At 69.2% G+C, this 56,428-nt stretch carries 48 protein-coding genes and 12 pseudogenes (1 of these 60 cut by a window edge); 27 read left to right on the forward strand and 33 right to left on the reverse strand.

Translation table 11 applies throughout. The annotated features are described in order from the left end of the window. Positions 1-207: pseudogene (locus ACZ4M3_RS34430) on the forward strand (dihydrolipoyl dehydrogenase); the annotation flags it as partial. A gap of 383 nt (positions 208-590) precedes the next feature. Here ACZ4M3_RS34430 and ACZ4M3_RS34435 read toward each other — a convergent pair. Next, positions 591-1,826, reverse strand: a complete 1,236-nt coding sequence (locus tag ACZ4M3_RS34435; protein ID WP_467739471.1) for a Vps62-related protein — start codon at positions 1,824-1,826, stop codon at positions 591-593. 468 nt (positions 1,827-2,294) lie between these two features. Here ACZ4M3_RS34435 and ACZ4M3_RS34440 point away from each other — a divergent pair, with 468 nt between their 5' ends. Then, positions 2,295-3,440: an SMI1/KNR4 family protein gene (locus ACZ4M3_RS34440; RefSeq protein ID WP_467739473.1), complete on the forward strand. Its 1,146-nt coding sequence runs from the start codon at positions 2,295-2,297 to the stop codon at positions 3,438-3,440. A 73-nt stretch (positions 3,441-3,513) separates the two neighbouring features. Here the strand turns inward: ACZ4M3_RS34440 and ACZ4M3_RS34445 are convergent, their stop codons facing one another. From ACZ4M3_RS34445 to ACZ4M3_RS34465, 5 genes and pseudogenes are all read right to left on the reverse strand, one after another. After that, positions 3,514-4,263, reverse strand: coding sequence for a transposase (locus ACZ4M3_RS34445; protein ID WP_467739475.1), 750 nt, complete (start codon positions 4,261-4,263; stop codon positions 3,514-3,516). A 614-nt stretch (positions 4,264-4,877) separates the two neighbouring features. Then, positions 4,878-5,333, reverse strand: a complete 456-nt coding sequence (locus ACZ4M3_RS34450; RefSeq protein ID WP_467739477.1) for a hypothetical protein — start codon at positions 5,331-5,333, stop codon at positions 4,878-4,880. 149 nt (positions 5,334-5,482) lie between these two features. Next, the gene (locus ACZ4M3_RS34455; protein ID WP_467739479.1) at positions 5,483-5,878 is read right to left on the reverse strand and encodes an aldo/keto reductase; all 396 of its coding nucleotides are present in this window, start codon (positions 5,876-5,878) and stop codon (positions 5,483-5,485) included. Between the two features lie 240 nt (positions 5,879-6,118). Next, a pseudogene (locus ACZ4M3_RS34460) lies at positions 6,119-7,030 on the reverse strand (IS5 family transposase). Between the two features lie 376 nt (positions 7,031-7,406). After that, positions 7,407-7,940, reverse strand: coding sequence for an undecaprenyl diphosphate synthase family protein (locus ACZ4M3_RS34465; RefSeq protein WP_467739578.1), 534 nt, complete (start codon positions 7,938-7,940; stop codon positions 7,407-7,409). A 71-nt stretch (positions 7,941-8,011) separates the two neighbouring features. On the opposite strand from ACZ4M3_RS34465, the gene ACZ4M3_RS34470 reads away from it, so the two are divergent. Together ACZ4M3_RS34470 and ACZ4M3_RS34475 are read left to right on the forward strand one after the other, a co-directional pair. Next, positions 8,012-8,311, forward strand: coding sequence for a Ku protein (locus ACZ4M3_RS34470; protein ID WP_467739481.1), 300 nt, complete (start codon positions 8,012-8,014; stop codon positions 8,309-8,311). Between the two features lie 231 nt (positions 8,312-8,542). After that, complete coding sequence (locus ACZ4M3_RS34475) at positions 8,543-9,706, forward strand: CAP domain-containing protein (RefSeq protein WP_467739483.1); 1,164 nt, start codon at positions 8,543-8,545, stop codon at positions 9,704-9,706. Between the two features lie 354 nt (positions 9,707-10,060). Here ACZ4M3_RS34475 and ACZ4M3_RS34480 read toward each other — a convergent pair. From ACZ4M3_RS34480 to ACZ4M3_RS34490, 3 genes and pseudogenes are all read right to left on the reverse strand, one after another. Further along, a pseudogene (locus ACZ4M3_RS34480) lies at positions 10,061-10,403 on the reverse strand (transposase family protein); the annotation flags it as partial. 245 nt (positions 10,404-10,648) lie between these two features. Further along, a complete protein-coding gene (locus ACZ4M3_RS34485) occupies positions 10,649-11,782 on the reverse strand; it encodes an FAD-dependent oxidoreductase (protein ID WP_467739485.1) in 1,134 nt (377 codons plus the stop codon). A 71-nt stretch (positions 11,783-11,853) separates the two neighbouring features. Beyond that, positions 11,854-13,386, reverse strand: a complete 1,533-nt coding sequence (locus ACZ4M3_RS34490; protein WP_467739487.1) for an MDR family MFS transporter — start codon at positions 13,384-13,386, stop codon at positions 11,854-11,856. A gap of 170 nt (positions 13,387-13,556) precedes the next feature. Between ACZ4M3_RS34490 and ACZ4M3_RS34495 the strand changes: the two genes are divergently transcribed. Next, the gene (locus ACZ4M3_RS34495; RefSeq protein ID WP_467739488.1) at positions 13,557-14,162 is read left to right on the forward strand and encodes a TetR/AcrR family transcriptional regulator; all 606 of its coding nucleotides are present in this window, start codon (positions 13,557-13,559) and stop codon (positions 14,160-14,162) included. A gap of 783 nt (positions 14,163-14,945) precedes the next feature. On the opposite strand, the gene ACZ4M3_RS34500 is transcribed toward ACZ4M3_RS34495, so the two are convergent. Next, complete coding sequence (locus ACZ4M3_RS34500; RefSeq protein WP_467739490.1) at positions 14,946-15,845, reverse strand: phenylalanine 4-monooxygenase; 900 nt, start codon at positions 15,843-15,845, stop codon at positions 14,946-14,948. Positions 15,846-16,206: 361 nt separating this feature from the next. On the opposite strand from ACZ4M3_RS34500, the gene ACZ4M3_RS34505 reads away from it, so the two are divergent. The 4 genes from ACZ4M3_RS34505 to ACZ4M3_RS34520 all read left to right on the forward strand — a co-directional run bounded on the left by ACZ4M3_RS34505 (position 16,207) and on the right by ACZ4M3_RS34520 (position 18,356). Next, a complete protein-coding gene (locus tag ACZ4M3_RS34505; protein WP_467739582.1) occupies positions 16,207-16,374 on the forward strand; it encodes a hypothetical protein in 168 nt (55 codons plus the stop codon). Between the two features lie 353 nt (positions 16,375-16,727). Beyond that, positions 16,728-17,051 carry an EF-hand domain-containing protein gene (locus ACZ4M3_RS34510; RefSeq protein WP_467739491.1) on the forward strand — a complete coding sequence of 108 codons (324 nt, stop codon included), beginning with the start codon at positions 16,728-16,730 and terminating at the stop codon, positions 17,049-17,051. Continuing rightward, positions 17,030-17,290, forward strand: a complete 261-nt coding sequence (locus tag ACZ4M3_RS34515) for an EF-hand domain-containing protein (protein WP_467739492.1) — start codon at positions 17,030-17,032, stop codon at positions 17,288-17,290. Before ACZ4M3_RS34510 ends, ACZ4M3_RS34515 begins: the two co-directional genes overlap by 22 nt. 472 nt (positions 17,291-17,762) lie before the next feature. Next, the gene (locus ACZ4M3_RS34520; RefSeq protein ID WP_467739493.1) at positions 17,763-18,356 is read left to right on the forward strand and encodes an isochorismatase family protein; all 594 of its coding nucleotides are present in this window, start codon (positions 17,763-17,765) and stop codon (positions 18,354-18,356) included. A 680-nt stretch (positions 18,357-19,036) separates the two neighbouring features. Here ACZ4M3_RS34520 and ACZ4M3_RS34525 read toward each other — a convergent pair. The 3 genes from ACZ4M3_RS34525 to ACZ4M3_RS34535 all read right to left on the reverse strand — a co-directional run bounded on the left by ACZ4M3_RS34525 (position 19,037) and on the right by ACZ4M3_RS34535 (position 22,785). Beyond that, positions 19,037-19,774 carry a dienelactone hydrolase family protein gene (locus ACZ4M3_RS34525; protein WP_467739494.1) on the reverse strand — a complete coding sequence of 246 codons (738 nt, stop codon included), beginning with the start codon at positions 19,772-19,774 and terminating at the stop codon, positions 19,037-19,039. Between the two features lie 618 nt (positions 19,775-20,392). After that, positions 20,393-21,514, reverse strand: coding sequence for a tetratricopeptide repeat protein (locus tag ACZ4M3_RS34530; RefSeq protein WP_467739495.1), 1,122 nt, complete (start codon positions 21,512-21,514; stop codon positions 20,393-20,395). Then, on the reverse strand, positions 21,511-22,785 hold the full coding sequence (locus tag ACZ4M3_RS34535; protein ID WP_467739496.1) for an ATP-binding protein: 1,275 nt from the start codon (positions 22,783-22,785) through the stop codon (positions 21,511-21,513). The genes ACZ4M3_RS34530 and ACZ4M3_RS34535 overlap by 4 nt, the downstream gene beginning before the upstream one ends. 148 nt (positions 22,786-22,933) lie before the next feature. On the opposite strand from ACZ4M3_RS34535, the gene ACZ4M3_RS34540 reads away from it, so the two are divergent. From ACZ4M3_RS34540 to ACZ4M3_RS34550, 3 genes are all read left to right on the forward strand, one after another. Further along, positions 22,934-23,146 (forward strand): 3-oxoacyl-[acyl-carrier-protein] synthase III C-terminal domain-containing protein, encoded by a 213-nt coding sequence (locus ACZ4M3_RS34540; protein ID WP_467739498.1) that lies wholly within the window; start codon positions 22,934-22,936, stop codon positions 23,144-23,146. 62 nt (positions 23,147-23,208) lie between these two features. Beyond that, the gene (locus ACZ4M3_RS34545) at positions 23,209-23,340 is read left to right on the forward strand and encodes an SDR family NAD(P)-dependent oxidoreductase (RefSeq protein ID WP_467739500.1); all 132 of its coding nucleotides are present in this window, start codon (positions 23,209-23,211) and stop codon (positions 23,338-23,340) included. 777 nt (positions 23,341-24,117) lie between these two features. Further along, positions 24,118-24,411 carry a hypothetical protein gene (locus tag ACZ4M3_RS34550; RefSeq protein WP_467739502.1) on the forward strand — a complete coding sequence of 98 codons (294 nt, stop codon included), beginning with the start codon at positions 24,118-24,120 and terminating at the stop codon, positions 24,409-24,411. 269 nt (positions 24,412-24,680) lie between these two features. On the opposite strand, the gene ACZ4M3_RS34555 is transcribed toward ACZ4M3_RS34550, so the two are convergent. From ACZ4M3_RS34555 to ACZ4M3_RS34565, 3 genes and pseudogenes are all read right to left on the reverse strand, one after another. Next, entirely contained in the window at positions 24,681-24,815 is a 135-nt protein-coding gene (locus ACZ4M3_RS34555; RefSeq protein WP_467739580.1) for a GNAT family N-acetyltransferase, read from the reverse strand. 741 nt (positions 24,816-25,556) lie between these two features. Next, positions 25,557-25,979, reverse strand: coding sequence for an ester cyclase (locus ACZ4M3_RS34560; protein ID WP_467739504.1), 423 nt, complete (start codon positions 25,977-25,979; stop codon positions 25,557-25,559). Between the two features lie 204 nt (positions 25,980-26,183). Continuing rightward, positions 26,184-26,960 (reverse strand): annotated as a pseudogene (locus tag ACZ4M3_RS34565) (helicase associated domain-containing protein); the annotation flags it as partial. Between the two features lie 177 nt (positions 26,961-27,137). On the opposite strand from ACZ4M3_RS34565, the gene ACZ4M3_RS34570 reads away from it, so the two are divergent. Beyond that, the gene (locus tag ACZ4M3_RS34570; RefSeq protein ID WP_467739506.1) at positions 27,138-27,644 is read left to right on the forward strand and encodes an RICIN domain-containing protein; all 507 of its coding nucleotides are present in this window, start codon (positions 27,138-27,140) and stop codon (positions 27,642-27,644) included. Between the two features lie 467 nt (positions 27,645-28,111). Continuing rightward, on the forward strand, positions 28,112-28,837 hold the full coding sequence (locus ACZ4M3_RS34575; RefSeq protein WP_467739508.1) for a peptidylprolyl isomerase: 726 nt from the start codon (positions 28,112-28,114) through the stop codon (positions 28,835-28,837). 395 nt (positions 28,838-29,232) lie between these two features. Here the strand turns inward: ACZ4M3_RS34575 and ACZ4M3_RS34580 are convergent. Continuing rightward, positions 29,233-29,382, reverse strand: a pseudogene (locus ACZ4M3_RS34580) (NF041680 family putative transposase); the annotation flags it as partial. Positions 29,383-29,957: 575 nt separating this feature from the next. On the opposite strand from ACZ4M3_RS34580, the gene ACZ4M3_RS34585 reads away from it, so the two are divergent. Continuing rightward, positions 29,958-32,006: a serine hydrolase gene (locus ACZ4M3_RS34585; RefSeq protein ID WP_467739510.1), complete on the forward strand. Its 2,049-nt coding sequence runs from the start codon at positions 29,958-29,960 to the stop codon at positions 32,004-32,006. 66 nt (positions 32,007-32,072) lie between these two features. Here the strand turns inward: ACZ4M3_RS34585 and ACZ4M3_RS34590 are convergent. Next, a pseudogene (locus tag ACZ4M3_RS34590) lies at positions 32,073-32,165 on the reverse strand (IS5/IS1182 family transposase); the annotation flags it as partial. Positions 32,166-32,281: 116 nt separating this feature from the next. Here ACZ4M3_RS34590 and ACZ4M3_RS34595 point away from each other — a divergent pair. Continuing rightward, on the forward strand, positions 32,282-32,623 hold the full coding sequence (locus ACZ4M3_RS34595) for a hypothetical protein (protein WP_467739512.1): 342 nt from the start codon (positions 32,282-32,284) through the stop codon (positions 32,621-32,623). On the opposite strand, the gene ACZ4M3_RS34600 is transcribed toward ACZ4M3_RS34595, so the two are convergent. From ACZ4M3_RS34600 to ACZ4M3_RS34620, 5 genes and pseudogenes are all read right to left on the reverse strand, one after another. Beyond that, a complete protein-coding gene (locus ACZ4M3_RS34600) occupies positions 32,571-32,798 on the reverse strand; it encodes a hypothetical protein (protein ID WP_467739514.1) in 228 nt (75 codons plus the stop codon). The genes ACZ4M3_RS34595 and ACZ4M3_RS34600 overlap by 53 nt on opposite strands. A 428-nt stretch (positions 32,799-33,226) precedes the next feature. Next, positions 33,227-34,051 (reverse strand): MBL fold metallo-hydrolase, encoded by an 825-nt coding sequence (locus ACZ4M3_RS34605; RefSeq protein WP_467739516.1) that lies wholly within the window; start codon positions 34,049-34,051, stop codon positions 33,227-33,229. Positions 34,052-34,304: 253 nt separating this feature from the next. After that, on the reverse strand, positions 34,305-34,652 hold the full coding sequence (locus ACZ4M3_RS34610; protein WP_467739518.1) for an NAD(P)-dependent oxidoreductase: 348 nt from the start codon (positions 34,650-34,652) through the stop codon (positions 34,305-34,307). Positions 34,653-34,687: 35 nt separating this feature from the next. Continuing rightward, a complete protein-coding gene (locus tag ACZ4M3_RS34615; RefSeq protein WP_467739520.1) occupies positions 34,688-34,945 on the reverse strand; it encodes an NAD(P)H-binding protein in 258 nt (85 codons plus the stop codon). 870 nt (positions 34,946-35,815) lie between these two features. Continuing rightward, positions 35,816-36,884, reverse strand: a pseudogene (locus ACZ4M3_RS34620) (IS630 family transposase). Between the two features lie 284 nt (positions 36,885-37,168). Here ACZ4M3_RS34620 and ACZ4M3_RS34625 point away from each other — a divergent pair. After that, positions 37,169-37,630: a hypothetical protein gene (locus tag ACZ4M3_RS34625; RefSeq protein ID WP_467739522.1), complete on the forward strand. Its 462-nt coding sequence runs from the start codon at positions 37,169-37,171 to the stop codon at positions 37,628-37,630. A gap of 4 nt (positions 37,631-37,634) precedes the next feature. Here the strand turns inward: ACZ4M3_RS34625 and ACZ4M3_RS34630 are convergent. The 3 genes and pseudogenes from ACZ4M3_RS34630 to ACZ4M3_RS34640 form a co-directional block, all read right to left on the reverse strand. Beyond that, positions 37,635-38,865 (reverse strand): annotated as a pseudogene (locus ACZ4M3_RS34630) (transposase). A gap of 364 nt (positions 38,866-39,229) precedes the next feature. Next, the gene (locus tag ACZ4M3_RS34635) at positions 39,230-39,685 is read right to left on the reverse strand and encodes a bacteriocin immunity protein (protein WP_467739524.1); all 456 of its coding nucleotides are present in this window, start codon (positions 39,683-39,685) and stop codon (positions 39,230-39,232) included. A 375-nt stretch (positions 39,686-40,060) separates the two neighbouring features. Next, on the reverse strand, positions 40,061-41,086 hold the full coding sequence (locus tag ACZ4M3_RS34640; RefSeq protein ID WP_467739526.1) for a hypothetical protein: 1,026 nt from the start codon (positions 41,084-41,086) through the stop codon (positions 40,061-40,063). A gap of 195 nt (positions 41,087-41,281) precedes the next feature. Here ACZ4M3_RS34640 and ACZ4M3_RS34645 point away from each other — a divergent pair. Together ACZ4M3_RS34645 and ACZ4M3_RS34650 are read left to right on the forward strand one after the other, a co-directional pair. Next, a pseudogene (locus tag ACZ4M3_RS34645) lies at positions 41,282-41,735 on the forward strand (dienelactone hydrolase family protein); the annotation flags it as partial. 452 nt (positions 41,736-42,187) lie between these two features. Beyond that, on the forward strand, positions 42,188-42,364 hold the full coding sequence (locus ACZ4M3_RS34650; RefSeq protein ID WP_467739528.1) for a hypothetical protein: 177 nt from the start codon (positions 42,188-42,190) through the stop codon (positions 42,362-42,364). Here ACZ4M3_RS34650 and ACZ4M3_RS34655 read toward each other — a convergent pair. Then, positions 42,356-43,433 (reverse strand): annotated as a pseudogene (locus tag ACZ4M3_RS34655) (IS630 family transposase). The gene ACZ4M3_RS34650 and the pseudogene ACZ4M3_RS34655 sit on opposite strands and share 9 nt — an antisense overlap. Before the next feature lie 278 nt (positions 43,434-43,711). Here ACZ4M3_RS34655 and ACZ4M3_RS34660 point away from each other — a divergent pair. After that, on the forward strand, positions 43,712-44,344 hold the full coding sequence (locus tag ACZ4M3_RS34660) for a hypothetical protein (RefSeq protein ID WP_467739530.1): 633 nt from the start codon (positions 43,712-43,714) through the stop codon (positions 44,342-44,344). A gap of 67 nt (positions 44,345-44,411) precedes the next feature. Here ACZ4M3_RS34660 and ACZ4M3_RS34665 read toward each other — a convergent pair whose 3' ends face one another. After that, a complete protein-coding gene (locus ACZ4M3_RS34665; protein WP_467739532.1) occupies positions 44,412-45,845 on the reverse strand; it encodes a PIG-L family deacetylase in 1,434 nt (477 codons plus the stop codon). A 214-nt stretch (positions 45,846-46,059) separates the two neighbouring features. On the opposite strand from ACZ4M3_RS34665, the gene ACZ4M3_RS34670 reads away from it, so the two are divergent. Next, positions 46,060-46,377 carry a hypothetical protein gene (locus ACZ4M3_RS34670; RefSeq protein WP_467739534.1) on the forward strand — a complete coding sequence of 106 codons (318 nt, stop codon included), beginning with the start codon at positions 46,060-46,062 and terminating at the stop codon, positions 46,375-46,377. On the opposite strand, the gene ACZ4M3_RS34675 is transcribed toward ACZ4M3_RS34670, so the two are convergent. Beyond that, on the reverse strand, positions 46,370-46,804 hold the full coding sequence (locus tag ACZ4M3_RS34675; protein WP_467739536.1) for a sensor histidine kinase: 435 nt from the start codon (positions 46,802-46,804) through the stop codon (positions 46,370-46,372). The genes ACZ4M3_RS34670 and ACZ4M3_RS34675 overlap by 8 nt on opposite strands. 149 nt (positions 46,805-46,953) lie before the next feature. Here ACZ4M3_RS34675 and ACZ4M3_RS34680 point away from each other — a divergent pair. After that, positions 46,954-47,661, forward strand: a pseudogene (locus ACZ4M3_RS34680) (phosphatidylglycerol lysyltransferase domain-containing protein); the annotation flags it as partial. A 634-nt stretch (positions 47,662-48,295) separates the two neighbouring features. Here ACZ4M3_RS34680 and ACZ4M3_RS34685 read toward each other — a convergent pair. Next, positions 48,296-48,772, reverse strand: coding sequence for a cupin domain-containing protein (locus tag ACZ4M3_RS34685; RefSeq protein ID WP_467739538.1), 477 nt, complete (start codon positions 48,770-48,772; stop codon positions 48,296-48,298). A 653-nt stretch (positions 48,773-49,425) separates the two neighbouring features. Then, complete coding sequence (locus ACZ4M3_RS34690; RefSeq protein ID WP_467739540.1) at positions 49,426-49,770, reverse strand: hypothetical protein; 345 nt, start codon at positions 49,768-49,770, stop codon at positions 49,426-49,428. Between the two features lie 916 nt (positions 49,771-50,686). Between ACZ4M3_RS34690 and ACZ4M3_RS34695 the strand changes: the two genes are divergently transcribed. The 4 genes and pseudogenes from ACZ4M3_RS34695 (at position 50,687) to ACZ4M3_RS34710 (ending at position 53,776) form a co-directional block, all read left to right on the forward strand. Next, positions 50,687-51,130 carry a MerR family transcriptional regulator gene (locus ACZ4M3_RS34695; protein WP_467739542.1) on the forward strand — a complete coding sequence of 148 codons (444 nt, stop codon included), beginning with the start codon at positions 50,687-50,689 and terminating at the stop codon, positions 51,128-51,130. A gap of 55 nt (positions 51,131-51,185) precedes the next feature. Next, a complete protein-coding gene (locus tag ACZ4M3_RS34700) occupies positions 51,186-51,308 on the forward strand; it encodes a hypothetical protein (protein WP_467739544.1) in 123 nt (40 codons plus the stop codon). A 457-nt stretch (positions 51,309-51,765) separates the two neighbouring features. Then, positions 51,766-52,200 (forward strand): annotated as a pseudogene (locus tag ACZ4M3_RS34705) (hypothetical protein); the annotation flags it as partial. Between the two features lie 157 nt (positions 52,201-52,357). Then, entirely contained in the window at positions 52,358-53,776 is a 1,419-nt protein-coding gene (locus tag ACZ4M3_RS34710; RefSeq protein WP_467739546.1) for a cellulase family glycosylhydrolase, read from the forward strand. 800 nt (positions 53,777-54,576) lie between these two features. Here ACZ4M3_RS34710 and ACZ4M3_RS34715 read toward each other — a convergent pair. Beyond that, complete coding sequence (locus ACZ4M3_RS34715; protein ID WP_467739548.1) at positions 54,577-54,813, reverse strand: hypothetical protein; 237 nt, start codon at positions 54,811-54,813, stop codon at positions 54,577-54,579. 159 nt (positions 54,814-54,972) lie between these two features. On the opposite strand from ACZ4M3_RS34715, the gene ACZ4M3_RS34720 reads away from it, so the two are divergent. Further along, the gene (locus ACZ4M3_RS34720) at positions 54,973-55,401 is read left to right on the forward strand and encodes a DUF732 domain-containing protein (protein ID WP_467739550.1); all 429 of its coding nucleotides are present in this window, start codon (positions 54,973-54,975) and stop codon (positions 55,399-55,401) included. A gap of 284 nt (positions 55,402-55,685) precedes the next feature. Here the strand turns inward: ACZ4M3_RS34720 and ACZ4M3_RS34725 are convergent, their stop codons facing one another. Then, positions 55,686-56,428: the end of a hypothetical protein gene (locus ACZ4M3_RS34725; protein ID WP_467739552.1), read on the reverse strand. 838 nt of this gene lie beyond the right edge of the window; 743 of the gene's 1,581 nt are visible here — the last part of the coding sequence; its start codon lies off the right edge, out of view; it ends in the stop codon at positions 55,686-55,688.

The following is a 56,428-nucleotide window of genomic DNA, read 5'->3' on the forward strand; positions in this document are numbered from 1 at the left end:
CTGATCAGCGACGCCAGGTACGGCGAGCTGCTCGGCGGCCACCTCATCGGCCCCGATGTCACCGAGCTGCTGCCCGAGCTGACCCTGGCCCAGCAGTGGGACCTCACCGTGCACGAGGTCGCCCGCAACGTCCACGCCCACCACACCCTGAGCGAGGCCGTCAAGGAGGCCGTGCACGGCCTGGCCGGACACATGATCAACATGTGAGGCGCCCGCGGCGGCCCCGTCGGCCGGCTCGCCCGCCGACTGGCCTCGAAGTCCAGGAAGTCCTGGAGCGGACACCGCCGCCATCGCCAGATCTCCTGCTCTGCGAGTAGCGCGGCCGCCCGCCGAGGCAAACGTTCAAGCTGAGCCACCACCGTGGTGGTGGCTCAGCTCGTTGCCGCAGCAACGATCTCCTCAACCGTGCCCCGTCAAGCCACTGCTTCCTCCCGGACCGAAAACAAGTCCTCGCCTGCCCCGGCTGCGGCGCCCAGTTCATCCAACCCGCGACCAGCCCGCGCACTGCATGCCCACCCCGTGCCACGCCAGGAACACCCGCGCGCAACAGGCCGAGGATTCGGCCGGACAACGGTATCGGGGTCGGTGTGCTACTGCGGGGCGTCGGGGATGTTGGCCTCGGTTTCGCCGAAGGCTTCGGCGGTGGTGGCCTGCGGGGTGTCAATCCCGTCGACGTTGGCCACGACCCCCGCACCGCCGGGGTATTCGCCGGTGACGTAGGAGTCGACGTCGAACTTCAGGCCGCCTTGGCCGCCGATGGCCGCACCGCCCTTGCGGACCGCGATGATCTCGTGTGTCGCCGACCACAAGGCCCCGGAGGACCGCGGCGGTGTGGTGAGGCCATGCGTTTTGGTGACCGAGTTGAGCAGCGAGACGCCGGTCCGGGTGCTGTAGCCGAGTTCGGTGGTCACGCTGGTCTCCACCGAGGCGCTGAATCCCTTGGCCTCGATGCCGACCGATGCGCTGACCGTGACGCTGGTCTTCTTGCTGAACTCCTCGCTCTTTTCCTTGGTGACGCCGGTGGTGACGGCCACGCTCGACTCGGCTGGCGTGGTGCCGGCCTCGTTGTTCCGGAAGATCTGCAGGCTGTAGTTGACGCGGCGTTCCAGGGTGTAGAACGGCGAGTTCGCAGCCTGCCAGGCGATGGTCTTGTCGGGGTCCTTGATGATCGTGCACGGGACTGTCACCGCGCGGTCTGTGATCTGCGCGACCGGGTCGGGCTCGCGGTGGGAGGTCAGCACCGGGGTGGCCGGGGGATTGCGTTTGGCGATGACCGCGGGCAGGTCCAGGACGTACACCGCTTCGGTCGGGCGGTCGTAGCTGCCGTGGGCACGCAGCAGGTCGGCGCCGAGGATCAGGCGTTCGGTGCTGTCGGAGGGGTAGCGGGGCGGGCGGATCTGCCAGATGGAGACGTCACTCTTGGACCCGGACTTCTTGTCGTTCCAGATGAGGTCGCCGATCACGCCCTCGCGCACGTAGCTGCGGCCCGCCAGTTCCCTGCGGATGCAGGCGTAGTACGCGGGGTTCGGCGCGTCCCAGCTGAAGTCGGCGAACACGTCCCCGAGGGCGACGTAGCCGGCCGGCGGGATCGGCCGCCACACCGAACCGTCCCTCTTCGCACCCGACCCGCGGTCGTTCCAGATGAGTTCGAACCGGACCGGGGGCTTGACCATCGTGTCGGCGGCGTTCGTACCGCGGACCAGTATCGTGGCCCGCTTGCCGGTGATGTCGGCTTGGGTATTGCTGCCGAGGCTCCCGAGGTAGCGCCAGCCCTGCGCGTAGAGCGTGCCTCCCCCGAAATCCGGGTTGAAGAACACGCCGTCCATGGCGGCTCCCGACCCATCGTCATCCCACCGCCGGAGGAACCGGTCCGTCACCGCGATGTCCAAGGCCCCGTACCTGACGCTCTCGACCATCCCTGGTCTCCTTCCCACGTGACTCTTGGGCCAGCCGCCGACTCGGAACAACCGCCCGCTTTGTACCGAAGGTTATGGTCCGACTACGGAAAGCGTTCGGCCCGTTGGGGTCTGACGTCCGGATTCGGTTGCCTTATGGCCCGATAGGCGGCCTTGTGGTGCCTTTGCGTCATTGAGCTTCTTCGAGTTGGCCACCGATCGGGTGATTGCGACTGAGCGCTTGCGTGTCGAGTGGGCGGTTGCAGCGTCCGGTGCCAGCAGCTTGGTGAGCCGGGACAAGGGGCCCCTCGAAGCTTGCCGGCCTGAACGCCAACCCGGCGGCAAGGCCAGTGAGCGACGAGCAAGCTGTTGTCAGCCGCTGGTTCTAAGGTCGGCCCTATGACATCAGACCTGGTCCAGGACTCATGGACTCGCATCGACGCGTGGCTGCGCGAGCACGCGCCCCGCACGTTTGCCACGCTTCGGCCGCCTGCAGGTGGCGAGGAGATCGCGGCAGCGCAACAGGAACTGGGGGTCACCTTTCCTCCGGACCTGGTCGCTTCGCTCCTCCGGCACAACGGGGCGCTGGAGGGACCTGAGGCTTTCCGCTCCAGCACGGGCGACCGGCTGCTCGGAGTGAGCGGGATCCTCGGGGACACCGGGTTCATGCGCGGCATCGACCAGGGCCTCGACGGGGAGACCGAGGGCTACTGGCTTCACGATTACGTGAAGTTCGGTTCTTACGACGTGACGTCGGACGGTCTTCTGATGGATTGCCGTACCGGGCGGGACTCCTTCGGCTCGATCGGGCGGTTCTTCGACGAGACCGGCACCAGTTTCGGGGAGGCCGACTCGCTGGGTGAGTATCTGGCCGAATTGGCCAGCATGCTTGAGCGCGGCCAGGACGGTGGTGTCGTCACGTTCAACGGACGGCTGTTCTGGGAGGGGCGTCCGCCTGCCAGGCCGCAGTACAGCGCCGACGAGCCCCTTCCCGCACCGGATGAGCAGCTGCCAGAGCTGGACCTGTCCTACAGTCCCACCGACCTCCTCCACGTGAGCCACCTGGACGGGCATGAGGAACTCGGTGCGCTGATCGCGACCCTGCCGTATGAGCAGGTGGTCGACGCCGCGCGGAAGCAGCTGCGCAGACTGGCGGTCGAAACGGGCCTGAACAACTACCCGGAGGTCAAGACAGCCCTGGACGCGTGGGAGCACGGTGTGACCCCGCCACAGCCGGACCAGACCGGCCCCCTCGCCTTGCGCCTCCGCGCGGTGCTCGCACAGGCCGACACCGGCCGAGACCACACACGCAGGTGGGCCGCGGAGAAAATAGCCCTCGGGATCTGGGGGTCCCCGTACAGGTCCGTGTGCGAGAGCGCGGAGACCCGGAGTCACTTCACTCTCAACTGGCGTGCGGACCTGCAAGCGGACCTGGGCAATCAGCCCCTGCCACCGATACCTGACGACCGATTCTGGGGGGCGCTGCGCAACCCCGCCATCGACTCCAGTTGGTGCGCGGCCCAGTACCGCCAAGATCAGGACTGACCCCAGGGGTTTCGTCTCCGGGTGAGCGCTTCATATGGCGGTTATCGCCAGACGAAGCGCTCACTAAGGATCTTCAGTGCTGCCGCTCCAGCGTGAGGATGGCCTTGACGATTGACGTCATGCGGTTGGGGCTGCACCGGGACCTGCGGAAGATCCGCCAGGACTCCAGGCTCGCGACACCGCGTTCAACGGGCGCTCGTGCTGCGGCCAGCGCCCGGTTGAGGGTCTTCTCGGTGGGAGTGAGTTCCTGGAGTGGCTTGCGTTTGATGCCGGTGGTCAGCCACGGGCCGGCGCCTTGGTAGGCGAGATCGGCCAGGATGGGAACGCCCTGGCGCTCGCAGATCCGGATGATCCCGTGGGCACGGGCGGCGGTCAGGTCGTGTGTGCGGCCCGGCAGGGCGGGCGAGAGCCACAGCAGCCGGCCGTAGGGGTCGGTGACGACCTGCACGTTCACTCCGTGGCGCCGGTATTTGTGGGAGTAGTCGGCCCGGCCGTCGCCGACCCGGTCGCACTCGGCGAGGGTGCCGTCGAGCAGGATGAAGCCGGGATCGCGCTCGCGCAGCGTCTTGAGCAGGCCCGGTGCTCGTTCGGCGAGCAGGTCGACGACCGCGCGGGTGTAGGCGTGGGCGGTGGACTCGCTGATCCCGAACCCGGCGGCGATCTTCGCCAGAGTGGTGTGCTCTCGCAGGTACACCAGTGCCACCATCGCCCGCTGGGACGGACGGAGCTTGCAGCGCCGGTCGCCCTCACGAGTGGCAACCAGCATGGCGACCCACTCCACGAGCGCATGAGGCAGGTCAAGTACGGCAGGGTGGATGACCAACGAGGCTCCCGAGCAACGTGATTGAGACGTCAGATATCTCGATCAACAGCTCGGGGGCCTCGTGCGTTGCGCTTCACATCACCCGATCGGTGGCCAACTCGAAGAAGCTCATTGAGACCGGACTGCACGGATGCAGCCGGACGTACCCGGCAGTCTCCTGAACCGGGCGGTCATATTCACCTGAAAATCGGTCAAAACCATATGTCACGCGACAGCTGCGAGCATGCTCGCAGGGTTCCCCGACGTGCAGGTCGGTGCTGACGGAATGGCCCGCAGGCGGTGATCGCCTCGGTACGGGCAAGCTGACCGCGCAGTAGCTGGCGGCTTGTTGATCAAAATAGGGCGAACCGCTGGATCGGCCTGCCGGCTCTGACCACCCTGACCGTCGACGAGGATCCGGCCGGCCCTGCCAGTGCGCTGCGCCCATGACAGCGGAGCGAGCTCCTCCACCGCCCCCACCGGCGCAGCCCCCGGCCAGGCCGCGCCTGCGGAGCTTGCGGTGCCCGCGCACCGCACCATCAGGTCAGGCGGTTTACGGGCGGCGTGACTGGCCCGGCGACCCGCTCGGGCGGGTCGCCGGGCCGGCCGTGACGGGTCCGCAGGGCGGCGGGGCGTCAGCAGGTGAGGGTGACCTCGTGCACGACCGGCCGGGGCGACCAGGGGAAGGAGGCCACGCCGAACGTGCCGCGGACCGTCGCGCCACAGGGGACGGTGTTCGCCGGGCCGCGCACCTCAAGCGTCGTGGAGGTGAAGACGACCGGCTTGTCCTGCGTGAGGGGCGGGGCACCGGCGCCCACGACCTCGGCGGACAGCGTGGTGGACAGCTCCTTCGGGGCTGGCGTCGGGCCGCCGGGAGAGGGCGGCCCGGCGAGGCTGACCCTGCCGTAGAACTGCACCGCGTTACCAGTGACATCCGCGCACAGCCGGGTGAGCAGGCCTGCCTGGAGACCCGAGTTCCCGCAGGTGGTCACGGTCTGGTCGGCGGCGGCCTCAGGGGTCGCGGCGGCCGGCCCGGCGGCCAGAACGGTCAGGCCGGCGACGCCGACCGCGAGAAGCGCTAAGCGGTTCATGGGGACGTGCTCTCCTTGTGTCTTCGTCGGTGCGTGACGGGTCATCAACGCGCCTTGTGTGATGTGATATTTCACATCACACAAGAATGCGAGATGATCGCGCCCTGAACTCCTTCCGTCCGGGGGTTAACAACTCTCGGGCGCAGTGGTCAGCCCGGCGTTCCGCGGTCGAGTAGCGCCAGCTCCTCCTCGCTCAGCTCCATGTCCGTGGCCCGGGCCGAGTCGGTGGTGGAGGCCGGGCGGATGGCTCCCGGCACCGGGACCGTAGCCGGGGAGCGGGCGAGCAGCCACGCCAGCGAGACCTGCTGCGGGCTGACGCCGCGTCGGGCCACGACGTCGTCGGAGAAGCTCTCTTCCCACCGCTCGAAAGGTAGGTTCGAAGTGACCATCAGGGAGCCCTGTTCGTGAGCAGATGCGATGAGCTGGAAGAACACGTTGGCCGCGTCCTGGTCGAAGGGGATGCAGCCCACCTCGTCGATGATGAACGACTTGTAGCCGCGCATTTCTAGGATTCCGCGCTTCCGTAGCCGTTCCAGTTCGTCCACGCTTCCCCGGGCCGTGCAGGGGATGGGCGGTGATGTCGGCCTCGACCGCGCAGACACGGGGGTGGAGGCAGACTTGGGTGCCTGGGGTGGGTGGTTGCTGCGCCGGTGGGCCACGGCCCAGGAGCCGGCGCGTAATGTTCATGGAGATGCTCGCGCGGATCACTCCCGGCACCGGGGACTGTCGTTGATGATGTCCACGTGATTGACCGCATCAGTGCGCTGATCTCGGCCGGCGGCTTGCTAGGGGGTGTCTGACAAATGATCACGAACTGGTTTCGCGGAGCCAGAGGATCAGAGAGGCCAGAACGACTCCGGCACGGTAGCGGTCGGCGAGCTTGTCGAATCTGGTCGCGATCGCGCGGAACTGCTTGAGGCGTGCGAAGCATCGTTCGACCACGTTGCGCTCGCGGTAGACCTCCTCGTCGAAGGCGGGCGGCCGGCCGCCGAGGCGCCCTCGGCGCCGGCGGTTGGCCGCTTGATCGCGGCGCTCGGGGATGGTGACGGCGATACCGCGGCGCCGCAGCAGGTGCCGGATCGCCCGGCTGGAGTAGGCCTTGTCGCCCAGGACTCGGGTTGGCGTCCTGCGCGGGCGGCCGGTGCCGACTCTCGGAACGCGGATCCCGTCGAGGACCTGACTGAAGGCGGTGGCGTCGTTGAAGTTGCCGGGCGTGAGCACGACGGACAGGGGCAGGCCCCGGCCGTCGACGGCGAGGTGGACCTTGGTGGTCAGCCCGCCTCGGGACCGGCCGAGGGCCTGGCGCGTCTGCGAGCGGCCCGGATCTTCCAGTTCGTCCCCGTCTGCGGCCCCTTTTTGCGGGCGCCGGCGGCGTGCTGGTGAGCACGGTTGACCGTGGAATCGACGGCGACGGTCCATTCCACCCGGCCCACCGCGTCGTCGCGGACCTGGACGTGTTCCAGCAACTTCGCCCAGGTCCCGTCCGCTTCCCAGCGGGCGAACCGCTCGTAGACGGTCTGCCAGGGTCCGTACCGCTCGGGCAGATCGCGCCACGGAGCCCCGGTCCGCAGCCGCCACAGCACCCCGTTGACCACCTGCCGGTGATCACGCCACGGACGGCCACGCCCATCCACCCGCGGCAACAAGGGCTCTATTCGCTCCCACGCCGCTTCCGTCAACTCGCCTCGACCGGCCACAAGATCAATGATCAGAGTGCTCGTGCTCGGACTTTCGCGCGGGGTCCGTGATGAAACGGCTCAGCCGGTAGGTGGTCGGCACCGCCAGGCGTCCGCACAGCGTGTCGATCCGGATCATCGACCCGTCGACTCCTGCTTCCCGAAGAAAGCGCAAGGTCGTACGCATCTCCGCCTGGTCCGGAGTCTCAACAACCACTTCCCACTGTCCCGCGTCCGACGCGGTGCGAGCAGCAACCCACTGCCGCGCGTCCTCTTGCCGCCGCCTTCTTTTCCCCTGTCCTGGCACCTGCCCAGAATCACTGGCTGACGTCAGGACGGCAAGGCAATTGGACGGAGCACGCACACGCTCGGTGATCATTTGCCAGACAAGCCCTAGTCAGCATGCTGCTGCTCGGCGTTGCTGTTCGCGATTACCGGTCCGGGGCCACGGCTCTGTGGCTGGTGGCCGGAGCTGCGCTCGTCCTCCTCGCCTTGTCACGCTCGTGCGGGATCTGCGGCGACTGCGCACCGGGCGGACGGGCTGACACGAAGCCCCGGCCCCTAGCTCGTCGCCCGTGACGAACCCGAGCGCAGCGAATACGCGCCGCAGGGCCCGGCCGAGACGTAAGCACCCGGCCGGGCTTCGACGACACCGGGCTTCTACCGGGCCCAGTCGATACCGAGGGCGGCCCGGGAGCTCGCGCTGTTCGGGGGTGACTGCTCGGCGGCGGGTTTGAGTGGTGGACAGCAGTACCCCGAGCCGTACCGGGGTGCCGTCGGGGAGTGCGGGTGCTGCGGTTGCGGGTGTGGCGCCGTGATGGCGTTGGCGGTGGCTGTATTCGGTGATGGCCTGCCGGAGGTGGCGGCGGTCGATGTCGGGCCAGCAGTCGTGGGTGAAGTGGAGCTCGGCGTAGGCGGCCTGCCAGGGCAGGAAGTTGGCGGTGCGTTGTTCGCTGCCGGTGCGTCAGAGCAGTCGACGTCGGGCAGGTCGGGGTGGGGCAGGTGCTGGAGCGCAGCAGCAAGGTCGCGGTCGCCAAGTTCGCGATGCGTGACCGGGAGCGGCTGGGGCTGCTGCGGGTGCTGGATGATGTGATCGTTTTGCAGGGGATGAGGTGGCCGGACGGGATCCGGGACGCCGGGCGGGTCGAGGTGCCGGAGGTGGAGGCGGAGGTGGAGGCGGAGGTGTCCGATGATGGGCGACGTGTGAGTTGCAGTGGTTGGCGGCAAGGCCCTGTGGCGGTGGGTGTCGAGGCGGGAACGCTGATCGCAAACACAGTCGCCGTATTCACCCGAGTGGAGTAATCGGCCGATGGCCTGACGGGTGGATCTGCTCCGAATGGGCGACGATGATCTCATCGTCCGGCGTACGGAGACCTCCCCGCCGACTTCATCCACGTGCGGTCGATCCGGGCGTGCGGAATACGGCACCCCGGCATTTTCGCCCGCATGGGAAACCCTTACCCGTATTCGGGGTGTTCCATGAAACCAAAGCCTTTCGCAACCGCGGCTGCGCTCGTGTGCAGCCTTACCATAATGGGACCGGTAGCGGCAGCCTCCCCCCATGCACGCGCCGCTTCGGCCCCTGCCTCCGAGGAGAAATCTCCCACCTGTCCCTCGCCCGACGCCCCGCCCGGAACGGGCTCACGGATATCCGCGGCCGACGCTGCCGAGATCGTCCGCATTCACAACGACGCGCGCCGGGCAGCCATCCAGAAGTACAGCCCCGGCTCTTCCGTGGTTTCTGTCGCATGGAACCCCAAGCTTGCCTGTGACGCGCAGGCCTGGGCCGATGACCCTGTATCAAGCCAGGGCGGCGGACTGCACCACAGCAGCCGTGACACCAACGGTAACGAGGGTGAGAACCTTTTCAATGCCTTCCCTGGCCCGGCGCGGCCGCTGATGGCACTGGACCCCGCCGTGAGTTTCAGCTGGACGGCGGAGAAGCCCAAGTTCGACGCCGACAACAATGCCCCGATCAACAGCAGTGCATCCGCGGGCACCAATTACCGTGCGTGGGGTCATTACTCCCAGATGATATGGATGTCGCCCGCGTCAGCGACCACGGCAGTCGGTTGCGGCGTGAAAGAGGGCGTGCCCGTGGCGGGCAGTACGGGCTGGATTCTCGTGTGCCGGTACGCCGCGGCAGGCAATATCAACGGGCAGCGGGCCGTCGCCCCGGCTGCGGCACCAGCCGCGGGCTGTGACCCGGCCGCTGTCAACCGGGCGCCGACCGCCGGCACGGAAGCCCAGGCGAGGGCTGCCGTGATCTGCCTGATCAACGCGCAGCGCACACAGCGCGGGCTGCCCGCCCTCACCGTCAACCAGCCGCTGACCAACGCGGCCCAGCAGCATGCCGCCGCATCGGTGCAGCTGAGGTGGTGGGGGCCGGGCAAGGACTCCCACCGCAATCCCCAGACCGGCTCGACACCGCAGAGCCGCATCCAGGCGGCCGCATACTGCCCGAACCCCCGGTCGTGGGAGTTCAGTGAGATCACGTACACCGGCTGGGCCGGATCGGGAACCCCGCAGGCCGCCGTGAACTGGTGGATGAACAGCCCCGGCCATCGCGCCATCATCCTCAAGCCGTCCCTGCGCGACATCGGCGCGGCGGCCCTGCCCGGAGCGGCGGACCCGGCCGGCGCATCGTCGTCCAACACCGGCACCTACGTCGTGGACTTCGGACGCTGCCAGCAGTGATGCCCCCGCGGGAGTTCGGCAACCGGCCGCGCCGGACGTCACCTTGGTGACCCGGACGCCCGTGCCCGGCGCCCCGGCCGGCTCCCTGCTTCCGCGGCCGTCCGGCGCACTGCGGCCGCAGCTCGGGCGGCTGGACCCGTACGGCGGCACGCGCGGCCTGGGCCGTCAGACCGCGGGGGCCACCCGCTGGTGCCGGGCTGACCGGCTCGACCTCGCGGACGTCGGTGGCGTCATCGTCGCCCGCGGGGGCGAGCTCACCCTGCGCCGCCCGCTGGACGACGCCCGACGCCCTCGCCGTCGCCGCCTGCGCGGCCGCCCGCTTGCTCACCACCGTGTACGTTGCCGGGCTCCCGCTTCCGGAATCACGGTCTTGATAGCGCGTTTGCGCAGGTAGGAGTAATTGCCCCGAGACGAGTAGGCCTTATCCGTGGCGACCGCGCCGAGCCTGGTGCGGGGCAGGCCGACGGGCAGACGGACCCATACCTTCTTGAGCACGGGGATGAACTGCGGGCTGTCTCCTTTCCTGCACGGCTTCTTCAAGAGCGTCCAGGGGCTTGCCGCCCCGGAGTCCTGCGGCGTCGTGGTGGGCGCGGAGTGTTGTGGAGTCCAGGCTGACCAGTGACAAGGCCGTTGTGCCCACCCGGGCAGCTTCGGCGATCAGGCCTTCCAGCAGGGCGGTGAAGACGCCGGCGTCCCGATGGAGGCCGTCGAAGGCGCCCCGCCCCGCTCAAGGGCCGGCCCCACTTCCTGCACCGCTACCTGTTCAGCATCAACGCCAGTAGTCCTGGCCGGGCCGCGCCCGCTGCGTGACCCCGCCGCTCCCGAGGAGGGCGAGGAGGACGGGAGGTTTGAGCGAGGTCCGGGGTCTGCCCGCAGCTGTCATTCAGGACCCGGCACCTTCGTGAATGTCTGGTGTCCGGTGCCTGTGGTCGCTGGTGCTCTTCAGTGGCTCTCGTCGTCGACGAAGTCGGGCAGTTCGGTGGAGATCAGTTCCGCGGCGCCGTTTTCGAGGGCCTTCTGCATGTCGTTGGAGCGGGGCAGCATGGTCTCCTCGTACCTGCGGATGGCGCCTGTGACGGTGCTGCTGTTGACGACGGTGAGGGCGAGCTCGCAGGCGTCGAGCATGGCGAGGTTGACGCCGACGCCGAGAGGGGGCATGAGGTGGGCGGCGTCGCCGAGGAGGGTGACGGTGGGGTTGTGGTCCCAGGTGTGGGGGACGGGCAGGGCGTTGATGGGGCGGTCGACATAGAGGCCGTCGTTATCGGTGAGCAGGCGGCGCAGGCTCGGGGACCAGTCGCGGAACTGCTCCAGGAGGTATGCGCGGAGGGCGTCGGTGTCCTGGGTGGTGAGGCCGGCGTCGGTGATCCAGGTGCGGGGCAGGCGCTGGATGATGTAGACGCGGAGGCGGTCGCCGCTGTTGCGCTGGGCGAACACGCCGCGGTCGCCGTCGGCGGCAGCGGCGGCGCCCTGGCCGACGAGTGCGGAGATCTCGGGGTGCCTGTTCTCGACGTCGTGGAACCAGGCTTCGAGGAAGCTGATGCCGGTGTACTCGGGGAGGGCCGGGGAGATCGCGCGGCGGACCTTGGACCAGGCGCCGTCGGCGCCGATGACGAGGTCGGCCTCGACGGTGGCGCCGTCGGCGAAGTGCAGCTGACGCGGGCCGTCGTCGGGACCCTCGACCGAGGTGAGGGCCTGGCCCCAGAGTACCGTGCCCGGCTGGAGGGAGTTCAGCAGGAGGTCGCGGAGGTCGCCGCGGTCGATCTCCGGCTTGAAGAGTTCGCCCTCTTCGGGGGTGTGGTGGAAGAGGATTCTCCCGGTCGGGTCCATCTGGCGCATCTCCTGGCCCTCGGGGCGCGAGAGGCGGAAGAACTCGTCCAGCAGACCGGCTTCGCGCAGGGCGATCTGGCCGTTGTCCTCGTGGAGATCGAGGGAGCCGCCCTGGTTGCGGACTTGGGGGCCGGCCTCGCTGTCGAAGACGGTGACGGGAATGTTGTGGCGCTGGAGGATGCGGGCACAGGTCAGGCCGCCAGGGCCGGCACCGATGATCGCGATGCGGGGGGTGGGGGTGGTGCTCATGGTGGTGCTCCGTTCCTTGTGCGCGGCGCTGTGATGCCGCAAGTGGGGGGACGATATGTGGCCTTGAGGGGTCAGTTGGCAGTCCCGACGGGGCTCTTCGTGCCCTCGGCAGCCGCGGGCGGGCCGGCCTTCTTCAGCGGGATCTCGATGATGAAGAGAGCGGCGACGAAGGCGACGGCGCAGACGACCGCGGCGGTGAGGCAGATGTGGCTGGTGCCGGTGGAGACCGCGTCAAGGTAGGCGTCCTTGGCCCCCGCGGGCAGCTTCTCCAGCGCACCGGGGGTGTTCTCGGCGCCTGCGGGCAGTACGGACTGGATGGCGCGGGTGAACAGCGAGCCGAACACCGCGACACCGAGCGAGCCGCCCAGGGTGCGGAATAGGTTGACCGAGCCCATCGCGGCTCCCATGTCCCGCATGCTGACGCTGTTCTGCGCGATGGTGCCCGACATCTGCATCGTGAAGCCGAGGCCGACGCCGACGAGGACCATGTACAGGCTGGTCAGCAGGTGTGACGTACCGGCGTCCATGGTGGCCAGCAGGCCGAGCCCGGCGACGAGGAAGACCGTACCGACGACCGGGAACATCTTGTACTTGCCGGTGGACGACATGACCTTGCCGGTGATCGTCGAGACGATCACGACGGGGATCATCATCGGCAGCATCAGCAGGCCGGAGTTGGTGGCCGAGGCGCCCTGGACGGTCTGCTGGAACAACGGCAGGTAGAGGCCGGCGCCGAACGTGACCATACCGGCGGCCAGGATCATGACCATGGCCAGGAGGTAGTTGCGGTGGTTGGTGAACACCGTCAGGGGCAGCAGGGGTTCGCTGACGCGCTTCTCCACCATGGTGAACGCGGCCAGTCCGAGCACGGCGACGGCGGCCAGGGACAGAATCTGCCAGGAACGCCAGGCGTAGGTGCTGCCCGCCCAGGTGGCGGAGAGCACGATCGCGGTGATGGCGAGGGTCAGCAGGGCGATGCCCGCCCAGTCGATCTTCGCCTTGATGCGCGTGGTGGGGACGTGCAGCTTCTGCCACAGCCACACCAGCGCGACCAGCCCGAGGGGCAGGTTGACGTAGAAGGCCCAGCGCCAGTTGAAGTGGCCGGTGACGAACCCGCCGAGCAGCGGGCCGCCGATGGTGCCGATGGCCATCACGGAGGCGGTCATGCCCTGGTATTTGCCCCGCTCAAGCGGCGGCACGAGTGCCCCGATCAGTGCAAAGGCGCCCGCGCCGATACCGCCGGCCCCGATGCCCTGCACGACGCGGAAGGCGATCAGCGCGCCCATCGACTGGGACATCCCGCACAGGGCGGAACCGAGGATGAACACGGCGATCGAGGCCAAGTACATGGACTTGCGGCCGAAGAGATCACCGAACTTGCCCCAGAGGGGCGTCGTCACTGCGGTGACGAGTGCGTAGGCGGTGACGACCCAGGAGATGTGCTCCAGGCCGCCGAGGTCGCCGACGATCGTGGGCATCGCGGTGCTGACGACCATGTTGTCGAGCATCGACAGCAGCATCGCGAGCATCACGCCGAGCAGCACCCAGCGCACGTTCTTCGGCACCGCATGCGGAGCGGACGGGAGAGACGTGGTCGTGGACATGACTGATCACCCCTTTCGGACAGGGAGACAAGGAAGCAGGGAGTGGTGAGGGGAGAGCCCGGGGGACGGTGGTTCGCAGGCCGGGCTCCTGCTCCAGCAGAGCACAACGACTCACTAAGTGCAACCGTTGCACTTTTTGAGTTGGGCAACCTTGGAGTAGGATCTGCCGTATGCCCGAGACCCAGCCCCCCTCCGCAGCGGCGCCGACGGGACGCCGCGAGCGCAAGAAGGCCGCCACCCGTCGGGCCATCGCCGACGCCGCGCTGCGCCTGTTCCTGGAGCGCGGATACGACGACGTCGGGATCCGCGAGATCGCGGAGGAGGCGGACGTGTCCACCACCACCCTGTTCAAGCACTTCCCGGTCAAGGAGGCCCTCGTCTTCGACGAGGACGCCGACCAGGAAGCGCTTCTGCTCGCCGCCGTCCGCGAACGCCCGGCGGGGCAGTCGATCCCCGCGGCCCTGCGCGAGCACGCGCTGCGCTACCGCATGGCCGCGACCGGTACTGACGCGCGCTTCACCGCGTTCTTCGACCTGATCAACACCACCCCGGCGTTGCGCGACTACGTCCAGGCCATGTGGCTGCGACACGCCGAAGCGCTCGCCCAGGTGATCGCGCAAGAGGCCGGCCTGCCGCAGAACGACGCCGCCTGCATCACGCTGGCCCACTTCGCCCTGGAAGCCCCACGCGTCGCCCGTGGGCACGACGACCCCCACCAGGCCATCAGCGCAGCCTTCGACCTGCTGGAGCACGGCTGGCCGCCACACAATCGGTGAGCACTCTCCGATCTCCATCCACTTCCGCGCGGCGACCCGGGCGTTCTTCAGCCAGATCCCCACCGCTGCACCCTGGAAGGCGGCGTCCACCGGCGCCAGGACGTGCCCGTGCTCCTCCGCCCGACCGCGCGCGGCGGACAGTCCTCCCACGCGACATCGAAGTGCGACCGGACCATGCCGAGCTTCACCAACTGCGCGACACGCCCCTCGTCCATGTCCCCGCGGCTGTAGAAGCGGCGGGCGTCGGCCGTCCAGCGCCCTTTCCAACACGGAATTCCTCAACGAGGTGGGGTCCTCCTTCACCCTGGTCAAGGGCCGAGACGGCGCCCACGTCGGGACCTGCACCGTGGACAGTCCCACCGAGGTGCGCTGCGCGGCCACGGGCAACGGAGCGGTGGGCACCGGGGACGACCTGCGACCCGCGCGGGAACTCGTTCTGAGGGCTGCGTCTTCGTCCTGTGCGGCGACGGCTGAGGTGTTCTGGTTCGAGGTGGGCGGGACCGTTGACACAGGCCCGGACGGCGACGTGATCACCCCCACCACCGGAGGGCGCTGCGAGCAGACGTAAGGGCGTACCCCCGGCAAGGCGATGGTGGCGGGGACGGTGCGCGCTGCCGGCCGGGATGGCGGTCAGCCGGTCGGGTGGGCGGACGGGTCCGAGCGCCAGGGGCTCCTCGGCTTTGCGGAGGACTGCCCGGTGGCCTCCACCCGTCCCGCATCTGCGGGGAGGGCGGCGATACCCGCTCTGCGGGGGTGGGTGGGGCGTGCTGCGCCCGCTCGCTTTCATCGGGTGGGCGGACGGGCCATATAGCCGCGCTCGGACAGGATGGGCAGGCGGTAGCGATCGCGCGTGGACTCGTCGAAGTCGTCGAGGAACCCGTGGAGCAGGTCGGCGAGGTGGGCCAGGGATTGGACGGTGAAGAGGACGGGCTGGTAGCCGGCGACCTGGTACGGCATCCGGACCAGCTCGGCGAGGTCGAACGGCCGCAGGTCGGCCTGGGCGAAGCGCCCGAGCTCGCCGTAGGACGACAGCAGGGCCGCCCCGTACGCTCTGGGCCGCCGCTGCTCGAGGACGGTGCCGTATTCGAGGGTGAACCAGTACACGCGGCTGATCAGATCCAGTGCGTCGGCCGTCTCCACCCGGACCGCGGCCCGGCCCACCGTCCGGTACAGGTCGGCGAAGAACGGATCGGCGAGATGGATGCCGTGTCCGAACACGTCGTGCAGGACGTCCGGTTCCGGCGTGTACAGGGGCATCGCTGGATGCCGTACGTACTGCACGGCATGGAAATACCCCTTGGCCATCGCGCCCAGGAAACGCTTGTTCGCAACGATCCCGCCTGCCAGCGTGAAGCGGAAGCCCGTCAGGGCCTGCAGCCGGTCGGAGACCTCCTCGTGCTGCGGGACACCTCCGGCCGGAATCGGCGCGACACCCCGGGCTCCCAGAACTTCCCGGCACGCCCAGAGGTCCTGCGCGCCCAGCAGCGCACCGTGCACGGCGCGCCAAGTGGCATGCTCGGCGTCCGTGTAGTGCACCTCGGGTGAGGGCTCGCCCACCGAGTGGCCCTCCGCCCGTTCGGCGATCAGGTTCTTGCGGCGCACGTAGGCCGGGTCTGCGAAACCGGGATGTTCCCCGGCGCAGCCCACCGTGGTGCCGCCCGCGTCAAGCGGGGTCAGACTCATCCACTCGATCATGAACTGCATCGTGGACCGTCACCCCCTTCATCGTGCTGGCCGCGCCATGAGCCTCACCCACACCAGCGACCCGGCACCCGGTCGCGAGCACTCACCGATTCGGATCTTCTCAATGTTGTAGTCCAAGTGCGCGGCTTCCGGCCGGTGGTGCTGACCGGGAGCTGCCGGGGTCGCAGGCTTGACCGGTGCCGTGGGCCTGTCCGGGGGCTGTTACGACGCTGGGTGAAGGACGCAGCGACCGGGGCTGCGGCGGTGCTTTCACGCAGGTGGTGGGGGCAGTACGAGGATGTGGTCGTCGAGGGTTTCGGTGGTGAGGCCTGCGGCGCGCAGTGCGGCGTCCATGGCATGGGTGTGGCGATTCGAGACGGCTGACGGCACGGAGACGTCACCGGCGGTGGAGCCGGAGGAGTTCACGACGCAGGGGGACGCCGAGTCGTGGATCGGTGAAGTGTGGAAGGAGCTCCTCGACGGCGGCGCCGAGAGGGTAACGCTGTTCGAGGACGACGGCGAGATCTAGGTGATGCGCCTGCGCGTGGTAGCCGGGGCACAGAACTTCGTGCTGGAAGCCATCTGGCGAGAGCAGCAGCGCGGGTCACCGTCCTCACCGGGTGGCGGCCAGCGCTGCTGCGCTCACTCCCCGCCGGGATCGCTCCTTGCGCTGATCGGCGAGCCGGCCGCCGCTACCACGGTGTCGGCCTCGAACGCGGTGGTGGCCCCGAGTGCGCTCCGGCTCAGGTGGGAAGTCCCGTGCTCCATCTGACGGATGAGCGCTTCATCTGTTGTGGCCGAGGTTCAATCTGGAGCCTCGTACGGGTGCTACCGTCCGTCGGGGGCTTTTCGGGCGCTGCTCTGGCAGGCAGGGTGTCGGGCATGGACATCTCGCCGTTCCTGCAGCGCGAGCTCGCCCGCCGCTTCGCCACCTTCGACACCAACCGTGACGGCCATATCGACCGCGCCGACTTCGAGTCGGCCTGCGACCGCCTTGCCACCGCTTTCCAGCTCTCGCCCGACGCCCCGGCGCTCAAGCACATGCGGGAGCTGAGCGACGGCCTGTGGCAGCACTTGTCACGGGCCGCGGACACCTACGTCGATGGACGCATTGCCTCGCCGAGTACCCGGCGGCGTTCGCCGCCGGGCTGCTGGTCACGCCCGCTTCCTTCGACGCCGGGTACATGCCGTTCCTCGATGCGCTGATGGACATCGCGGACGAGGACGGCGACGGGAAACTGACCCGGGATGAGCAGGTTCGCTGGTCCGGCGCCCTGATGGGGCTGCCTGAAGCGGACGCTCGAGAGGTCTTCGGCCGCCTCGACCGGGACGCTGACGGGCTGATCAGCCGGGACGACATGCTCCAGGCAATCCGTGAGTTCTACTTCGACGAGGAGCCCACCTCCACCGGCGTGTGGCTGCTCGGACCACTGGACCCCGCATAGCAAGCAAACCTGTCGCCCAGACGGACCGGTTTGAATGCAGACGGCTGTTCATGTCCACTCGAACCGGCCGTACGGGTCACTACCCCTGACCCGGGCGGCCGACTGCTCCTGCAGACCCGGCGCGGCTCCCTGGTCCACGACCGATTCCCCGATCTGGCCGCAGCCGCCGGGCAGCTACCGGCGGGACGATCTGATCCACGGCCGCGGTAGGGGCGCGTCGCGCCCGTCCGCTTCGCGAGGTAGAGGCAGCCGAGGGCTTCCTCCCAGGTGTGGCTGCCGCTACCGGCGCCCGACGGCAGACCCGGCCCCGACCGCGCACCGCACTTGGCCTCTGACTGCTTCGACAGTGCGAATCGTTCCTGCGGTGAATGTCTGCGGCTGTGTGGGTGAGCGCAGCCCGCCATGTCTCCGGCGCAGGGGAGGGGGCCGGTAGAAGACGGGGGTCGTTCCGTCGTCCTGAGGGGTGTTCCTGATGAGCCGAGGCTTGATCGTCGTGGATGTGCAGAAGGACTTCTGCGAAGGAGGCAGTGTTCCCGTCGCGGGAGGCGCGCAGATCGCCACCGCGATCGCCGAGCTGGTGGAGCTGAGCGCGGACGGTGACTACCAGTACGTCGTGGCCACCCGAGACCACCACATCGACCCGGGCAGCCACTTCTCCTCGAACCCGGACTTCAAGGACAGCTTCCCCGTCCACTGCGTCGCCGGAGACGAAGGCGGAGAATTCCACCCGAACTTCGCCCCTGCCGCTGCTGGCGGCAAGGTCCACGCCGTCTTCTTCAAGGGCGCCCACAGCGCGTCCGAGAGCGGCTTCGAAGGCGCGGACGCCGAAGGCACCTCCCTCGCGGACTGGCTGCGCGCACGCGGGGTGCGGGACGTCGACGTGGTGGGCATTGCAACCGACCACTGCGTGCGCGCCACCGCTCTGGACGCTGCCGCGGCTGGATTCGGAACCCGGGTACGCCTTGACTACACGGTCGGCGTCGCCCCCGAAACCATTGCCGCCACTCTGGACGACTTCCGCCAGGCAGGCATCGAGGTGTCCGGCCAGGCACCGGCGCCGAGGTAGCCCCGGCTGTTGTTGAGCGTCGCCACGACCGCCGCGCTGGCCAGGTCGATGTTGGAGTCCGAGACCTTGAAGCAGTACACGCCCACCTGGTGCGGTGCCGGTTCCCCGGGTGACGGCATCGACGTTCTTGGATCCGAGGAGCGAAGCGGTGCGGCTGACCTTCGCGGCGGCGCGCGCGTACGGGGCGTCCATGCCGGCGGCCGCGGCAGTGCCGGACAGAACGGCCAGCGACGTGACGGCGCCGAGAGCGAGCGCGACGACTCGGCTGGAACGGGAGCACTTCGTACACCCGATGCTCCCCGCTGCCTCCTTCGCGCCTCAGGTCTACTCGGGCAGCAGGGGCGAGCGACGGCAGGGGATCGAAGCGGCACCGATGGTGACGCCCCGCGCTGCTGCGCTCAGTGCTCGCCGGGACGCGGAGTGGCTTCGCACGTGGTCAGCACAGTGAAGCCGCAGTAAATGCATGCACTCGCCCAGGCGGCCGGAACGGACCGCCGCAGATCGCGACGATCACGGCAGGGGCTCCGTCGCAGTAAATCCGTTATCTACTGCGGCAGTTGCGAACGCTTCACCGTGATCGAGTATCCGCTCGAATGTGGTTCTGCTGTGCGGACTTGAGGGGAGGGGGCTGGGTCAGTGCACGACGCGGACCAGGCCTGGCGCCAGCGTGTCTGCCTGGGTCATGCCCCCAGGTCCTGCGTCACGGGCAGGCACTCGGCGAGCAGGTCGACGACGTCGCGCCAGGCTCGCTGCGCGTGCTGTGGGTGGTAGCCGACGCCGGGACGCACGGTGTGGTCGACCGGCGGGTGGTGGAAGGCGTGCAAGGCGCCGCCGTAGACCGCGAGGCGCCAGTCGACGCCCGCGGCCTGCATCTCGGCGGTGAACGCGTTCCGTTGCGCGGGCGGCATGATGGGGTCCTCCGACCCGACCCCGGCCCACACCGGGCAGCGGATGCGCGCCGCCTCGCCCGGTCGGCCCGTGGTGGTTGCGTTGACCGTCCCGATCGCCCGCAGGCTGACGCCGTCGCGCCCGAGTTCCAGCGCGATGGCGCCCCCGGTGCCGTAGCCGATAGCGGCGATCCGGTCGGGGTCGGTCCGCGGTTCGGTGCGCAACACGTCGAGCGCCGCGTGGCCGATGCCCCGCATCCGGTCGGGGTCGGCGAGCAGTGGCATGCACCGGGCCAGCATCTCCTCGGGGTCGCTCAAATAGCGACCACCGTGGAGGTCGAAGGCCAGCGCTACGTATCCCAGCTCGGCGAGAGCGTCGGCCCGGTGGCGCTCGACGTCGCTGAGCCCCGTGCCCTCTGGTCCGAGCAGCACCGCGGGCCGGGGGTCGATACCGGCCGGGAGAGCGAGGTGCCCGATCATCGTCAAACCGTCCGCCGGGTACTCGACCGTACGCGTCGCAATCGTCGTCATGAGACTGGACTGTAGTGATCATCGAGCCCGGTCCGGCCGGTGTTCTGCCGCTGGCAGAACAGCGCGCGTGTTCCTCTGAAATGCGGGGGCCGAGCCCTCAGGACTTCAAGATCATTTCATTGTCCCATTGGCGCGCACCTCGGTCACACCCCAACCCGTGGGCTACTCCACCAGCGGGCGCCACGTCCCCCTCCGGTTCCGCGCGATCCCACCCCGAGAATCCGCGAACCCGTCGGCTTGCCGCTGGGAGGATCTGCGCTGCGCCCCTGAACTCGGCCCGCACCATGGCCGAGAGGCTGGCCGCTGAGCGCACCGTGATGCTGGAAGCCGGTGCACCCTGTTGCTGCGTACGCTGCGCACCGACCGTGCGGCGCACCGACCGTGCGGCGCACTGCCGGTGGCAGTGCGGCGGTTGCTGGTATTTGAAGGGCGCTCGTTGGCCTGGCGCCCCCGCCGAAGCGGCAGTGTCTGCTCCGGTGGGGGGCGCTGGCATCATCGACCCGTGATGCGAGGCCTTCCGTAGTGTGTCTCCGGCTCAGACGCGATGTCCCCGGTGACACGGGTAAGGCGCCGAATGCGGGTGATCTCGGTTTCAGTTCGCTTGCGTCCCCGAATGAGCTACCGGGCCTTGTTCTTGTCGAACCAGATGGTGGCCGCTATGGGCACGAGACCCGTCCAGAAGAGGAGGCGTGGCCCGTCCAGCCCTGCCCAGGGAGGCCCCGCGATCAGCAGGGCGCAGAGCATGGCCCAGCCCGATTGCGCCAGGACGACGCGGGCCCAGCGGCCGCGGCGGATCAGCGAGCGGACGTTGAGCTGCACCCCGGTGCGGAGCTTGCGGTAGCGGCGCCAGGCGCCGAAGCCCCAGATCGCTGCCATGATCACCATGGACCACAGCCGCTGGGCGATGGGCAGGGGCAGGGCGGGGGCCGGGTGGTCGTCCGAGGGGAACAGGTTGATCACGGCGCCTGCCGTGACCAGGCAGAGCAGAGCGAGCCATCGAGTGCCCCGTAGGAGGCGGTAGGTGGCACGGTCGAGTTGCTGCTGCATCCCTGGAGAGTCGGGCTGGCCGGCCAGTGCGCCCGCGAACAGTTCGGCGGCCTGTGCGGCGCTCACGCCCGGCGCCTCCGCGGCCTTCTTCGTCTGGCGGGCAAGGGCTTCGGAGTGGGTGGGGTCGATGCGGAGAATGGCCTCGTCGAGTTGATCGGAGACGGTGCCATTGCCGGCCGCACTGGCGATGCGGTGCGCGATCTCGTGGGCGTAGATGTCCTCGGGGCCCAGGCGCAGTGCCTCCATGGCCAGGCCGGCTGCCTCGCCTGAAACGCGATCCATCTCGGCATGGCTGATCGTCCCCGTGCCCGTCGTCCGGGCGTGTTTGACGATCGCGGCTCGCCACACGGCGTCCGCCAGCATGGCACGGGGGTATGACTCCTCGGGAGCTACGCGAACCGCCTGGCGCAGTACGGGTTCGACGTCGAGCCAACCCCCGTCGTCCACCATGGCCCGGGCGCGCAACATCAGTGCGCCGTAGTCCTCGGGGTCCAGCTTGAGGGCTTCGTCGGCCGCCTCCCTCGCCTGCCGCGGCCCCTCCGTGTTGAAACGGCAGTAGCCGATCTTGACCCAGGCGCGTATGTCGCCGGGATCCTCGGCGAGGTGGCGGCCCAGCAGTTCCAGAGCCTGGTCATAGCGTTCGAAGTCGATCAGCGCTTGGGCCTGTTCGACGGTCGGGTGCAGCGTGGTCACAGCTTCCGCCTCTTCTTGAGATAGGCGACCAGGTCGTCGTACATGCCGCCGTCGTTGGCGTACATCGCTACGTTGCGCGCCGAGGCGAACCACGGCTCCGTCGAGGGCACCGTCTGCTTCGCGGCAGCGAGCAGGTCCTTCATGCCGATCATGCGGACGACACCGGTGCGCACCGAATCGAGGAGCGCCGTCTCCGCCGCGGACTCGCACAGGTGGGCGAGGTCGGCCCCGGACAGCCCGTCGGTCATCTTGACGAGCTTGCCCAAGTCGACCTTTTCGATGGGGCGTTCGCGCAGGTGGTAGCGGAGGATCGTCTCGCGTGCCGGTGCGTCGGGGGGCAGTACGAGGAGCGTACGGTCGAAGCGGCCAGGGCGGCGCAGCGCGATGTCGACGTCCCAGGGGACATTCGTCGCGGCGAGTACGAAGACACCTTCGTTGGCGGCGGCGTTGATGCCGTCGAGCTCGGTCAGGAGCTGGTTGACGGTGTTGCGCATGCCCGCGCTCTGCGTACGGCTGCGCTTGCCGCCGAGAGCGTCCAGCTCGTCGAGGAATACGACGCAGGGGGCCTGGCGGCGGGCAGTCTCGAAGAGTTCGTGCATATTGCGCTCGGAGTTGCCGATCCACATGTCGAGCACGTCGTTGACAGACACCGACAGGAAGCTCGCACCGAGCTCTCCCGCGACGGCGCGCGCCACGAAGGTCTTGCCGCAGCCGGGAGGTCCGTAGAGGAGGAGGCCGCCGCGCAGGCTCTTACCGTACAGTTTGCGCAACTCCGGGTTGCGCAGCGGCGCGAGGAACGCGGCGTCCAGGCGGTCCTTGACCTCCTGCATGCCGCCTACGTCGGCGAGGCGTACGGTGCCCGGAGCGTCGACGTCCCAAGCGGGGGCTCCCTCGGGGTCGCCGCTGCCGTCGGTGGCGAGGGGTTCTTCCACGAAGCGCGGCGGAAGCACGTCCTTGACCTGGTCGGCGGCGGCGCCCCAGTTGAAAGTGGTATTGAGTTCGGGCTCCGTGGGTGGGGTTGCCGGGGCCGACGGAAGCACAGAAGGCGGCATTTCCACGGGCGAGGGCGTACTCATTGCGCGTGTCATCAACGCTTTTGCCTGACTGTCACCCGGCGCGTGCTGCAGCGCGATGGCCACCTGCGTGACCGCGTCGTCCTGCTGCCCGGCCTCCAGCAACAGGCCGGCCAAGTGCAGTCGCAGTGGTACGTCACCGGGTGCCGCCTCGACGGCCGTGCGCAAACTCTGTATCAGGGGAGAGACGTCAGACATGTGGCCACTTTACGTACTCACCGCTGCGGGTCATCCGCTGGCCCTGCGGGGCCTGATGAGCAGTGGCCGTTCGGCCTTCGGGAGCCACCGGACCCGTCCCTCGCGTGGGAGGTCACCGCCGTCCGAACGCGCCGTACGTGCCTGGCGCATGGCCCAATTCCACGAGACCGATACCGCTCTCGGCCTGTCGGCGCAGCGGTGCATGCTCACGGTCACCGACCACTGCAACGCCGCCTCGGCCGCCCTTCCCCTGCAACTCGCCCTGGCGCAAGAAGCCGGCCGCGTCGGACCGGGTCACCTGGTCTCCCTGATCGGCTTCGCCAGCGGCTCCATCCTCGGCGTCACCGTCATGCGGCTCTGACCCGCGGGCGGGGGAAGACCGGGACAGGGGCGTCAGATCACCGGGGACATGTGGAGGCACCGATGACCACCAGCGTGCTCGTGACCGGTGCCGGAAACGGCATCGGCGACGCCACCGCTCTGCAGCCGGCCCAGGCCGGCTACGGCGTGCTCGCCACCGCCCGCACAGCGGAAGGCATCTATCCCTGTTCGTAAACACGTGGCAGTCAGGGGAGAGGGGAGTATTCAGGGGGAGGGCGACGGGGCAGCGGAGCAGGGAGAGCAGCGGGGCGGTGAGCGCCGCCGCGACGCGGGCACCGGCCCGCGTACGTGAGTGTCGCAACAGTTCCGTCCTTCCGAGTCGATATCACCAGCCGGGCGACGACGCTCGGACCGGGGAAGACACGCCCCGGCGGCGTGCGGTGCTGCCCGGGGTCGGGCCGGCCGGGGCGCTGTGTCTGGTTGGAGATCCATAGCCCGGTCCGGTGCTCACCGTCGTCCCTTCGGGACATCTCGAGGTGACCGCGCCCCGGCATACCGCCCCCTCCCCGTTCCAGGTACTGCGCGAGGGCCTGAATGCCCGTCTGGAAGGCTGCCTCGCCGCGCTACGGAGCAGCAGGGGGGACGGACGCCGGGCGCAGTGCGCTCCGGTCCCGGTACCTGCCGAGGGTACCGGCCGCTGGGCTCTGTGCTCGCCCGACACGATGCGGCCCCGGGAAGGACAACCCGGAGCCGCACGCAGCCGACCCGCCCCACGGGCTTGCTGACGGGATATGAGACCAGAATGCCTGCCGCGACAACCCAGAGTCGGACGGCTCGCCGGAAAGCGAGGACACCTGCATGCGGGGGCAAAGATCAGCGCGAAGCCCCCCGTGATCGCCCTGCGCAGACGCCCGCCAAGTAAGGGAGCCCCGGGGCGCCGCGACGAGGACGGCTGTGACCACCATGACACTTGCGACCGTCAGGACGTGGCGGGAGCAGCCCAGTTCAAGTATGGGCATCGAGGCCCAGCTCACCTGTGCCCTCGTCGGCATCGCCATCGGCGTGCTGTGCTCGCGGCTGGTCTTCAAACGGCAGGGGTACGCGCTGGCCGCCGCTCTCGCGCTTGTGATGGGAGCCCTCTTCACCAAGGGTATGCCTCCGGTCAACCGCCTGTTCACCCTGATGTCCACGACCCCCCACGCGACGAAACTGCTCGCCCCCGCCGGCATCATGCTGGCGATCTCCGCGATGATCCTTGCCGTGTTCACCGCCGCCACGCAGTTCGTCGCCGGGCGCAGGGAATAGACCGCCGGCTCTCATCCGCCCCAGGGACCCTGCCGCTGGGCACGTGGTGAACGTGGCGGCCCTGCCGGGCGCTTCCTGATCAACTCCTGACGGGCGGTTCGGCCCTTGTCCGGCGACCAGGCGCCGAGGTCCTTGGCCATGACCCGCCCACCCGTGCCATCAGGCAGGAGGTCACCCGGCACACCGGTGTCCGTGAACCCGTGGCGCTCGTAGAGAGCGGCAGCCCTTTTGTTGTCCGGCATCACGGACAAACGTAGAGACTTGGCACCTCACTCGGCAGCCCACCGTGCAGCCTCCCGGATCAGGCAGTCGCCGACCCCTCTGCCCCGGCCCGCGGGACTGACCCCCATCGAGATCAGCTCAACGCTGTCCTCTGCCTGCTCAACTGGAACGCCGCTGGCCATCCCCGCATGACGACCGTCAACTACCGTCACGACATTGACTGCGCCGGGAATCCGCGCTCGCTTTGTCCGCCCTGCCCCTGCTCGGCACCGCCCCGCCAGCCTCGGCCGACGGACCCGTCTCGGCTGTCACCCTCCCCGCGGCGTCGGAGACGGCGTCCCTGTTTGAGGGCATCAACCGCATTCCCGCGGCCGCCGAGTCCCGCGAGGGCTACGTCCGCACCGCCTTCAAGCACTGGAACGCCGGCGCGATCGTGGACGACGGCTGCAACACCCGGGGCGAAGTCATCCTCCCAGGAAGCCGTAGAGCAGCCCGAGGTTGCTCCGGGCTGCTCTACGGCGTGCAGCGGGGTGACTCCCCAAGTTCCCGGTCGTCCTGGGCCGTATCCGTGTGCCGCGTCCCGGCCTGGGACGCCCGCGCACCCGTCCGGACAAGGTCCGCGCCGACAGGGCGTACGGCTCCCGCGCGAACCGCGTCTATCTGCGCAGACGTGCATCGGCTGCACGATCCCGGAGGAGCGCGACCAGATCGCCAACCGCAAGAAGCGAGGCTCCCACGGAGGCCGACCAGCAAGTTGGACAAGGACGACTACCGCGAGCGCGACGGCCGTGGAGTGCGGGATCAACCGTCAAGCGCCACCGGGCGGTAGCGACGAGGTACGACGAACTCGCCGTTCGCTGCGAAGCGGCCGTGCTGGTCGCAGCCATCAACGAGTGGCTGTGACCAGCACGATCACCGTATGGCTACTCAGTCTTCGGCCACTCCCATCCGAGCTGGAGGAAGAGGCCGAGGCGGTCACTCACGGCACGGATCTCGATGATCTTCCCCTCGGTCAGGGTGAAGATCCAGATCGCCTCGTTCTCGAAGCTCCGGCCAGTTGGGGCGGGCATGCGCGCGTGGGTTCCATCGTGGACTCCACGCTGAGTGACGCGAGCGACCACCCGGTCGCCCTCGCCGATCAATTCGTCCACATGGACCGTGAGCGGTTCGAACGCGACCAACTGCTGGCGAAGGCCCTCGAACGCGGCGCCCGGCTCGTCGACCTCCCCATGGATGATCTTGTTGTGGTCCACGACATTGTGTGCCATGAACCGGGGAAGGTCCGCGAGCCGACGGTCGCTGACCGCTTCGAAGAAGCCCAGAACGACCTTCTTGTTGTGATCCACTACTGCCTACACCCCCGTCTAATCGATTGTCAGTCAACGGATACTAATCACCTTGATCCACGGGCCCGTCAAATCGTTCGTGGCAGCCTGGCATGACGGGTGGGACCTCGGTGGCTGGGTAGAGGGTGAAGCCCTGGCCACGATCGGAGGCCAGGGCTTCAGGGCCCTGTGGGGAGGTGGTGTCCGGCAGTTGCTGCCGCGTTCGCTGGCCGCAGGGGTGGGAGAGGGCGCCTGGTCAGGCTGTACGCCGAGCTTGAGCAGCCGGTCCTGCTGCTCGGGCAGGAGTCGCGCCCAGGTGGCCGGCTGCTTCTGCTGCTGGAGCCACCGTCCGATGTCGTCGCCGTCCATCAGCACGCCGGGGGCGATGTCGGGCAGCTGCCCGTCGGCGTCGACCAGGTCCGCCAGGACGCGATAGTGCCGCTGCCGGTCCAGCGGCCACGGGCAGTCCCAGCCCTGGTCGATCGCGGTCAGCTGCGCCGCGCGCTCCGCGGCCCGGTCCGGATCCTTGCCCAAGCCGTTCTCGACGCCCTGGCGTCGGAGGTTGGCCATGTGCTTGCCCGGCGGGCATCATCTCGTCGTCTTCGCCCCGGACCCCGTCCTGGCGGGGCGCGAGGTGTCCGGTGGCCCGCCGTTACGACCGGGGCACGGCGAGCTTGGCCACCCACGCCTCTTCGCCGGGCTCCCACACCATCCCGGCCTCGGACGCGTCCAGGAGCTTCTTGGGCCGGTCCTCGAGCTCCCCGGCCCGCGGGGCCTTGCGCTGCTGGTGCACCCACCGGCCGAGGGGAACCCCTTGGTGACGCCGACCTCGGTCTCGGTGTCGTAGGGGACGGCGTGCACGCCGGTGATCCCGTTCTCCGCCCTCCGTCGGATCAGGGCCTGGTAGCCCTCCAGTCGCACCAGGCTGTCGGGCCGGTAGGCCTGGGTGCGCAGGAACGCGGCGATCGTGGCGGTGTCGCGCGGGCTGGAGAAGTGGAGCAGGCCGACTCGGCCGCCTGGAGGATCGATCCTGCGCCGCAGCGAGGGGGTCGGACCGGCTAATCCCGTTCCGCCCAATTTCATCCCTTCAAGTGCCTTATGAACTTGACCACTTACATTGCGTAGCCATCCGCTCTATCAATGGTGACTGTCAGTTCATTCTGTTCTTCTGGAGGCACCGTGAAGTTCCCCCGCCTGGCCGCGACCGCTGTCGCTCTCGTGTCTGCGGGTCTGCTCGCCTGTGTGCAGGCTCCCACCGCGTCCGCTGCCACGTTCACCGCCCAACTGGTCGCCCGCAACAGCCAGAAGTGCGTGTCGGTCGAGGGCGCGAGCTCCGCCAACGGGGCCGCCGCGGTCCAGTGGGACTGCCTGGACGCCCCGAATCAGCAGTGGAAGCTCGTGGCGACCAGCGCCGGCTACTACACAGTGAGCGCCGTGAACAGCGGCAAGTGCCTGTCCGTCACCGGCGCGAGTGTCCAGAACAATGCCACAGTGGTCCAGTGGGACTGCGTCAACGGCACCAACCAGGAGTGGCGGCTGGTCCAGAAGGACGGCGGCTACTTCTCCATCGAGGCCCGACACAGCGGCAAGTGCCTGTCCATCGCGGCCGCCAGCTCCCAAAACAACGCCGCGCTCGTCCAGTGGGACTGCGTGGAAGGCACCAACCAGCACTTCCGCCTCGGCTGAGGCAACCTCCGGCGGAGCCCAGGGCAACCTGGGCTCCGCCGGTCCCCGCCTATCGCTCATCAACCCGCAGTGAGAATGCTCAACCTTCGGTGCGACAGGACAGCCCGGTCGCCGCTCGGCCGTCCGGCGTCCTGCGCGGGCTGGGGGGAGGAGGCAGGGGGCAGGCTGGGTGCTTGGGCCAGGCCGACGGGGTGGAGGTGGGTGGATGGAGGTGGTGTTGCGGCCGCCGGTCGCGCCGATGCTGCCGCGAGTCCGCCGAGGCGATCACGGTTCCGCCCCGGGCTGGCTGTGGTGCGGCCGTCGCCTACAGCGCCAGTGGCTCCGTCGAGCAGGGACGTCAGCTGGAGGGCGATGACCTCGGGGGTCGGCCGGGCCGGCCTCCTGCCGTTGACTATTCCCGCGGACCGAACCCACGCCCTAGACTGCGACCGCCCAAGGACTTGGCGATCATCGGGAGGGCGTGCGAGATGAACCGGGCACTGATCAGCGCATTGGCGGCCGTGGCGTTAGTCGTGGCCGGGGGGAGTGTCGCTGCTGCTTCCGACGGCGCTCCGCCGCGCACGACGCACGGCCCTTGCCAGTACACACAGACCCCGGACGAGCCGCCGGCACGCTCTGTTCCGCTGCCGCCGGACCCGCGGCGCACCCCCAGTCGTGGCACGGTCGATATGGCTGTTCCGACCAGCCAGGGCCCGCTCCCACTGCACTTGGACCGGGCCAAGGCGCCGTGCACGGTCCAGAGTTTCCTGCACCTGGCACGGCATGGGTTCTACGACCGTACGGTGTGCCACCGCCTGACGGCGTACCCGACGCTGAAGGTCCTGCAGTGCGGCGACCCGACCAGTACCGGTGAGGGCGGCCCCGGCTACAAGTACAAGGACGAGCTGCCGGTGGACCTGCCGCCGGCACCGACCGATCCGACCGGCGCGCGCCGCCTCTATGGGCGCGGCCTGCTGGCGATGGCCAACGCCGGTCCGGACACGAACGGTTCACAGTTCTTCGTCGTTTACGGCGATTCCGCGCTGCGACCGAACTACACGGTGTTCGGCACGGTCGGCGCCGACGGCCTGACGACACTGGACAAAGTCGCCGCCGGAGGCATCGAACCGACCGCGGAGGACCCGGCACCGGTCGACGGCACACCCGTGCTGCGGACCGAGCTGTTCCGCGTCCGGCCGTCCAGCCGGCATTGAAGCACCGCGGCGTGGCCACGTCCTCGACGAGCGTGCCTGGCGTCTGTGGCCGCCCCAGGCGAACTACGCCGGCCGGGTGGAGCGTGTGGGTGCGGAAGCGGAGGGCTCCGGACCTTCTGCCCGGACTACGCGAAGCGCCCAAGGTCCGACCAGTGCACTCCGTACGGTGCCGCCCATGGACATAGCACCTATCGTCCGGTCCCGGCCCCATGCCGGGGCCGGACTCCGCGACCAGCACAGCCAGATGCCGGGCCATAGGGCTGGTGACTGACACAGCCGCCGGAGAAGACCGTCTGGTTTGTGTGCTCGGTCCACTACCGGCGCCCGTGGGCTGCGCCTGGTCCTGAGCTTGTCCTACCTTCCAAGCGTGGTTCTGAGCCGGTCGTTCGTAGGATCGGCAGGACCCAGCGGCGGCGGAGATCGGCCGGGGCCTGGGGGGTGAGCCGGAGCTGGGTACGCGCCGCGGTCACGAGCCACGTCCACCTGTCCGCCGCCTCGGGGCTGCGGAGCTTGGGACGGGTACAGCCGAGCGTCTGCTTTATCAAAGGCTTCGTGGTGCTGCCCCGCAAGTGGGTGGTGGAACCTGGCTGCTTCACTCCCGCCGGCTGGCCCGCGACTACGAGCGGCGTCCAGACTCCGGCGAGGCGATGATCCTTTGGTCGATGACCCGGCTCATGACCCGCCGTCTCGCTGCCCCGGGCCGGCGCGAGCCGGCCGAGGGCTCCCTGACCAGCCAGCCCCGTTCCACCAGCCGCCTCGCCCCGGCCCGAACCCCTTCCACCTTCGTCTTCGCCGCCCCTCCACCCCGAGCCCGGTCGCCAGCTCCTTGCACGTCACCGGCCCGGCCGCGTCGCCCAGGACCGTCACGGCCCGCTGATGCTCCGGCGACAGCACCGAGACGGGAAGTCCCGCCTGACCAGCGAAAACACGGTGATCAAGAACGGAAGACAACAGCCGTCAAACTCCGGCCACGGGGCAGAACCCGATCCTTGAGCCGCGCAGGCCCACCCAGCCCAATCCAGCCTCGCCGGCGATTGAGGCGCGGGGCACGGAGCGGAGCCCCGGTCGGGGGGCGCGGGCAGGACAGGCGGGAGCGGCTCGGCGGCGGGACAATGACGGCATGCGTACGCACCGCGCCCTCGGAGCGGCCGGGACTGCACTGGTGCTGGCCGGAACAGGGGTGGCCACGGCCGCCCCCGGCCCGCCCCCCGCCCCCAAGCCGCAACTCACCGACGCCCAGATCGACAAGGCCGTGGCCCGCCTCGATCAGACCATCACCGACCTGATGCGCCGCACCGGCGTCCCCGGCCTCTCCGTGGCCGTCGTCCACGACGACGAGGTGGTCCACCTCAAGGGCTTCGGCGTCCGCCGCACCGGCGAGCCCGCCAAGGTCGGCCCCGACACCGTCTTCCAGATCGCCTCCGTCTCCAAGCCCGTCTCCTCCACCGTCATCGCCGGTGCCTTCACCACCCCAGACGAGTGGGACCGTCACGTCACCCTCCCCGGCTTCGCCTTCAAGGACCCCTGGGTCACCGACCACGTCACGACCGCCGACCTGTTCTCCCACCGCAGCGGCCTGCCCGACCACGCCGGCGACCTCCTCGAAGACCTCGGCTACGACCAGTCGTACATCTTCAACCACCTGCGCCTGGAGCCCCTCACCGCCTTCCGCGCGAGCTACGCCTACACCAACTCCGGCCTCACCGCCGCCGCCGAGGCCGTCGCCCGCGCCAAAGGCACCACCTGGCAGAAGCTCAGCGCGGACATCCTCTTCAAGCCCGTCGGCATGACCCACACCAGCACCGAGTTCTCCGCCTACGTCAACGCCCCCGACCACGCGGCCACCCACGTCAAGAACCCGGACGGCACCTGGAGCCCCCGCTACGTCCGCGACCCGGACGCCCAAGCCCCCGCCGGCGGCGTCAGCTCCACCGCCCGCGACATGTCCCGCTGGCTGCGGCTCCAGCTGTCCGACGGCACCCTCGATGGCAAGCGGATCATCCCCGCCGCCACGCTCGCCCGCACGCACGTTCCCCAGATCGTCTCTCAGCCGCCCACCTCCCCCTCCGGCCGCGCCGGCTTCTACGGCCTCGGCTGGAACGTGTCCTACGACGACTCCGGCCGGCTGCGCCTGAGCCACTCCGGCGCCTTCGAACTCGGTACCAACGCCAACGTCACGATGCTCCCCCTGGAGAAGCTCGGCATCGTCGTCCTCACCAACGGCGCCCCCGTCGGCCTGGCCGACGCCGTCGCCCTCGATTTCCTCGACGTCGCCCAGCACGGCAAGGCCACGACCGACTGGCTTCCCCTGCTCGCGTCCGTCTACGCGAAGGAGATCGACAACGCCCGATCCCCCACCGACTACGCCCACCCGCCCGCCTCCGCCAAGCCCGCCAAGGACAGCGCCGCCTACACCGGCACCTACGACAACCCGTACTACGGCAAGGCGACCGTGACGGCCGACAACAAGGGCACGCTGACCCTCGCCCTCGGCCCCAAGCCGATGCTCTTCCCGCTCACCCACTACTACGGCGACACCTTCAGCTTCGAGACCACCGGCGAGATGGCGGCCGGCCGCACCGGCGTGACCTTCGCAGCCGGCACGGTCCGCGTCGAGTCCCTTGATGCGAACCACCTGGGCACCTCACCGAGCAGTAGGCCGCATAGCACGTCCCCGATGCGACGCAGAGCCCAGCCACCCCCCCCTCGCCCCTCACCCAGCGCGCCGGCATCGACCGGTCCGGCTGCGCCTGCCGCCCGACCGAGAGGGAAGCCGGCCGGATCTCGGCGGCTACCTCGCCGCGCACTACGCGGGCGGAGCCGGCGCCGGGGCAGTGCTCTCCGCAACCGGCACGGCAGCCTCCTCGACGTCAGCACCACCGCCCGGACCAGCGAGAACCTCGGCGAGAACCTCCCGCGCAGTCACGAACCGCTCCCAGAACAGCTCCGCGTCGCGCAGCTCGGCAAGGGTCCGATCGGCTTCCTCGCGCAGCACCTCAACCCGCTGCTGGGCACCCCGTTCCCGCTCCTCCAGCAAACCGACCACCGACGGCATTCCCGAGGCTCCGCCCGAAACGACACGACATGTCCTCTCTGCCACGGAACCAACGACACCATGCCTGACCAGCAGAAAGTCAGCGATCAGGCACGGAAAGGAAACAGCCTCTGAGGCGGTTGATGCACCACTCGACGGTGTTGCGCTGCTTGTAGGCCTCCGCGTCAAAGCCGGGCGGACGGCCGTGACGGCGATGGCGAGGGGCCGTGCGCGGCCGTTTGCGGCCAGGTGGACCTTGGTACTCAGCCCGCCGCGGGAACGTGCGATCGCGTCGTCTGTTCCTCCTGTTCGTCGTACCGCCTAGACCGTCTTGGCCGCTGGGGGCCGTGGTCGGGGCTGCCGCGCTGCCGGCCACGGCGTAGGACCGTGACCACCGCCGACATCCGCGGGTGGAGATCAGCCGGGTCCAGGCCGACAGCCTCGGACGTGACGACCGCTCGAACCGGTCACTCACCGGGGAGGGGGTGGAGATCACCAACACCACCCGCGACGCCGTCAACCTCCGGGGCTGGACGCTGTGTGACGACGACGGCAACTGCTACCGCTTCGACCACGTCCGCTTCGACGGCCGCGCCACCATCCGTAAGCCGGTCACCTTCACCTCGACGTTCCTGGGCGCCTTCGGTGTCCTGAATTCCAAGGCTGAGGATCTGCCTTGCGGGCTGAAATGCCCGCCGGTCAGGCGTCCTTCTGGCGCTGAGGCTTCTTCCTCGTCTTCACCCCGCCGATGATGAGCGCCAACCCCACGGCGACGATGCCGAGGTAAGCGGTTGACGGCAGGTGGACGACCTTGGGTATCCAGCCCCACTGCGTGCCGAAGAGGGTCTGCGAAGCGAAGGTGACGAGCCCCTGGGCTCCTACGACGTAGCCGATGCTTTCGAGGGTGTATCCGACGGTTGTTCGCACGGATCAACGATCTCGCGGAGGTGCCGCAAGATCGTCCTCCTCAGGGCCGAAAACGTAGTAGGCCAAAGGATGTCGTCGTGTGCGGCGAGCACCGGCGCAGCACCCTGCCGCGGCCGAGGAGTGGTCGAGACCGGACGGAGCGAAGACCGCAACCTCGTATGCCCAGCGCATGGGCCAGTCGAACTTTCGGACCGACTGCCGCGGTGTGCTGCACCATGACGAGTCGTGGGGCAACAGCGTCTCCTCGGGCAGTGTCACTGCCACGGCTGACTCGAGACCTGGGTCCTGGTGTCGCAACGCGGGCCCACAGCCCAGTAGGCCGGTCGGCTTTGTTCCTGCGCGCCTAGGGTGACGGGTCGAAACCATGATCGATTCGCGGGGGGCCTGGGCAGGCATTGGGTCCCCTGGCTGGGCGTCGTGGCGGCTGCTCAGGTGTGGACGTGGAAGTCGATGCTGAGGGGAAGCAGGAAGTCGGCCTGGTGGTGGTCGGGGTAGCGGCGGGTCATTTCTGCCAGGGCCTCCTCTCGGCCGGTGGCTGATTCGGTGACGGTGAGGAAGTCGTGGAGGTAGCGGCGGATCTCCTCATAGCGTGTCGTGTCGCCTTGCGGGCCGTGGCCGGGGTGGACGGTCACATCGGTGCCGTAGCGTTCCCGCAGGGTGTCCAGGGCCGACAGCCACGACTGGATCTTGTCCCTGGTGACCTGCGGGCCCTCCCAGGCGTGGACGCCTGAGTAGACCAGGTCGCTCGTGAGGACCGCGTTGGCGGCGGGGACGTGCACCACGGTGGTGTGGTCGGCCTCCGCGGCGGGCCAGTCGGTGTCCAGCCGTAGGACCGCTCCCTGGGCGAGTGTCAGTTCCGGGCGGTCCGCGACCTCGATGAGGCCGTAGTCGAAGCCGTCGGGGTTGGCGGTGCTGCGCGGCTTCATGGTGGGTTCGGCGTCCAGCCAGCCGACGGACTCCATCCAGGCGGTGAAGCCGGTGATGTCGTCGGCGATCTTCCGGGATGCGACGAGTAGAGGCACCCGCGGGAAGCGTTCGGCGAAGGCGCGCAGCCCGATGTAGTGATCGGGGTGGCCGTGGGTGACGACCACCGCGAGGAGCTGCTTGCCGGAGGCGGCTACCTCGTCCGCCAGCTCGGTGGCTTCCGAGCTGCTGCGAAGGACGTCGATGACGACGAGGATGGTGTTATCGGCCACCAACCAGCTGTTCACGCTCGCTGTCGGTGCGGCGAACCTGGTCACGGTTACGGACACGGATTTCTCCCATAGGGCTAAAAAGGGGCAAAAGCTGCATAGCGGATTGTGTCCCACTCGGGTGTGCGGCTTTGGGAACCCGGGACGGCGCGGCAGGTCCGCAGATGAGCTGTAAAGGGGGTCGTGCTGTCGGCCGTGCTTCCCCGGGGGTCGGTGAGCTTGTTCGACTCGGCCACCGATCGGGTGACACGCTTGCCCGATTTGCACAGGTCAGGGGTCCAAGCTGCTCACCCGAACCCCAAGCTGAACAAGCTCAGTAGGCGACGGACATGCGGGCGCGCGGGTGCGTGGTGCGCTCGATTTCGTCGACAAACGCGATGGCGTAGTCCTCGGCGCTGATGGCGCTGTTGCCGTCCGCGTCGGTGAGGAGGTCGTCGCCACCGGTGCGGAAGACGCCCGTGCGCTCGCCCGGCGCGATCGCCGCGGCGGGCGAGACGGACGTCCACAGCAGGTCCTCGACCTGGCCGAGCGCCTCCAGGAGGTCCGCGTGCGCCAGCGCTTCCTCCCGGTACTCCGCCGGGAAACCGGGAGCGTTGATGAGGCGCGCACCACCGTCGGTGTTCAGTGAACCGGCGCCACCGACGATGACGACCCGCCGCACACCCCCGCGGCGGACTCCCTCCAGAAACGCCTCGTTCAGCGTGAGGAACGGCGGACGGGGGTCACTGCGGTCCCGCAGCGGCCCAGCGCGGAGGCCACCGCGTCAGCGCCGCCGACCGCCTCGGGAACCTGATGCACCGAGCCTGCGTGGACCGGCACGGCCGTCAGCAGCGGATGGTTGAACGGCGCCTGCCCGGAGCGGGAGACGGGCACCACCTGGTGACCGCGCTGCACGGCGTCGGCGGCTGTACGGTGCCCGATCATGCCGGTGGCACCAAAGAGAACGATCTGCATGGGGAACTCCTCGTCGTCGGTCCGACGCCGCGGCGCGGCCTTCCAGCACCTTCACTATTCCTGCACCCAGCCGGTAGCTCACTGCCAGGCACTCCTCCAACTAGAAGGTGGGGCAGCATTCGGCCGGGTAGGGGAGCGACTAATGATGGTGAAAAAACGCCAGCAGGGCGGCGGACGGGAGAAGGCGATCCGCGAGGTGCCGTTTGCGGCGCCGGCCGGGGTGCCCTCAGGGGTGGAGGTGATGTCCTTCGCCTTGCTGCGAGCACGGCTGCCGGCCAGGAGCATGGCCGGACCCCAGCGGCCGTCCACTTGGTAGTGGGCTCCTGCCGCCGGCGAGTGGCGGAGCGCGGAGAAGGCCCATAGGTAGCCGGCGTGGTTGAGCCGGTCGTTCTTCACCCAACATCTGGGGCGGACTTTTTGCCCGAGGTGCGCCTGCCCGCCCATATCTGCCAAGGCGAACGTGTCCGCGAGGCTGCCCTGCAACGGCTGAAACCTATCCATAAGAGGGCTAGGCGGTAGGCAGGAAGCCTTGGCATCCCTGTTGAGCGGCCGCCGTGAGGAGAGCGGATCCGGCCGGATCCGCTCGGGGAGAGGTCCCGGCTCATTTTGGTACGGCCCGGTAAGAACCTGTCAGGTGGGTGAAGTTGCGTCCGGGATCCGGGGGTTGCGGACGGCTAGGGTGAGGGACTTCCCCGACTGCTGGCGGAGGTTTTGCCCGGTTTCCGACAAACTGCGCGTTCAGGCACCGAGCAAAACCGTCGTCTACGAACTCGGCTTCCTGGTGGACCCTCCCTCCGTCGCCTCCGACATCAAGGGCGCCTTCGGACCCGATGCCTGGCAAGGGGTGGCGTGACGGCGCTACTGAGGTTTTCAGGGTGGGGTCGGTGGGTTGATAGCCAGACTTGTGGCGGTGAGGCAGCCGTCGATCAGGTGGGGTCTGATTTGGATTCTGCGTAACTCGCGGCGGAGTGTGCGGTCGAGGTCGTCGGGTGTGGCGAAAGCGGTGTTGGCCGTGGCTCTGCGCACGAGTGACCAGAAGGCTTCGACGGGGTTCAGGTCGGGTGCGTGGGGCGGGAGGCGGACGGTGGTGAGCCAGTCGTGCTCGGCCTCGAACCGTTCAGTCCGGCGGCCAGGTGGGTGTTGAGATTGTCCCAGACCACCACGACCGGGCCGTCGAGCTGGAGGTGTGCCCGCACCAGCAGGTCGCGGTAGTCCTTCCAGGAGAAGCTCTTGCGTGCCCCCTTGAGCAGGAGATGGGTGCGGGGGCGGTAGATGAGGCGGCTCTTCTCACCGGGTTTGTAGCAGCACGGGGCGGCGACCGAGGTCCGGCGGCGGGGCCTGCCACGGGCGCGGATGACGGGGTGTGTCCGCGTCGGTCCCAGGGCGGGCACGGGGCGGAGTCATCGAGAAGCCGGCTTCGTCCTCGAAGACGATCCAGGCCCCGGATGCCGCCGCGAGGCTTTTACCCGCGGCCACACCTCCTTCTTCCACAGCGCCACCGCGTGCTCCTCACACTCGAGGGCTCTGCGAGCGGGTGCCTGCCAGGACCAGCCGTGCCGTTTCAGCAGCCGCCACACCGTCGCCACCGACAGCTCACCCGAAGATGCCGGCGGATCACCGTCTGCACCCGGGCCAGGGTCCAGCGTTCGTCGTCGAAACCGTGTGCTGACGGGCCTTTGCCGAGTTGCTCCTCGAGCACGGCGAACTGGGCGTCGGTGAGGGTCGGGGAGTTCGCCGGGCCCGTGGAACGCAGGCCCTCCGTGCCGCCCTCGCGCCATGCACGACGCCAGTGTTCCACCGACCGCACACTCACCCGCAGATCTTTCGCGATCACCGCGGTCTTCTCACTCGCCGCGAACCGTTCGCCGGCCTGAAGCCGGATCCCCTCACGAAACGCCCGACGCTCAGCTGTCAGGCCCCCACCCTCCGGATACCTCACCCCACCGGCATACCGCAGGGATCATGAACCGTCACCACCCGATGACAACCCGAAAACCTCAGTAACCGCCGCCTTGTTCCCCTCCAGGACCGGTAGGGCTGTGCTCCCAGTGGGTGCCTCCCTTACTCGTGAACACCGCCTATTCGCGCGAGGTTCTGGCACAGGTTCCGTGCAGCAGTGACTGAGCGTTGCGAGCCGGGAGGTGGCTGCCTCGCTGGTCAGGACTGGATTTGATCCGACCCTACGAGGTTAGGGTGCTGATTCACGAACCGGGGAGAGCTGACGTGCACGACAGACCGCGGATAGAGGAAACCCTCGATGTCCTGCGCGCCGAGCTGGAGGTTGAGCGATCGGCGAAGACCGAGTTGACCACGCGGGCTGCATGGCTGGCCTTCATGCGATTCGCGCGGCTGCGCTTTGCCACCGCGCCCACCCCCGACTCAGACGGCTTGCTCTTCCAGTACGGCACGTACGCCTTCAGCGGGCGTCCGATGTTCACGGTGGACCTCACGCGACAGTTCGACATCAGCGACGACGGCGGTGAGCACGACCACTACGTACAGATCCACTGCGAACTCCGCTACGAGTGCGAACCCGCCCTGGACGCCCTGGGAAGCTTCAACTCCTGGTTCTTCCATGACGCCGACGTGGACCTCGACGAGTGGCTCGCCGCCATGGAGGGGCACCTAGAGCTGTTGCTGGCTCGTGTGCCCTCCGAGACCGATGCGTACGAGGAGCCGGTCTAGGACGTCACGCCAGCAGGACTCGTTTACGCAGGAGGTCAAAGCCAGCGCGGCCGAACATCTGACGCTTCAGCATCTTGATCCGATTGACGTGGCCTTCGACGACTCCGGAGTTCCAGGGCAGGGTCAGGCCGGCAATGACGGCATCGAGGTCTCGGTCGATGCCCGCAGCGAGAGTGTGGAGGCTGGGAAGGTCGTCCTGCCGGACGGCGTCGAGCCAGTCCGGCAGGCGTTCGCCCTGGTGCCCGGTGAGCATGGCCGCGAAGGACCGGACGTGACGGGTCAGGGCGTCGAGTTCGGGGCAGCGTGTGTGGACGGACTTGAGTTGGAGCTGCTCGGACTCGGTGAGGGTATCCGGGTGCCGAAGGATCCATCCGGCCACGGCGCGGGGCGAGGGCGGTCCGGCAGTCACCGGCCGTGGTGAGGTGCGTTTGTCGTGCAGGTAGGCGCGGACGCGCTGGTAGCTGCCTTTGTAGCCGAGGGGCAGGATCTCCTCCCAGAGTTTCCAGGCGTTGGTGCAACCCTCGTTCCAGCGGTCGTCCAGGTAGGGCTTGTAGTCGTCGAGAATGGAGGGCCGGTTCTGCCATTGGCCGGTGAAGAGGTCCTCCGGCTTCGCGGCGACGGCGAACTGTTTGACGGTCCGCCAGGTCATCCCGAGTTGTCGCTGGATCGAGCTCGATTGGACGGCGGGTTTCGACATCCACGAGGACGGTGCCGTAGTGGCGGCCCTTGCGCGTGGCGTACTCGTCGACGCCGACCACCCGCGGCGCCGGCACTTCCGGCTCGGGCAGCGCGTTGACCAGACGCAAGACAGTACTCCGGCTCACGGACACTCCGAGGACGGCGGCCAGCCGGGCGCCGGCCCGGCCAGCCAGGGCGAGACCGAGTGCCGCGAGGGTCGAGCGCAGTCGTTCCGTGCGCTGACCATGCCTGCGGGTCAGGCCGGATATCTGCTCCACGAAGGTCCGGCGCCGACACAAGGTCGTCCGGCACCGGAACCGCCGGACGCGAAGCTGCAGCACGACCCTCCGCCCGGCGCTGGGCACGTCGGCAGGAAACCGCAGGTAGGAACTGTGAACGCGGGTCGACCAGGTCCCGCATTCCGGGCAGGCGGCGCCAATCGTGGTGCACTTCGCGTCAACACGCACCATCGCGATGCTCACGTCCACCGACAGCACCGCGATATTCGCGATCGACGGGAACAACAGCTCCTTCAGTCGGAGCACGGCCTCTTCCACAGCCCCGCACTGTCAGCCCAACTGCCCTGACCACGACTTATTTTTGGGCGACTTCGAGCGCTGCCCGGCGACGCTCAGCCGTCACTCACCGTGGCCACTGCACGGAAGCTGTGCCAGAACCTCGCGAGCATGTGACTCCCGATGTCATGTCAAAACAACGTCGCTACTCGGTTCTGGCACAGATCTTGGGGAGCGGTCGCTGGGGGTGACGGTAGCGTTCGATCCGAAAGGGACGGTTACGCCCCCCCAGCCCTCGTCGGTGGGACGAAGGCCTTCGCCGAAACGGGCACCGGCTCCTGCCGCCTCGCCAGCACCCGTGCCCGCGCCGAACAACAAGCCACGGCCAGCTGACTTCCCCCGCAGCTCAGAGCGCGATCGGCCGGTACTTCAGGGCCTGATCGACAATCTGCTCCGCAGACGCGTCCTGAAGGCCGTCCGAGGGGTAGAAAACCAGGTTACTCACCTGGGGATGTGACACGTTCGCCTCCAGGAGCCGCAGATAGTAGTCGCTCTCCGCAGAGGCAGTCAGGAGTCTGCGAACGATCTCAACGAGCTCGTCCCGGGTGATGTCCACAATCACGGGGCGAGCCGGCCGGGCCGCCTCCCTCGCGAACTCCTCCAGGCTCCTGCTTCCGTCGTACTCGGCGAAGTCAAGGGCCACGTAGCCGTGACCGGTCATCGCGTTGAAGGCCGTGATCGCCTCGCCTGCCGCCTCCGGGCGGGCGACCAGCAGCTCAGCGATCCGCTCTACCTCGGCGCACAGCTCGCCCAGCCGTTGCCGGCTCACGGGCGGCGGCAACAACTCCGGTCTCAGGTCCACAGCTCGAATTATGTCCGTCGGCACCGACACGCCCCAGCCGACCTCTCTAGCTGCTGTCAGTCCCTCGGTTCTGACGCAGGTCTTCGGCGGGCTCGGAGTGCTGCTGGAGCAGGACCATCTTGCGGAGCAGTTCAAATCCAGCTCGGCCGTAGAGTCGGAGGGGGAGTGCGAAGCCGGTGAGGCCGGGTAGCTGGCTGGCGTCGACGGCGTCGATCCAGGTGGGGAGTGTGGAGCCGAGGCGGTCGGTGAGTATCTCGCCGAAGTCGCGGACGTGTCCGGCGGCCTTGTCCAGTTCGGGGCAGCGGGCCGGGACCTCCTTCAGGCTGGCCCGGTCTTCCTCGGTCAGGGCCGTGGGGTGCCGGGTGAGTCAGCCAGTCACCTGCCGCACCGACGGGGGCCGCGGCGGCGCGCCAGACGGAACCCAACGGAGGTCGGCGATGTGGCTGCGGACCATCTGGTAGGTGACGGGCGCGTTGTCGGCGACGAGTTCACTGTGGAGGCGGGTGACGCTGGTGCATCCCTCGGCGAAGCGTCGCTCCAGGTAGGGCTTGTAGGGGCCCAGTCTGCTGGGCCCGGGGCGGTTCTCGCGGATGGTGTCCTGCCAGCGTGCGGCGTTCGCGTACCGGAGCACGGTGTTGAGACCCCAGCCCAGGTGCCGGGCGATCGCCCGGCGCGAATGGCCTTGGGCAAGCATCTTGTGGACCAGGGCATGTGCTGCCTTCTTGCGCTCGACCCGCCGGCCGACGGGCTCCGAGTCGTCCTGCGGCCGGCCGGAAACCAGTCGGGGGGCCTCCGGCAACATGCTGACGGGTGAAGGATCACGCAGGTAGTCGCGATGGGCGGCGACGCAGGTCTCCACCGCCCGGCCGAGACCCTGCCACAGATGGAACCGGTCAGCGACCTGCAGCGCGCCGGGGGCACCGCGGCGGGCACCCTCAGCGTAGGCGCCAGCCCGGCCCGGCAGATGATCTCCACGCCGAGCTCGCCGTCATCGCGCAAGACCGTGACCTGCGACCTTGTCGTGTCATCGGGGAGCGTGGCAGGCACCCAGCGGCGGAATGAGGAGATCGACACGTCCAGCTTGTGCTCGTCCCGCAGGCGCTGGTGGATCGCGGAGACGGTCACCGTTCCCAGCAGGTTCTTGATGTAGTCGTGGTGCTGGTCGATGTCGGGCCAGGTGATCTGCCGCAGCCGCCGGTCGGCGAGTTCGGGATACCGGCTCTTGATCAGGCTGGCCCAGTCGGCCTCCCGCATCGGCGGCCCGCCCGGCGTGATCCCGGACGCCTCCGCCGGCTCCAGGTACTTCCTGATCGTCTTGCGGTCCACCCCCAGCGACGCAGCCAGCTCGCTCTTGGAGCGGCCCGCGTACCAGTGGACGTAGATCTCGGTGATGTCGACCAAGACGAACGTTCTCCTTGCCATCCGGGCTGACCATCGGCCTTCCGAACCACAGGCCCAGGGCCGCCCACACGCCTCCGCGATGACCAGGTCCCTCGATCCCGAACTCCGTCGTACCCATGGCCAATTAGGAGAAGTCGGGATGGGGAATTGCATGACGCTCAAACCACCCGAGATAGGGAAGAACGTGAACGCTCACACCTGCCGCTGCTCACTGATCGCGGCCGGATGCGGGGCATCGGCCACGCGGCGCTCGACGTGCTGCGCGTCGAACCGCGGACCGACCCCGACCGGATCGCCGCTGTCGGCTACGGCGGCACCAGGGTCGCCATCGCGCTGGAACTGGGGCGCGACGGTGTCAACCTGCGGGCGATCGGGACAGTCAACGCGACTACCACGGGCCGGCCGGGCGAGGCGGAGCGTATCCGCCGCCCGGTGTGGGCCGGTGTCGGATCGGATGACCCGATCATGCCGCCCGCGCAACGGGACGCGTTCGCCGCCGAGATGCAGGCGCCTCGTGGTCTACGGCGGCGCCTTGCACGCCTTCCACCACCCGCCGGTCGACCACCCTGTGGTCCCCGGCGTCGGCTACCATCCACGGCACGCGCAGCGAGCCAGGCGCGACGTCGTCGACCTGCTCTCCGAGTGCCTGTCGTGATGGAGGACCTGGGGGCACGCCCCAGGCAAACAGGCTGGCGGCACGACTGGTCAGCAGCAGAGCCATTCGGGCGAATGTTCGATCACGGAGACGCTTGGCAACTGCATGGCTGGTGCCGGCTCTACTGCCGCGTACTGACCGTCTCCTCTCCTCGAGTCCGCACCGCGGAGCCTTGACGTGATCACCGCGGCCTGCGGTGGGGCATCCCGGCCGCCGGGGGAGGGGCACGCATTACTGCGGCAGAGCTGGAGGGGGGACAGGCATGACGACCGAACCAGTGGCCGGACTCGGGAGCGGGGCGCGCCGTGTGGGCCGCGCGCCCGGGTGGTGTCCCTGTCCGCCCCGCCCGCGTCGTACACGGCGGCAGTCGGGGCGGTACCTCACCGGCGCGGGCATCGCGAAGTCCTCCGCACGGATCTACCGTCTCGCTCACGACACGGGGGTGGATGCTCGCCGGCGAACCCGCGCCGATCGGACCCGCCCACCGGGGCGCGAAGCCGCCCGTCTTCCCCGTCGCCGCGATCGACGACCCGGCACTGCCGGAGGTCTTGGCCGAGCTGGCGGCGGCGCGGGCGGCCGAAGTGGATACCGACACTGTTACTGACTTCGGCGCTTCAAAGTGAGGCTGGGTTGTCGAGGGCGTGGCCGGTGCCGGCTATGAAGCCGTCGACGGTGTGGGGCCGGTATTGAAGGCGTTTGAGGCGATTGCGGACGAGGGTTTCGAGACGGTCGAGGCCATGACGGCGAGGTTGCCGAGGCTGCGTTTGACGTGGGCCCATACCCATTCGACGGGGTTCAGGTCGGGTGAGTAGGCGGGCAGCAGGAACACCGTCAGCCACTCCCGCTCGGCGAGGAGGTGGCGCATCCTGCGGGAGGCGTGGGTGTTCAACCGGTCCCAGACCAGCAGGATCGGGGCCCTGACCAGCTGGTGGACTCCGTCGACGAGTGCGATGAAGTCCCGCTCGCCCATGCTGCGGCGTGTTCCCTTGCCCGCTGGATGGGTCCGCAGGCGGTGACACAGCCCAGTCCTCGAACCCGCTCGCATCGCGATCAGCCCGGCCACCGACAGCCGCCCCGAGCGTCGTCCGCTGACCGTCACGACCGGGGTGATCCCTCTCCGGCGCCAGGTCCGTCCCCGGGGCCGCCCGCGGGTGAGGCCGGCTTCGTCCTCGAAGCAGACATAGCCCTCGCAGGCCGCCCTCGCCCTTTTACCTCCGCCCAGGTCGCCTCCTTCCACACGGCGACGGCCTGCTCGTCGCGTTCGGCGACCCGCCGGGCGGGGACCTGCGGACTGAAGCCCAGTCGGTGCATCAACCGGGTGGCCCCGTAGACGCTGTAGGTGATGTGGAACTTCCGGCCGATCAGCGTGGCCACCCTCGAGGCGGTCCATACCTGGTCCTCCACCCAGCCATGAGCGGCCGGCCCCTGCTCCAGATGCGCGGCCAGCTTCTCCGGAGACCGCGGGGACAGACGACACCGCGACCCGCTCGGACCGCGGGAGGCCAGGGCCTGAACGCCACCCTCCTGCCACAACTGGTGCCACTGGTAGGCCGACTTCACGCTTACCCTCAGCCGCCCTGCAACCTCCGACGGCTTGATCTGCTGTTCAAACAGTTCCGCCACCTGCATCCGTACAGACTCCCGACGCAGGCGCCCCGTCGGAGTCAGCCCGCCCCCATCCGCGTATCTCACACACCCCGGATACAGCCACTCGCCCGGACCCGTCAGGGACTTCACAAAGATTCACTCCGACGAGTCGAAGTCAGTAATGTGGAGGCCCGGTCATGGGGCGTGGAGGGGGATCCGTGGGTAAGTACCGTCTACCGAATCCGTTCCGCGCCCTCCTGGCCGTCGTGCCTGATCTGCGCTGGCTGCGCGGGCGGCTCGTGAACGGACCGACGGACCCGGAACCTCTGAGCCGAGTCCGATTGCGGGAGCGGGAACGGACGGTCCGGGCGGAGTGGGAGGCGATGCGCGAACAACTCGCTCCTGCAGCGGCGGAGCACCTGGCACGAGTGGGCGAGCTGCTGGCCGACCCGCGCCTTGAGTTCACACCCGCCCTCGGCCAGAACGCGGTACGACGGGATTACCTGGCCGCTACCGAGGCGTACCACGCTGCGGGCAAGCTGCTGGACGAGGCGCAGGACCTGCCGGACCTGGCGGCCTGCGTGGTGCTCGCAGACCGCGCTGTGGAACTGTTCGCCGCCGCCCGCGCCCGGCACATGGGGCAGCGCCCGCCCGTGCCACGTCCTCGCTGCTTCTACAACCCACTGCACGGGACCGCCGTTGATCCGCCTCGCAACCAGGGCGTCCGCAAGGGGAGGCGGGTGGTCGCCCGGGAGGCCGCCGCAGCGCGCCGCCCTGCATGCGAACCCTGCCGACTGGCTCTCATCGCAGGCGAGTCCCCCAACGTTCTGCCCGCTCTCTGGACCGTCCGCGACGAGCGCAACCGCCCGGTGACGGTGCTCGTGCCCTACTACACACTGCCCTGTCAGGCGTCCATCTGGTCGGGCACCGGCTGCGGCGCCTACGACGACGGGGCGCCCGGCCGGGTGCTGCGCGGAGAGCACCGGCGCGGGACGGTCCAGCCACCGGCTGGTTGACCCTGTCCGGGAGCAAGTACCGAAGCCGACCGGACCGGTCCTGGAAAGGCTGACCACCTGTCCGGCGTCATGACGGGGGAGGCGGCCCGAGCGCCCACCGCCAGTACAGCCCCGGCCGGGCGGGGCCATCGCAGCTCACGAGTTCCAGGCGCGGACTACGGTCGGTGTCGCGGTTCCGACGCGGGAGGGAGCGGTCGTTCTGGTAGAGGCACATGTTCCCGGCCCCGGCCAGCTTCCAGGCCGCCCGCTTCCACGTCGCACTGATCCAGGGCACCCGCTGCCACACCTGTTTCAACTCGAAGACCCGGCACGCCTGGAGCCGGAGGAGGCTTCCCGCCGCGGTGAGACAGTACGCCGGGTCCAGCCGGCTCCTGAGAGTGCCGTCGGGTCCAGCGTCCCATTTCTGCCCCGCGGATCCGTCGCAGCCGAGGATGCGGACCTGGCTCGTACGCCGGGAGCCGTTCGGCGCGGCCAGACACTGCTCGGGTGAACTGCCCGAGTAGCGCGTCGTGCGGCCCACGTCCCCCATGATCTCGCCCGGACGCGGATCCCTGTGGGTGCGTCGATAACGTCTCTCGACCCAACGCCGGTAGGTCTTCGAGAGCGTGGCCTCGTAGATCTTCATGGCGGGGCACACGCGTTCGCGCGGGCACTGGCTCTGCGCCATGTACCACCGGGTGAGGCGTTCCTTCTCCGCCGTCTCGGCCGCTGTCAGGTTCCTGGGCAGCCGTGCCACCGGGTAGCCGAGGTAGGGAACCACCGGGGTTCCCGTACGGTAGGCGGCCTCCCGGGCGTAGCGCGCGGTGATGCCGTGGTCGCTGTGATCCACGCGGCCGTCCGTGCCCTTCGCGAACGACGCGATGTCGGGATCCAGGGTCAGAACGTTCTCCGCCCGGCTCTGCCGGATGAGGGAGACCAAGACCGACAGCAGTTGATCTTCGGTATACCTCCTGCCGTCCCACAGCGGGGCGATCGCCTTCCTGCGCCCGTCGAACAGGTGCAGGAGACTGTCCGGCTCGCTTCCCTGCGGCCGGCCGTCGTGCAGGCCCAGAAAGGTCAGCCTCACGTCCCGGACCCGCCCTTGGTTCGCAAGCCGGAACGACCGGATACTGCGGCCGTCCGCATGCACGTTGTCCTGTTTCCAGGCAGAACCGGCTCCCGCCATCTCCGCATAGGCCCTCCGGATGCCGTTCTCCCTGTTCATGATGTAGTTCCTGGCTTCCGTCGGCACCTCCTCGTCACCGTCGCCCGCCGTGAGGTACACCGCCGAGACGAAGCACCCCGCCCGGATGGTCGACATGACGTCCGGATTGACGAAGAAGAGGTCGTCGTCGGGGTGCGCCACCACCACGAGGGTGCGCCGGCAGCCGGACGGCCCGCCTGCGGCGGCCGGCCCACCGAACCCGGCGGAGCCGACGGGAGAGCAGGGCGCGAGCAGCGCCGCGCACAGGGCCAAGGACGACACGGTCACGCGGGTGCGCGCACGGAGAGCGATTGCCACGCAGCGCATCCTTCCGCTCTGCCTTCGGGCATTCGTAACCAGTACTACGGGAGTCCTGCCCGGCTCGCACGCCTGACGCCGCCCCCCGGGGACCCGCGCACGCCCCCACCGGCCCGCATATGGCACTGAACCCCCGTTTCTTCGAATACGTGTACTAATGCGCGCCTTCGCCAGACGCATTCGGACGCCGACCCCACCGTCTGACGCCGCCGCCTTGAGACAGCACACCATCGAGCTGGAGCCGGACCCCCTGTCCGCCACCTGGCAGCACGGCACGCTGTCCGGCGTCACCACCACCTACCAGGGCGGCAGCTCGGCCCGCGGCTCCGAGCAGTCGGTTGCCTATGACGCCTCGTCACCCTCGTCGAAGGCCTGGAACGGACCCCGGCCCCCGGCCCCGGAACGCGCGCCACCAGGCCGATATCGGCCGCCGGCACACAAGCGGCGCCCGGCGCCCGTGCGCGGGCGTGGAGCGGCGTGCCCGATGCAGATACCCGCAGTGGCGGGCGAGGCGATGCTGTCGGTCAGCTGACGTCGGCGGGCAGGCGGACGACGATGCGGGCGCCCGATGAGTTGTCTTCGAGGCGGGTGGTGCCGTGGTGGGCGGTCACGACGTCGCGGACGATGGCCAGTCCGAGGCCGCTGCCGCCGGCGTCCCTGGTGCGTGCGTCATCCAGCCGTGTGAAGCGGTCGAAGACGCGTTTTCGGTCGGGTTCGGGGATGCCGGGCCCGTCGTCGGCGATGACCAGGTGTGCCGAGCCGTCGATGATGCCGAGCCGTACGTCGATGCGGCTGGTGGCGTACCGGGTGGCGTTGTCGAGCAGGTTGCGCACGACGCGCGAAAGGGCGTCGGCATCGCCTTCGACCCGTGCCGCGCTGACCAGCTGCTCGTCGATGGTGAGGGGCGAATGCTGGCGGGTACGGCGGACTTCGGCGAAGACGAGCTCGTCCAGGTCCACGGATTGGTGCCGCAAGCGTGGCCGGGCATCGAGGCGGGCGAGCTGTACGAGGTCGTCGACAAGCCGAGAGAGGCGCTCGCTCCCTGCCACCAGGTCGGGGGCCAGGGTGTGCCGATGCGCGGTGTCGGGGTGACGGACGGCCACCTCCGCTGGAGGGCCGTGCCATGCGCGGACTGCGTCAAGCGTGCAGCCGTGTGCGGCGAGCCGGGTACACCGTGCGGATCCGGCGTCACGAGGACATCGCCGAAGGGGAGATGGCGGCTCTGGTACAGAGGGCGGACAAGTGGCGTGACGGGGCTACCGAGCGGGGTTTCTCCATAGCACTGGGCCGTCTGGGTGACCCGCAGGACGGGCGCTGCGTGATGGTGGAGTGCCACGACCGTGACGGAAGGCAGAGGGCGCTGGTGAGCTTCGTCCCCTGGGGGGAGAACGGGTTGTCGCTCGATCTCATGCGGCGCGATCGCGGTTCGGAGAACGGTCTGCTGGAGTTCATGGTCACCGAGCTGCTGGTGCGGGCCAAAGAGCTGGAAGTCGAACGCGTCTCGCTGAATTTCGCGATGTTCCGCTCCGTCTTCGAGCGCGGCGCACGGCTGGGGGCAGGACCGGTGTTGCGGCTGTGGCGATCGCTTCTGAGCTTCTTCTCCCGCTGGTGGCAGATCGAATCCCTCTACCGGGCGAACGCCGAGTACCGGCCGGTCTGGGAACCCCGCTACCTCTTGTTCGCCGCCGGCAGCGAACTGCCTCGGATCGCTCTGGCCAGTGCGCGGGCCGAGGGATTCGTCAACGGTCCCCGTCTGCCGGTCCTTTTCCACCGCCGCCACGCGGCCGGCGCACCGCACGGCGGGTCCCGCCGCTGATCGGCCGGAGCGCAGCCGCCGGGCCGGCCCCCGGCAACAAAGCTGTTTCTGCTGCCGTCAGCGTCCCTAGTACTCCAGCCGTAGATCGTGATCTTGCTGGTGTGGGACGCCGCGGAGATGGCCAGCGTTGATCATAGACGCGCGGACGGGTGAAATCGTTGCCCTGGTCAGCGCTCCCAGCTACCACCCCAACTCCTTCAGCGGCTACGCCACCTCCGACGCCAAGGCGTGGAAGCAGCTCAACGCGGACGGGGGCAAGCCCCTCTACAACCGGGCTCTGCGCGACCTCCACAACCCAGGCGCTTCCGCCCACATCATGGTAAAAGGGGCTCCTTGCGTCGGTGGCCGCGCCCACGCTCAGCCCGGCCGTCCACACCGTTCCCGACAGCTCGGTGTCGTTCTCCGGCGACCCCGCCCGCTGCACCGACGCGAGTCCGCGGGCGGCCTTGCGGTATGGCTGTCACTTTGCTCCACGGCCAGGGCCGCTTCCAGGGCGGCGATGGCACGCGCCCTGGTGCTGCTGCCAGGGCCGCCATGCCTGGACGGCACGCCACCGCTCCAGCCGCTCCTTCGTGTCGCTCACTCTCAACCCGCCTCGGGGCATGGAACTGCTGTCGCGACAAGCCCTCGCTGGTCAGGCGTGTTCGTCCGATGGCTGCTGGGCAGGCTGGACCGACCAGCTGGGTGGCTCGTCGTTGTCTGAGTCCTCGTCGTGCTCCGCGTCGGTGGCTGTCGCATGGATCTTTCCCGAGGCGTGGTGGACCGGCGCGTATACGGCATAGAGCTGCAGTGTCTCGTCACCGATGTTGGTGACGTTGTGCCACGTGCCGGCGGGTACGAAGATCGCCCAGCCATCCTCGACCTCCCGGTCGAAGTCGAGTCGATCCTTCGTGCGGCCCATCTGGACGCGGCCCCGGCCCGCGTCGAGTCGTAGGAATTGGTCAGTTTCCGGGTGGGCCTCCAAGCCGATGTCCTCACCCACCGGGATCGACATGAGGGTCAACTGGAGGTACTTCCCGGACCAGGCGACCGCGCGATAGTTCGTGTTCTCGAGCGTCGCCTTCTCGAGGTCGAAGCTTTGAGGTTCCGGCCCGATGTCCTTGATGGTCATATTTCTCTCCCGGTCAACGAAGGCGGTACGCGTTCGCGTTCTTGCGCCGGCCCATGTCAGCGTAGTCAGAGCCCTGGGCTCCTCTGGCCACCAGCACGTGAGCCGCTACCGCACAAGCGCCCGCGGTCCTTTGCCGCATTCCTCCGTGCGTCCGGTCGTGTAGCCGACCGGGTTCGTGCAGTCGATGACAGTCTCGCCCGCCAAGCGTCGGCGCGGCACCTCCAGTCCGTGTAGCGCATCACTTCCGCCAGGCAATTCGCGGCTTCGTGATGGTGGCGTTGATTCCGCAAACCAGGCCTGCAGGCATCGTGCATGCCAGCAGGCTGGGGCTGCAGAGGCGCCGCACAGCTGGTGCCCATGGCCCAAGGCACCCGATGAGCCGTCCCGTGACAGAGCGAGCCCGGTCCGTCTGCGACCCGCGGGGATAGCCGCAGACGGAGCCAGGTCCGGGTCAGGACCCGGCCGCGTAGCCCCGCCGTCGTAGGCGGGCCGGCCACCCCGGGCGGGGTTCACTCGTCCGGGGGGCGGCCGCACCGACAGGTACGGGAGACAGGTGGCCTTCACCCCGAGTTCGGCCAGGCGGCGCTGTTGCTCCTTGCGATGTGCCGGTTTGGTGTCATCGGGGGGCTGGCAGCGACGGGCCGCCAGGTAGGTCAGGAGAAGAGGACCGACCGGAGGAGGAGACGGTCGGACGCGCCGCCGCCCGGGCGCAGGCTGTAGTAGGTGTCGCCCTCGCAGTTCGCCTCCAGGAAGACCACGGCTGTCGCGTCGGTGTGGTTCTTCGGCGCGTAGGCGGGTGAGCCCGGCTCCGAGGCCGGTCCCTGGATGTTGATGCACGTGCCGCTGTCGGGGTTGTTGAGGAAGCCGACCGCTTCGTACCCGTCGTGGGTCTGGTACGTGTACCGGAACTGCCCGGTGGCGGCGGAGGCTGAACCGGGGATGGTGACGAGCAGGACGATGGCGCCGGCGGCGGCGGCCATGGCAGAGCGAAGTCGCATGGTGGATTCCTTGTTCGCGGGGGGGGGGGGGGGGGGGGGAAGCCCTGCGAGCGATGCCCGGCACAGCGATGAGGCAAGCGCGTTGTCACTCGGACAGGGGGCGCGGAACCGTTTCGCCATTCCATTCGGCTCTGCGGTGCTCGCTTCTTCGTACACCGGGGGGCGTCGCGACAGGAATGGTGTCGGTGGCCGGAGCCTTGCCGGTGACGCTGGCGTGGCCGGCCGGCCTGCGGGGCGCTGCTACGGATCGGTCGGCGGGCGGGGTGGTCCGGCACACCGCGCTGACGGCCCGAGCGTGGCTGACCCTGATCCAGCGCACCGAACCCCGCGCCACCACCGAACTGCCGATCACCACGGTACTGCGTCGGCAGGGGGGCGCGGGCCCGGCCGCTGGGGATGGAGCGGAACCCCAGACTCAATCATGCGTTCGATTTCCTGCCCTACGCAGACCCCGTGCCGCGCCGCCCGATCTCGCGGCTGAGCGGCTACTTGGCCATTGTGCGTTCGGCGGGGTTGCAACCTGTACCCAGGTACAGGTTTACGTCGGAGGTGTCCCCGCCACTGGGGGTTGAGGACGGGAGTGAGCGTGATGAGTGATCTTGCGTGGGTGCGGCAGTCCTGCACGCTGCCCACCGAGGAGCGGCCCTGCGGGTCGCCGAGTGGGACGCGTTGTTCGCGGAGCGGCTGACCTCGCTGACCCGGCCCCAGCCGCTCCGGCTGCGTCTTGACCTGGCGGGCGGAGAGGGCGTGGAGGGCCGGGTCCGTGACCTGGTGGAGCGAGCGGCTGCTGCTCGTTCTTCACCTTCACCCTCACCCCCGGCCCGGGCCTGATCCGGCTGGACATCTGCGTGGACCGGGCGCACGATCCGGTCCTGGATGCCCTCGCCGCCCGGATCGCTGCCGCCGGGGAGCAGCGGTGAGTGCGGGCCTGCGCATCGGGCAGGTCGCCGAGGCGGCCGGGGTGGACATCCAGACGCTGCGCTACTACGAGCGGCGCGGCCTGCTGGCCGAACCGGAACGCAGCAACGGCGGCCACCGCCTGTACGGCGAGGACGCGGTGACCGCGCTACGGGTGATCAAAGCCGCCCAGCGGCTCGGGTTCACGCTGGAGGAGGTCGCCGAGCTCCTGGAGGCCGGCCGCCACCGCCACGGCCGCCCCGTCGCAGGCCTGCAGGAGCGGGACGCGGCCAAGCTCGCCGAGGTCGACGCGAAGATCGCCGACCTCACCACCATCCGCACCGCCCTGGCCGCAGCCGTTCAGGCGGGCTGCGACGACCTGACCGCGCGCGCGTCCAGCACGTGCTGCCCCATCCCCTTCACCGACCTCGCCAAAGAGCGTCATGCCGGACCCTGCTGCTGACCCCCGCCCCCACCGCGCCCCGAGCACGCTCGGGACACTCGCCGCCCTGGCATGCATGGCCTGCTGCGCGCTCCCCGTCCTGATCACGGCCGGGGTCGTCGGCGCCGGGGCAGGGGCGGTGGTGGGCTGGCTGCCCGCCCTCGCCGTCGTCCTGGCCGTGCTCGCAGCCAGCACCTGACTCCGCTCCAGCCTCGATTTGCCGACTCAGGCGCCCCCGGGACAGCCGGAACGAGTCGCACCGAAGGCGAACCGAAATCTGGATGCCGTGTTGGCCAGTCGGGCCAACACAGCACTCAGTCACAGCCCGATCTGCGACGGAGCATCGGAGTGGGCCACTGAGCGTGAAACCTGGCCGGTCGCGTGCGCAAGGCCGGGCCGTTGATACTGGGCGGGTGTTGATCTGGGGGTCGCTGACGGCCGGGTCATCGCCTGGACCGAGCCGCCCTTCGGCGAGAGCCTCTACCCCGGCGACGACGACCCCGATTACAACTCGATCTGCTCGTCCCCGCGCATCCCGCGCCAGTTCTGCATGGAGTGCGCCGGCTGCGCCGCCTGCGGGCAGTGCGCCGGCCCCCGCTCCAGACCTGACCGCCCCTGTCCTCTGACATCCAAGTTGGATCGTTTGCCACCGACGTTCCCAGCGCCTCCTGGCGCTGAACGAGATCTACCTGGGCTCGCCCGCCCACCAGACGGCCCGCTACCGCCTGGGCCCCGACGGCGAAGAAGGTCCGGGCGAGGCCCAGGCGCCCTCCGGCGTACTCGCCGGTACTGGCACCGGCGCCACCGGCTGGCTGCGCTCCCTGTGGCTGGAAGGCGGCAGCGCGGCGCAGCTGCCCGCACCGTCGGACCGCCGACTCCCGTGGTCCGTCCGCGCAGCCTGGCCGTCGCCCGCGACCGGAACCTCGATGGTCGGCGGTCATCTGGAACAGCGCGAGGGACTGCGGCTGACGGTGGAGTCGGACCGGATCGTGGTCTTCGGCGACGGCATGGAGGCGGACGCCCTGCAGCTGACCTGGGGACAGAGCGTACGACTGGGCATCGCGGCGACAGCGCTGCGCCTGCTGACGTGAGCACCCCGCCGGCCGGCCTCGCGGCAGGGAGGTCCGCGAAGCAGGAAGTCTCATCAACAACTCCGTCGAAACGATGGGAACTTGCCTCACCGGTCAGTAGCATCCCACCGGCACGTGACACATCGTCAGAGACGCTACCCTCGAAAGGGTCTCCTGCATGCGCCGGACCTCCCGCTTCGCCCCAGTCGCCCTCGGCGTGGCAGCCCTCCTGCTCGGCGTCCTCCCCGCGCAGGCCCAGGCCCACCCCGACCGCGCCTCCGACCGCGTCACCGTCGGCGACCGCACCTTCACCACCGACGGCCAGGGCCGCGCGCTGCAGTGGCGCGGCTTCAACCTCGCCGACAAGAGCAGCCGGGGCGCCGACGCGTTCGCCGACATCCACGAGAGCGACCTCAAGGACATGGCCGCCCGGGGGTTCAACCTCGCGCGCCTGGCGTTCTTCTGGGACGATCTCGAACCGGAGCCCGGGCACTACGACCGCGGCTACCTCGCCAAGATGCGCCGCATCCTCGACTGGGCCGACCGCTACCACGTCAAAGTCGTCCTCGACGCCCACCAGGACGTGTACGGACCGCACTTCGGCTCCCGCGGCGTGCCTGCCTGGGCCACGCGCGACGAGGGCCTGCCCTTCCGGCCGATACCCGAGGACTGGTTCTCCGAGTACTTCGAGCCGTCCGTACAGGCCGCCTTCGACCACCTGTACAAGGACACCGACCTCCGCACCGCGCACGCCCGCATGTGGACGACGGTCGCCTCCGCCCTGGGCGGGCACCCCGCGCTGCTCGGCTACGACCTGATGAACGAGCCGTTCGCGCGCTTCCTCGAGGGCGAAGACCTCCCTGCCGCCGCGGCCCGCTTCGAGGCCGGCGAGCTCACCGAGATGTGGAACCGCCTCGCGCGGGCGGTCCGTCTCGTCGACCAGAAGTCTTGGGTGTTCGTCGAACCCACCGTCATCGTCGGTCTCGGCGTCCCCACGCGGATGGGTTCCATCGAAGACCCTCACGCCGGGTACGCGCCGCACTTCTACGAGACCGCGATGGAGACCGGCGGTGACTACGACCCCGACGGCACCTTCATCCCGGCCTACGAGGCCGCGATCAGCGACTATCCGACCCGTCACCGCATGCCGGTGATCGTCGGCGAGTGGGGCGGCAACCCGTACGTTCCGCACGCGAGCCGGTTCGTCACCGACATGACGGCCTCCCTGGACCGCTTCTCCAGCGGCTGGACGTGGTGGCAGTGGTGCCGGGGCGGAGGCTACTGCTTCCTCGACCAGACGGGCGCGGTGAAGCCCAATGCCCGGCTGCTCGTCCAGCCCTACGCGCCGGCCGTCGCGGGTGACCCACTCGGCTTCGCGTACGACCCCGCCACACGCACCTATACCCTCACCTTCCGCACCCGCGACAACGCCGCCGGACCCACCGAGATCACCGTGCCGAAGGACACCTACCCGAACGGCTATCGCGTCACGGTCCAGGGTCGCAACGCCAAGTGGGACGGCCACGGCCAGACCGTCACCGTGAGCACCCACGGGAGGAGCGGAACCACGTACCAGGTCACGATCAGCCCGAGGTAGCCCACCGGCGCGGTCACGGCGGGCCCGGTTGCCGTCGCGAGCGCGTCCAGCACCGCCGCCGCGACGCGCTGTTGACAGCACCCAGTCGGGCCGCTGGAACGCGAGTGTCGGGAGGTTCGCCAGGGCCTGGATCGTCGTACTGCCTGTCACGGCCAGGTTCGTGCAGCGCACGCCGTCCGGAAGCAGGTGCTGCAGGATCTCGAACGAGGACAGCCGCCGGTCGGCCGTGGTGCTCTCGCCCACGGACACGGCGTGCTCGTCCGGCCGGAACGGCAGGCCGGCCAGGCGTGCCGCCGTTCCCGGTACGGCCGCGAGTGCGGCGGCGGCCGCCCGGTTCCGCGCCTCGAAGCGGTTCAGGCGCGTCCGATAGCCGGCCGGATGGAGCCCGAACAGGGCTCCGAGCGCGGCCTCGTCGGGCGTGGGGCCGAGATGGCGCAGGACCTTCTCGGGCTGGGGGAAGCGGAGCATGCGTGCGAGGGGGACTGACCGCACTGCGGCGTTCTACGGCCTCATGCCGTTGGAGGGGTGTTCCCTCCTGGCCGTGAATCCGCGCGGAGAACCAGGGACACCCCGGGGTTTCGCCGGGGAGAGAACCAGGTCTCCTTCGCGACCGCCTTCCTCGACCGGTACGACCACCGGCTCAACCACGTGGAGTCTCGTCAGCACGGTTTCGTGCCATCCAAACCGCCATCGCATGGCGCCGGATGGTTCCTCGCGGGTGCTGGGGCGGGTGGCGGTGACCGCGCCCGCCGCCATGGCGGCCTGGGTGAGGGCAGCTCGATGCCGCCGACGCGGACCGGTCAGGAGGCCGGCAGAGCGGCCGCGGGGTCGAGACGGAGGACGGTGGGTCGGGACGCAGAGGTGGTCCGGGCCGAGACCTGCCCCGAGGGCTCTTCGCCGTTGCTGGTGCGGGTGACGAGGCCGTGGGCCAAGCCGTCCCCCAGGTCGCCTGCGGTGGCCCGGCCTTCCGGCCCGATGACGGGTTCCGGAGCGGCGAGGGCGGCGAGGACGGCGTCGCGCCGCGCGATCGGTTCCACGGTGGGCGCATCTGCAGGTGCTGCCGCAGGACCGGTAAAGAGCCCAGACAGGCCTGCTCCCGTTGGCCATCCCCTCTGGCAGCGGGGGCGCGGGCGCGTACAACCCCCCAGGGCACCCGCGTGTCACACACACGACACACGTTCGGGACAAGGGGAATCATGAAGCGCACAACCGCCGCCATCGCGATCACGGCCGCCCTCGCCGCCTCGCTCACCGCCTGCGGAGACAGCAGCGACGACAAGGCGGCACCGACCGCGCCTACGGCCGCCAGCACGCCCGCGGGGCAGGCGACGCCTTCGACTAGCGCGTCCGCAGTCAAGCCCTCGAACGGCATACCGCCGAGGCCGACGGGCGCCGCCCGCGACGCGTATCTCGCCGCGATCAAGATAGTTGCGCCCAACGCCGCCGCCGACCCCGACAAGGCCATCGACGCGGGCCGGAATCAGTGCTCCGCGCTGAACGGGGGTGCCCAGAACCCTGACCATGCCGCGGCGCAGCGATTCGGGAACGACGCCCACCCTCTCACCGACGCCCAGGGCAAGGCCATCAACGCCGCATTGCGCGCGACCATGTGTCCCGCCACCTGACGCACCCCCGGCACCTGCGGCGGGCGCCGACTCCCGCGGTTCCCGAGATGCCGTTGCTGTCGATCCGGCCGGTGTCGATCGGGCCGGCGGCGATCTGGCCGTTGCCCGTCCGGTAGGGCTGGAGCGCCCGGTCAACCGGGGGAGACCCGCTCGCCGCTCAACGGCCGCACCACGACGTACGGCGGGGCCGCTGCCTGGCGGCAACGGCCCCGCTCCCTGTTCGATCGTTGAACAGTCCTGTCGAGAGGGCGAAGCCCGCTGGTTGCGATGGTGTGTGGGGCGGACTACTTCGGGCAGTTGACGATGCCCTTGGCGATGCCGGTGACCGCGCCGAGGAGCATTCCGCCGGCCGCCGCCTGGGGGCCGCCCACGAGACCACCGAGGGCTCCGCTGACGATGCCGCTGCCGATCTCCTTGGCCATGCACTTGTCGTGGGCGTCGCTGCTCGCGGCCGTGGGCGAGGCCTTGAAGGAGGCGGTCGTCATCGTGTCGGTCGTCATCATTTCGGCCGCCCTCTTCGCGGTGGCCGGAGAGGCGGCGGTCGTGCCCAGGGAGAAGGTCGGGGGTGAGATGGTGCCGGTGACGGTCTCACCGGTCACGCCTTCGATGGTCTGGGTGACGGTGGCGCCGTTGACCGCGAGGGCGACCTTGTGGGTCGAGCCGCTCGTGTCCGTGACGGTGCCGGGCTGCACGGTCGCGATGACGGCGCCGTTCGCGTCACTGACCTGGATGCCGCCCTGTACTGCGGCCAGTTCGGCCCCCGCCGGAAGGTCCACGGTGCCCGAAGCGGTCTTCGCCAGGGCGGTGGGCTTCACGTCCGGGCTTGCGGAGTCGCTCCCCGGCGGGGTGGCGCCGGTGTGGGCGACGTACATCGTCGAGCCGGCCGCCGAGTTGATGACGGGGACGGTGACGGTGGCGTCGGTCGTCCACGGCTGGTTGTCGGTGTCGAAGGTCCAGGTGCCGGTGACCTTCTTGCCCACGGCCGCGAAGTCGACCCAGGCGTAGTTCTTGGAGGGGACCTCGACCG

Source organism: Streptomyces sp. NPDC026522 (assembly GCF_055567555.1).

Coding starts and splice junctions, on each gene's coding strand:
- ACZ4M3_RS34500 (WP_467739490.1), bottom strand. CDS start 15,845: ATGAGTCTGACCCCGCTTGACGCGGGCGGCACCACGGTGGGCTGCGCC.
- ACZ4M3_RS34585 (WP_467739510.1), top strand. CDS start 29,958: ATGCGTACGCACCGCGCCCTCGGAGCGGCCGGGACTGCACTGGTGCTG.
- ACZ4M3_RS34575 (WP_467739508.1), top strand. CDS start 28,112: ATGAACCGGGCACTGATCAGCGCATTGGCGGCCGTGGCGTTAGTCGTG.
- ACZ4M3_RS34490 (WP_467739487.1), bottom strand. CDS start 13,386: ATGTCCACGACCACGTCTCTCCCGTCCGCTCCGCATGCGGTGCCGAAG.
- ACZ4M3_RS34650 (WP_467739528.1), top strand. CDS start 42,188: ATGCTCGCCGGCGAACCCGCGCCGATCGGACCCGCCCACCGGGGCGCG.
- ACZ4M3_RS34435 (WP_467739471.1), bottom strand. CDS start 1,826: ATGGACGGCGTGTTCTTCAACCCGGATTTCGGGGGAGGCACGCTCTAC.
- ACZ4M3_RS34660 (WP_467739530.1), top strand. CDS start 43,712: ATGCGCGAACAACTCGCTCCTGCAGCGGCGGAGCACCTGGCACGAGTG.
- ACZ4M3_RS34685 (WP_467739538.1), bottom strand. CDS start 48,772: ATGACCATCAAGGACATCGGGCCGGAACCTCAAAGCTTCGACCTCGAG.
- ACZ4M3_RS34485 (WP_467739485.1), bottom strand. CDS start 11,782: ATGAGCACCACCCCCACCCCCCGCATCGCGATCATCGGTGCCGGCCCT.
- ACZ4M3_RS34710 (WP_467739546.1), top strand. CDS start 52,358: ATGCGCCGGACCTCCCGCTTCGCCCCAGTCGCCCTCGGCGTGGCAGCC.
- ACZ4M3_RS34615 (WP_467739520.1), bottom strand. CDS start 34,945: ATGCAGATCGTTCTCTTTGGTGCCACCGGCATGATCGGGCACCGTACA.
- ACZ4M3_RS34550 (WP_467739502.1), top strand. CDS start 24,118: ATGGGCATCGAGGCCCAGCTCACCTGTGCCCTCGTCGGCATCGCCATC.
- ACZ4M3_RS34515 (WP_467739492.1), top strand. CDS start 17,030: ATGCCGTTCCTCGATGCGCTGATGGACATCGCGGACGAGGACGGCGAC.
- ACZ4M3_RS34525 (WP_467739494.1), bottom strand. CDS start 19,774: ATGACGACGATTGCGACGCGTACGGTCGAGTACCCGGCGGACGGTTTG.
- ACZ4M3_RS34510 (WP_467739491.1), top strand. CDS start 16,728: ATGGACATCTCGCCGTTCCTGCAGCGCGAGCTCGCCCGCCGCTTCGCC.
- ACZ4M3_RS34475 (WP_467739483.1), top strand. CDS start 8,543: ATGGGACCGGTAGCGGCAGCCTCCCCCCATGCACGCGCCGCTTCGGCC.
- ACZ4M3_RS34555 (WP_467739580.1), bottom strand. CDS start 24,815: ATGGCCAGCGGCGTTCCAGTTGAGCAGGCAGAGGACAGCGTTGAGCTG.
- ACZ4M3_RS34440 (WP_467739473.1), top strand. CDS start 2,295: ATGACATCAGACCTGGTCCAGGACTCATGGACTCGCATCGACGCGTGG.
- ACZ4M3_RS34545 (WP_467739500.1), top strand. CDS start 23,209: ATGACCACCAGCGTGCTCGTGACCGGTGCCGGAAACGGCATCGGCGAC.
- ACZ4M3_RS34700 (WP_467739544.1), top strand. CDS start 51,186: ATGGCCTGCTGCGCGCTCCCCGTCCTGATCACGGCCGGGGTCGTCGGC.
- ACZ4M3_RS34540 (WP_467739498.1), top strand. CDS start 22,934: ATGGCCCAATTCCACGAGACCGATACCGCTCTCGGCCTGTCGGCGCAG.
- ACZ4M3_RS34520 (WP_467739493.1), top strand. CDS start 17,763: ATGAGCCGAGGCTTGATCGTCGTGGATGTGCAGAAGGACTTCTGCGAA.
- ACZ4M3_RS34535 (WP_467739496.1), bottom strand. CDS start 22,785: ATGTCTGACGTCTCTCCCCTGATACAGAGTTTGCGCACGGCCGTCGAG.
- ACZ4M3_RS34690 (WP_467739540.1), bottom strand. CDS start 49,770: ATGCGACTTCGCTCTGCCATGGCCGCCGCCGCCGGCGCCATCGTCCTG.
- ACZ4M3_RS34450 (WP_467739477.1), bottom strand. CDS start 5,333: ATGAACCGCTTAGCGCTTCTCGCGGTCGGCGTCGCCGGCCTGACCGTT.
- ACZ4M3_RS34720 (WP_467739550.1), top strand. CDS start 54,973: ATGAAGCGCACAACCGCCGCCATCGCGATCACGGCCGCCCTCGCCGCC.
- ACZ4M3_RS34495 (WP_467739488.1), top strand. CDS start 13,557: ATGCCCGAGACCCAGCCCCCCTCCGCAGCGGCGCCGACGGGACGCCGC.